This is a genomic window from Lysinibacillus sp. A4 (assembly GCF_024919535.1).
Classification (GTDB): domain Bacteria; phylum Bacillota; class Bacilli; order Bacillales_A; family Planococcaceae; genus Lysinibacillus; species Lysinibacillus capsici.
This window is the reverse complement of the sequence record NZ_JANWTB010000010.1, coordinates 1-57671: the sequence shown is the minus strand read 5'-3', so window position 1 is coordinate 57671 and position 57671 is coordinate 1. Positions and strand designations below refer to the sequence as shown.

54 protein-coding genes, 2 pseudogenes and 1 riboswitch (1 of these 57 running past the window's edge) are annotated in these 57671 nt (G+C 35.9%); of the genes and pseudogenes, 37 read left to right on the top strand and 19 right to left on the bottom strand.

Translation table 11 applies throughout. The features are described from left to right. Positions 1-1407, bottom strand: partial view of a spore germination protein gene (locus NY607_RS18575; protein ID WP_237900820.1) — the 5' portion only. Its footprint begins 108 nt before the window's first position; only the first 1407 of its 1515 coding nucleotides appear in the window; the start codon lies at positions 1405-1407; its stop codon lies beyond the left edge, outside the window. A gap of 418 nt (positions 1408-1825) precedes the next feature. Here NY607_RS18575 and NY607_RS18570 point away from each other — a divergent pair, with 418 nt between their 5' ends. From NY607_RS18570 to argH, 4 genes are all read left to right on the top strand, one after another. Next, positions 1826-2707 (top strand): GNAT family N-acetyltransferase, encoded by an 882-nt coding sequence (locus tag NY607_RS18570; RefSeq protein ID WP_237900822.1) that lies wholly within the window; start codon positions 1826-1828, stop codon positions 2705-2707. A 184-nt stretch (positions 2708-2891) separates the two neighbouring features. Beyond that, positions 2892-4187 (top strand): helix-turn-helix domain-containing protein, encoded by a 1296-nt coding sequence (locus NY607_RS18565; RefSeq protein ID WP_237900824.1) that lies wholly within the window; start codon positions 2892-2894, stop codon positions 4185-4187. Between the two features lie 292 nt (positions 4188-4479). Further along, positions 4480-6051: an APC family permease gene (locus tag NY607_RS18560; protein WP_237900825.1), complete on the top strand. Its 1572-nt coding sequence runs from the start codon at positions 4480-4482 to the stop codon at positions 6049-6051. A 29-nt stretch (positions 6052-6080) separates the two neighbouring features. Continuing rightward, on the top strand, positions 6081-7403 hold the full coding sequence (gene argH / locus NY607_RS18555) for an argininosuccinate lyase (protein ID WP_237900827.1): 1323 nt from the start codon (positions 6081-6083) through the stop codon (positions 7401-7403). 252 nt (positions 7404-7655) lie between these two features. Here argH and NY607_RS18550 read toward each other — a convergent pair whose 3' ends face one another. Further along, a complete protein-coding gene (locus NY607_RS18550; RefSeq protein WP_259420133.1) occupies positions 7656-8519 on the bottom strand; it encodes a PhzF family phenazine biosynthesis protein in 864 nt (287 codons plus the stop codon). Between the two features lie 166 nt (positions 8520-8685). Beyond that, positions 8686-9894 (bottom strand): MFS transporter, encoded by a 1209-nt coding sequence (locus tag NY607_RS18545; protein WP_237900831.1) that lies wholly within the window; start codon positions 9892-9894, stop codon positions 8686-8688. 133 nt (positions 9895-10027) lie between these two features. On the opposite strand from NY607_RS18545, the gene NY607_RS18540 reads away from it, so the two are divergent. Continuing rightward, a complete protein-coding gene (locus NY607_RS18540; RefSeq protein ID WP_131520223.1) occupies positions 10028-10582 on the top strand; it encodes a helix-turn-helix domain-containing protein in 555 nt (184 codons plus the stop codon). 384 nt (positions 10583-10966) lie between these two features. Here NY607_RS18540 and qoxD read toward each other — a convergent pair whose 3' ends face one another. From qoxD to qoxA, 4 genes are read right to left on the bottom strand one after another with little or no spacing between them, the layout of a single operon-like run. Beyond that, positions 10967-11251, bottom strand: a complete 285-nt coding sequence (gene qoxD, locus NY607_RS18535; protein ID WP_036079092.1) for a cytochrome aa3 quinol oxidase subunit IV — start codon at positions 11249-11251, stop codon at positions 10967-10969. A gap of 1 nt (position 11252) precedes the next feature. Then, positions 11253-11849 (bottom strand): cytochrome aa3 quinol oxidase subunit III, encoded by a 597-nt coding sequence (gene qoxC / locus NY607_RS18530; protein ID WP_048392792.1) that lies wholly within the window; start codon positions 11847-11849, stop codon positions 11253-11255. Continuing rightward, the gene (gene qoxB, locus NY607_RS18525) at positions 11846-13795 is read right to left on the bottom strand and encodes a cytochrome aa3 quinol oxidase subunit I (protein WP_259420132.1); all 1950 of its coding nucleotides are present in this window, start codon (positions 13793-13795) and stop codon (positions 11846-11848) included. Before qoxB ends, qoxC begins: the two co-directional genes overlap by 4 nt. 20 nt (positions 13796-13815) lie before the next feature. After that, entirely contained in the window at positions 13816-14706 is an 891-nt protein-coding gene (gene qoxA, locus NY607_RS18520; RefSeq protein WP_237900833.1) for a cytochrome aa3 quinol oxidase subunit II, read from the bottom strand. Between the two features lie 352 nt (positions 14707-15058). On the opposite strand from qoxA, the gene pdxR (NY607_RS18515) reads away from it, so the two are divergent. Together pdxR (NY607_RS18515) and NY607_RS18510 are read left to right on the top strand one after the other, a co-directional pair. Then, positions 15059-16489 (top strand): MocR-like pyridoxine biosynthesis transcription factor PdxR, encoded by a 1431-nt coding sequence (gene pdxR / locus NY607_RS18515; RefSeq protein ID WP_259420131.1) that lies wholly within the window; start codon positions 15059-15061, stop codon positions 16487-16489. Between the two features lie 1027 nt (positions 16490-17516). Further along, positions 17517-19046, top strand: coding sequence for a DHA2 family efflux MFS transporter permease subunit (locus tag NY607_RS18510; protein WP_237900835.1), 1530 nt, complete (start codon positions 17517-17519; stop codon positions 19044-19046). Between the two features lie 128 nt (positions 19047-19174). On the opposite strand, the gene NY607_RS18505 is transcribed toward NY607_RS18510, so the two are convergent. Further along, positions 19175-20083 carry a C40 family peptidase gene (locus NY607_RS18505; RefSeq protein WP_237900837.1) on the bottom strand — a complete coding sequence of 303 codons (909 nt, stop codon included), beginning with the start codon at positions 20081-20083 and terminating at the stop codon, positions 19175-19177. 539 nt (positions 20084-20622) lie between these two features. On the opposite strand from NY607_RS18505, the gene NY607_RS18500 reads away from it, so the two are divergent. Beyond that, a complete protein-coding gene (locus NY607_RS18500) occupies positions 20623-21231 on the top strand; it encodes a DUF4304 domain-containing protein (protein WP_237900839.1) in 609 nt (202 codons plus the stop codon). 47 nt (positions 21232-21278) lie between these two features. On the opposite strand, the gene NY607_RS18495 is transcribed toward NY607_RS18500, so the two are convergent. After that, positions 21279-21881, bottom strand: a complete 603-nt coding sequence (locus NY607_RS18495) for a YczE/YyaS/YitT family protein (RefSeq protein ID WP_259420130.1) — start codon at positions 21879-21881, stop codon at positions 21279-21281. Positions 21882-22008: 127 nt separating this feature from the next. On the opposite strand from NY607_RS18495, the gene paiA reads away from it, so the two are divergent. After that, on the top strand, positions 22009-22527 hold the full coding sequence (paiA, locus tag NY607_RS18490) for a spermidine/spermine N(1)-acetyltransferase (RefSeq protein ID WP_259420129.1): 519 nt from the start codon (positions 22009-22011) through the stop codon (positions 22525-22527). A 45-nt stretch (positions 22528-22572) separates the two neighbouring features. Here the strand turns inward: paiA and NY607_RS18485 are convergent, their stop codons facing one another. Beyond that, positions 22573-23190: an FMN-binding negative transcriptional regulator gene (locus tag NY607_RS18485; RefSeq protein ID WP_259420128.1), complete on the bottom strand. Its 618-nt coding sequence runs from the start codon at positions 23188-23190 to the stop codon at positions 22573-22575. 166 nt (positions 23191-23356) lie between these two features. Here NY607_RS18485 and pdxR (NY607_RS18480) point away from each other — a divergent pair, with 166 nt between their 5' ends. After that, positions 23357-24772: a MocR-like pyridoxine biosynthesis transcription factor PdxR gene (gene pdxR, locus NY607_RS18480; RefSeq protein WP_259420127.1), complete on the top strand. Its 1416-nt coding sequence runs from the start codon at positions 23357-23359 to the stop codon at positions 24770-24772. A gap of 71 nt (positions 24773-24843) precedes the next feature. Next, the gene (locus tag NY607_RS18475; RefSeq protein ID WP_259420126.1) at positions 24844-25275 is read left to right on the top strand and encodes a DUF2935 domain-containing protein; all 432 of its coding nucleotides are present in this window, start codon (positions 24844-24846) and stop codon (positions 25273-25275) included. Between the two features lie 80 nt (positions 25276-25355). On the opposite strand, the gene NY607_RS18470 is transcribed toward NY607_RS18475, so the two are convergent. Beyond that, positions 25356-25721 carry a hypothetical protein gene (locus NY607_RS18470; protein WP_259420125.1) on the bottom strand — a complete coding sequence of 122 codons (366 nt, stop codon included), beginning with the start codon at positions 25719-25721 and terminating at the stop codon, positions 25356-25358. 648 nt (positions 25722-26369) lie between these two features. On the opposite strand from NY607_RS18470, the gene NY607_RS18465 reads away from it, so the two are divergent. From NY607_RS18465 to NY607_RS18455, 3 genes are all read left to right on the top strand, one after another. Beyond that, entirely contained in the window at positions 26370-27476 is a 1107-nt protein-coding gene (locus NY607_RS18465; RefSeq protein ID WP_259420124.1) for a response regulator, read from the top strand. Positions 27477-27547: 71 nt separating this feature from the next. Then, positions 27548-28051, top strand: a complete 504-nt coding sequence (locus NY607_RS18460; RefSeq protein ID WP_048392764.1) for a GNAT family N-acetyltransferase — start codon at positions 27548-27550, stop codon at positions 28049-28051. A gap of 45 nt (positions 28052-28096) precedes the next feature. Then, positions 28097-28564, top strand: a complete 468-nt coding sequence (locus tag NY607_RS18455; RefSeq protein ID WP_259420123.1) for a DinB family protein — start codon at positions 28097-28099, stop codon at positions 28562-28564. 27 nt (positions 28565-28591) lie between these two features. Here the strand turns inward: NY607_RS18455 and NY607_RS18450 are convergent, their stop codons facing one another. Continuing rightward, complete coding sequence (locus NY607_RS18450; RefSeq protein ID WP_259420122.1) at positions 28592-29332, bottom strand: DUF3888 domain-containing protein; 741 nt, start codon at positions 29330-29332, stop codon at positions 28592-28594. A gap of 90 nt (positions 29333-29422) precedes the next feature. On the opposite strand from NY607_RS18450, the gene NY607_RS18445 reads away from it, so the two are divergent. Then, the gene (locus tag NY607_RS18445; RefSeq protein ID WP_237900856.1) at positions 29423-29842 is read left to right on the top strand and encodes a hypothetical protein; all 420 of its coding nucleotides are present in this window, start codon (positions 29423-29425) and stop codon (positions 29840-29842) included. A 31-nt stretch (positions 29843-29873) separates the two neighbouring features. Here the strand turns inward: NY607_RS18445 and NY607_RS18440 are convergent, their stop codons facing one another. After that, on the bottom strand, positions 29874-31355 hold the full coding sequence (locus NY607_RS18440) for an Lsa family ABC-F type ribosomal protection protein (RefSeq protein WP_259420121.1): 1482 nt from the start codon (positions 31353-31355) through the stop codon (positions 29874-29876). A 688-nt stretch (positions 31356-32043) separates the two neighbouring features. Between NY607_RS18440 and NY607_RS18435 the strand changes: the two genes are divergently transcribed. The 9 genes from NY607_RS18435 to NY607_RS18395 all read left to right on the top strand — a co-directional run bounded on the left by NY607_RS18435 (position 32044) and on the right by NY607_RS18395 (position 38810). Beyond that, positions 32044-32409, top strand: a complete 366-nt coding sequence (locus tag NY607_RS18435) for a DUF2089 domain-containing protein (RefSeq protein ID WP_004229931.1) — start codon at positions 32044-32046, stop codon at positions 32407-32409. A gap of 12 nt (positions 32410-32421) precedes the next feature. Beyond that, positions 32422-32808 carry an SHOCT-like domain-containing protein gene (locus tag NY607_RS18430; RefSeq protein WP_016991732.1) on the top strand — a complete coding sequence of 129 codons (387 nt, stop codon included), beginning with the start codon at positions 32422-32424 and terminating at the stop codon, positions 32806-32808. 9 nt (positions 32809-32817) lie between these two features. Next, on the top strand, positions 32818-33099 hold the full coding sequence (locus NY607_RS18425) for a hypothetical protein (protein ID WP_259420120.1): 282 nt from the start codon (positions 32818-32820) through the stop codon (positions 33097-33099). Positions 33100-33443: 344 nt separating this feature from the next. Further along, a riboswitch (cobalamin riboswitch) is annotated at positions 33444-33621 on the top strand. A gap of 118 nt (positions 33622-33739) precedes the next feature. After that, positions 33740-33964, top strand: a complete 225-nt coding sequence (locus tag NY607_RS18420) for a glutaredoxin family protein (protein WP_004229925.1) — start codon at positions 33740-33742, stop codon at positions 33962-33964. After that, positions 33961-34320, top strand: coding sequence for a class Ib ribonucleoside-diphosphate reductase assembly flavoprotein NrdI (gene nrdI / locus NY607_RS18415; protein ID WP_048392755.1), 360 nt, complete (start codon positions 33961-33963; stop codon positions 34318-34320). The genes NY607_RS18420 and nrdI overlap by 4 nt, the downstream gene beginning before the upstream one ends. Next, the gene (gene nrdE / locus NY607_RS18410; protein WP_259420119.1) at positions 34317-36410 is read left to right on the top strand and encodes a class 1b ribonucleoside-diphosphate reductase subunit alpha; all 2094 of its coding nucleotides are present in this window, start codon (positions 34317-34319) and stop codon (positions 36408-36410) included. The genes nrdI and nrdE overlap by 4 nt, the downstream gene beginning before the upstream one ends. Further along, positions 36398-37366, top strand: coding sequence for a class 1b ribonucleoside-diphosphate reductase subunit beta (gene nrdF, locus NY607_RS18405; RefSeq protein ID WP_004229921.1), 969 nt, complete (start codon positions 36398-36400; stop codon positions 37364-37366). Before nrdE ends, nrdF begins: the two co-directional genes overlap by 13 nt. A 12-nt stretch (positions 37367-37378) precedes the next feature. Continuing rightward, positions 37379-37816: a dUTP diphosphatase gene (dut, locus tag NY607_RS18400; protein WP_048392753.1), complete on the top strand. Its 438-nt coding sequence runs from the start codon at positions 37379-37381 to the stop codon at positions 37814-37816. A gap of 145 nt (positions 37817-37961) precedes the next feature. Further along, positions 37962-38810, top strand: a complete 849-nt coding sequence (locus NY607_RS18395; protein WP_259420118.1) for a copper amine oxidase N-terminal domain-containing protein — start codon at positions 37962-37964, stop codon at positions 38808-38810. Between the two features lie 82 nt (positions 38811-38892). Here NY607_RS18395 and NY607_RS18390 read toward each other — a convergent pair whose 3' ends face one another. Next, complete coding sequence (locus tag NY607_RS18390; RefSeq protein WP_259420117.1) at positions 38893-39384, bottom strand: PaaI family thioesterase; 492 nt, start codon at positions 39382-39384, stop codon at positions 38893-38895. Positions 39385-39511: 127 nt separating this feature from the next. On the opposite strand from NY607_RS18390, the pseudogene NY607_RS24380 reads away from it, so the two are divergent. Next, positions 39512-39586 (top strand): annotated as a pseudogene (locus NY607_RS24380) (cupin domain-containing protein); the annotation flags it as partial. A gap of 106 nt (positions 39587-39692) precedes the next feature. Next, positions 39693-40289 (top strand): hypothetical protein, encoded by a 597-nt coding sequence (locus NY607_RS18385; RefSeq protein ID WP_259420116.1) that lies wholly within the window; start codon positions 39693-39695, stop codon positions 40287-40289. Between the two features lie 110 nt (positions 40290-40399). Here the strand turns inward: NY607_RS18385 and NY607_RS18380 are convergent, their stop codons facing one another. Next, a complete protein-coding gene (locus NY607_RS18380; RefSeq protein ID WP_259420115.1) occupies positions 40400-40786 on the bottom strand; it encodes a hypothetical protein in 387 nt (128 codons plus the stop codon). Positions 40787-40977: 191 nt separating this feature from the next. On the opposite strand from NY607_RS18380, the gene NY607_RS18375 reads away from it, so the two are divergent. The 7 genes from NY607_RS18375 (at position 40978) to NY607_RS18345 (ending at position 46806) form a co-directional block, all read left to right on the top strand. Continuing rightward, positions 40978-41472, top strand: coding sequence for a DinB family protein (locus NY607_RS18375; protein WP_259420114.1), 495 nt, complete (start codon positions 40978-40980; stop codon positions 41470-41472). A gap of 47 nt (positions 41473-41519) precedes the next feature. Continuing rightward, positions 41520-42074, top strand: coding sequence for a GNAT family N-acetyltransferase (locus NY607_RS18370; RefSeq protein ID WP_259420113.1), 555 nt, complete (start codon positions 41520-41522; stop codon positions 42072-42074). Positions 42075-42088: 14 nt separating this feature from the next. Continuing rightward, the gene (locus NY607_RS18365; RefSeq protein ID WP_237900884.1) at positions 42089-42850 is read left to right on the top strand and encodes a glycosyltransferase; all 762 of its coding nucleotides are present in this window, start codon (positions 42089-42091) and stop codon (positions 42848-42850) included. Positions 42851-43043: 193 nt separating this feature from the next. Next, positions 43044-43988 carry a serine hydrolase domain-containing protein gene (locus tag NY607_RS18360; RefSeq protein ID WP_259420112.1) on the top strand — a complete coding sequence of 315 codons (945 nt, stop codon included), beginning with the start codon at positions 43044-43046 and terminating at the stop codon, positions 43986-43988. A 91-nt stretch (positions 43989-44079) separates the two neighbouring features. Then, positions 44080-44202 carry a hypothetical protein gene (locus NY607_RS18355; RefSeq protein WP_256451370.1) on the top strand — a complete coding sequence of 41 codons (123 nt, stop codon included), beginning with the start codon at positions 44080-44082 and terminating at the stop codon, positions 44200-44202. A gap of 99 nt (positions 44203-44301) precedes the next feature. Next, positions 44302-44868: a TetR/AcrR family transcriptional regulator gene (locus NY607_RS18350; RefSeq protein ID WP_054550174.1), complete on the top strand. Its 567-nt coding sequence runs from the start codon at positions 44302-44304 to the stop codon at positions 44866-44868. Positions 44869-44925: 57 nt separating this feature from the next. Beyond that, positions 44926-46806 carry an alpha/beta fold hydrolase gene (locus NY607_RS18345; protein ID WP_259420111.1) on the top strand — a complete coding sequence of 627 codons (1881 nt, stop codon included), beginning with the start codon at positions 44926-44928 and terminating at the stop codon, positions 46804-46806. 1055 nt (positions 46807-47861) lie between these two features. Here NY607_RS18345 and gshAB read toward each other — a convergent pair. From gshAB to NY607_RS18330, 3 genes and pseudogenes are all read right to left on the bottom strand, one after another. Continuing rightward, a pseudogene (gene gshAB / locus NY607_RS18340) lies at positions 47862-50120 on the bottom strand (bifunctional glutamate--cysteine ligase GshA/glutathione synthetase GshB). A gap of 130 nt (positions 50121-50250) precedes the next feature. Next, entirely contained in the window at positions 50251-51084 is an 834-nt protein-coding gene (gene fghA, locus NY607_RS18335) for an S-formylglutathione hydrolase (protein WP_036127947.1), read from the bottom strand. A gap of 4 nt (positions 51085-51088) precedes the next feature. Next, a complete protein-coding gene (locus NY607_RS18330; protein ID WP_024361769.1) occupies positions 51089-52204 on the bottom strand; it encodes an S-(hydroxymethyl)glutathione dehydrogenase/class III alcohol dehydrogenase in 1116 nt (371 codons plus the stop codon). A gap of 127 nt (positions 52205-52331) precedes the next feature. Here NY607_RS18330 and NY607_RS18325 point away from each other — a divergent pair, with 127 nt between their 5' ends. From NY607_RS18325 to NY607_RS18310, 4 genes are all read left to right on the top strand, one after another. Then, positions 52332-52694: a winged helix-turn-helix transcriptional regulator gene (locus NY607_RS18325; RefSeq protein ID WP_024361768.1), complete on the top strand. Its 363-nt coding sequence runs from the start codon at positions 52332-52334 to the stop codon at positions 52692-52694. Between the two features lie 808 nt (positions 52695-53502). Beyond that, entirely contained in the window at positions 53503-54984 is a 1482-nt protein-coding gene (locus tag NY607_RS18320) for a spore germination protein (protein WP_082011613.1), read from the top strand. A 4-nt stretch (positions 54985-54988) separates the two neighbouring features. Then, a complete protein-coding gene (locus NY607_RS18315) occupies positions 54989-56131 on the top strand; it encodes a GerAB/ArcD/ProY family transporter (RefSeq protein ID WP_042737462.1) in 1143 nt (380 codons plus the stop codon). Then, positions 56106-57185 (top strand): Ger(x)C family spore germination protein, encoded by a 1080-nt coding sequence (locus NY607_RS18310; protein ID WP_036125950.1) that lies wholly within the window; start codon positions 56106-56108, stop codon positions 57183-57185. Before NY607_RS18315 ends, NY607_RS18310 begins: the two co-directional genes overlap by 26 nt. 349 nt (positions 57186-57534) lie before the next feature. On the opposite strand, the gene NY607_RS18305 is transcribed toward NY607_RS18310, so the two are convergent. Beyond that, positions 57535-57671, bottom strand: a 137-nt coding sequence (locus NY607_RS18305; RefSeq protein ID WP_259420056.1) for a transposase, incomplete at its 5' end; no start/stop codon positions are given.

Here is a 57671-nt window from a genome sequence, read left to right as displayed (position 1 = left end):
ATCCCGCATTTCCTTCAACCTCGGTGGATAGAAGGGAGACATATACGGAGCACCCAAGCTTGACTGACGTAACAAATGAATCAGAATAAAACAAAAAGCCAACATGATACCATAAAAACCCCAAAATCCTGCAAGTATAATAATAGGGAAGCGAATAAGACGAATCACATTGCCCATCATATAACTTGGCGACGTAAAAGAGGCTAGGGCACTTAACGCAATGATAATCAGCAATATATTACTGGTAATCCCTGCCTGTACAGCTGCTGTTCCAATCACGATACCACCAACAATACCGATTGTTTGTCCAATTTTAGTTGGTAATCTGGCTCCTGCTTCTCTCAGTAGTTCAATAATAAATTCCAGCAGCAAAGCCTCAAATATGGGCGGGAAAGGAACTAAAGCCCTTGATTCACTTAATGGTACGAGAAAGGCTTGTGGAATCACTTCATAATGAAAGGTAAGAGCTGCCACATAAAATGGTGTTAAATAAACAGATAAAAAGAAGGCAGCCAGTCGTAATAAACGAAGAAAAGTAGCAATTTGCCATCTTAAATTTTGATCTTCTTGACTTTGAAAAAACTCAGTAAATCCTTGAGGGGAAACGATAGCCATTGAACTACCATCTACGAGAACCCCAATTTTCCCATCTAAAATCCCATCACAAAATCTGTCAGGTCTTTCCGTCAAAAGCATTTGTGGAAAGACAGATAGTGAATTATCATCAATCATTTCAGCTAATACGGCACTATCGATAAGCTCATCGATATAAAGATCTGTGATTCGTTGACGCATTGTTTGAACCATTTGTTCATTAGCAATGCCACGCATATATAAAAGAGAGACAGAGGTGCTTGTCCGTGTCCCAATTTTTACTTTTTCATTACAAAGATTAGGACTCACTATGTAGCGACGAATCAAGGAAATATTGGTAGATAGACTCTCATTAAATCCAACCTGTGTCCCAATTACCTGCGATTCATTTTCAGGCGCTGACAATGCTCTAGACTCTCTGCTAGCGATATTGGCTAAAATAGTCTGTGGGAAACCTTCTATGTGTATCACAACATGACCATTGACCATCAATTCTACGGTTTCCCTTAGTAGACTGGATTGACTGACTTCTGCAATAGAAAGGGCCATCTCAATTGCCTCGGGTGTATCGTGAGGCTTGCTCTGTAAATTAGCAATAATATCATTATTTAAAGTCTGATCATCGATCAAATTATCGATGTAAATAAGGGTGACGTTTGGTGGAAGAGATTTAATGATTAAATCGGCTGGATGATTCGTCGCATTTTTAATCGATTGAATAAAATGATCTGTGGCATGTGCAACTCTCACAAGATTTTCTTTAGGTGCCTCTTGAACTGGTTGTTGTTTGTTGAAAGGTAGTTTAAATTTCATAGTAAATGGTAGGCTCCCTTCATTGCTAACTTCGTTTATAGAATAGGCTTTAAAGGGGCATTCTATACTTATTTTAGTTATTTTCATCATGTAGACATATCTAACAAATAACGGTAATATAATAGTAATCTTAAAAACAGAAGGGAGATTAGCTTTTTTATGCTAAAACTAATTATCGCAAATTAAATTCCATGAATTTAATAAAGGGGTTATTCTATAATTTTTTTAAAAATTATAGGGTCTATTTAGTAATGCCCTTTTGCGATAAAAGAGAAGCATAATGATGTCTAATCCACAGTTATATTTTATATAACAAAGGACTCTATGAGCTTGTTCTCATAGGGTCTTTTTCTGTTTTTAGGAGGTGATGATTCCCACAAAAATTAGCGATTAAAACATAAAATAGGAGGGAATAGACGTGGCAAAATATGAATTAGTTAGTGATTATCGCCACAATGAAAAATTAAAGGCAAGTTTTAATGATTTAGCAATGAAAACTTTTGGTTTGGACTTTCGAGGCTGGTATAACAAAGGCTATTGGAATGACCAATATATTCCTTACTCATTTGTACAAGCAGGAAAAGTAATTGCGAATGCTTCTATTTATAAGATGTCGATTCACATAAATGGCGAGCGATTAAAGGGAATTCAGATCGGTACAGTGATGACGGATGAATATTATCGTCATCAAGGCTTGGCAAAGCAGTTGATGCTGCATATCATGAAAGAGTACGAAGGTGCCTGTGATTTCATGTATCTCTTTGCCAATGAAACAGTACTTGATTTTTATCCGAAGTTTGGCTTTACACGAATTCATGAAAGTGAATACAGCTTAGATCTTTTCACCAGACCTATTCAACCAAAGCAGACTAGCGTCCAACAGCTGACAATTGAGCAGGATCTAGCACTTCTTGAAGAGTATGCAAAAAATCGTTATATCCATTCTAGTATGATTGCTGTTGAGGAAAATGAAAGCTTATTAATGTTTTATTTTACGTTAGTTTTCCCTCATGCTATTTACTATTTAGAAGAATTTGACACAATAGTATTAATGGAGGAGGAGGAAGGGGTATTAAATATTTATGATATCATCTCTTTACAGGCAACCAATGCAGAGACTGTATTAGCAAGCATTATTAAGGATACAACAAAAAAAGTAGTATTCTATTTTACACCTGACTTTACAATCGAAGGTATGACAGCCAGCATCGCCACAAATGATGACGATGCCTTATTCATTCTCTCGAAAAAACCCTTCTTACAAGGGCACTTTATGTTTCCTTTAACATCCCATTGCTAGGTTGGGTTTCAGAAGGCTGTCTCGGAGCGTTGTGAATTAAAGAATGAGCGCGCTTTTGAATAAAATGTGAGCGACTCCTGTCCCCTTGTCCTTTACCAAAACAGACTTTTTTAATTGACACTATAAATATTGGGCAATTCTCTATAGAATGGTATATATAAAGAAATTTTACTAGGAGGAAAAAATGTATACAGTTGGAGTCATTGGCCCTAATTCATCTGTAGAGCGCATCATTCAATTAGGCAAAGAATACGAAATGACTATGAAGTTCGTCGCATTTCCCTATCATGATTTTCATGAAACCGTAAATATCGTAAAGGATAATCATCACGCTGTTGATGCATGGTTTTTTTCTGGCCAAATTTCGTATATGGTTGCGAAAAATACGTTACAATCAGGTGAAAACTTAGTTTATATTCAACATACTGAATCCGGCATTTATAAATGTCTATTGCATATGGGCTTTTATCAGGGAGAATTTTTGAACAAGGTAAGCATTGATGAAATCACGACTTCACACTTGGAGCAAGCCGTCAAACAGCTAGATTTTGCGCCTAAAGAAATCTATGTGAAAACCTTTGATGTAAATACCAGTACAAAAGAATTAATGGATTTTCATATCGACTTATGGAATCAACAAAAAACAGCAGGTGCTTTGACCTGCTTTGAAGCTGTTTATCGCGGGCTGAAAGAGGCAGGTGTCCCTGCTTATCACATTTCCACTACAGACATGGAAATCCGCCAAACATTACGAATACTGGAAGAAAAACTCAGAGCCTTCTATTTTAAGGATACACAGATCGGTGTGCAAATTATCGAAATCGAACATTTTGATAAAATCTCTGAAAAAGCGAAGAGCTCCTATCATTTACAGTATTTAGAATTAAAATTGAAGGAAACGTTATTGCGATTTTGTGAGCAACTAGATGGCTCCTTGTTAGAAAAAGGAAATGGTCGCTATATCATTTTTAGTTCGAGAGGAGCCATTGAACGTAAAATCAAGGATTTACAGGATACCATCTATCAGCTATCACATGAATCCCATACAACAGTCACTGTCGGAATTGGCTATGGGGTAACCGTTCATTCTGCGGAAATCAATGCACAGCGAGCCATCCAGCTCTCAAAGGAAAAATCGGAGCAACCAATCGTGATTGTCCAAGAAAATGGAACGATAACTGAATCGGCTGGTGAAGAAGATGAAGTGAGCTTTTCATACCGTATTAATGATGACATTTTATTAGAGAAATTAAAAAAAGCCAAAATTAGTTTAAAAAATTACAGTAAATTATACACGCTTATTAAAAAAATGAATTGGCAGGAATTCACCATTAAAGATTTAGCAGCACATCTCTATTGGGATGAAAGTAATGCTAGACGCATTTTAGCCAGTTTATGTGAGGTTGATCTCGTCGAATACACAGGGAAAGACGCACAAATATCCAGAGGACGACCAAGTAAAATTTATCGTTTGAAATAACCATCTAAGTGAGATGGTTATTTTTTTTTGTAAAAAAGTGTTGAAAAATTCAAACGATTAAAATAAAATCATTTTAAGGTAAACACCTTTTAATAACCTTTAATTAATGGTGCATGAAAAATGTGTGCAATGTTTCATCATCTAGAAAGGAGCACAATCTATATTAGTCACCTACACTACATTGCACTGCAGAGTAAAATATGTAAATTTTTTCTGTCAAAACGTCATTTTATTGAAGCGTCCAAATTAAAAGGGTCATACCAATATTCTCTTTTCAGAGAGGGGAACATTCATGAGTCAAGAACAATATTTGAAAAAGAAAATGGGGTTTTGGTCACTTACAACATTATCTCTAGGGGGAATAATAGGATCTAGTTGGCTCTTTGGACCATGGGTAGCTGCTAAATTAGCAGGCCCGGCAGCCATACTTTCTTGGATTATTGGTGCGTTTGTTATCACACTCATAGCGCTTGTTTATGCTGAATTAGGAAGAGTAAAACCTGAAACAGGAGGCCTAGCAAGATATCCGCTTTATTCTCACGGAAAAATGCTTGCTACCGTTACTAGTTATTCAATCTGGTTTGGCTATTGTGCTACAGCTCCCGTAGAATCATCAGGTGTTATTCAATATGCCAATCAGTTTTGGCCAGGGTTATATGATGTAGCAAAAGAACAACTAACAACATCAGGTATTCTTGCAGCGATGGTTTTAATGATATTCTTTGTTGTTTTCAATTATTTTGGGGTGAAATTATTCGCAGTCACGAACAATATCATTACAACCATTAAGTTTGTAGTCCCTGTACTAACGATCATTGCATTTTTTATGACAGGCTTTCATCCAGAGAATTTTTCAAGCCAAGGATTTGCACCAAATGGCTATAGCGCTGGTTTAAGTGCCATTTTAACAACCGGAATATTTTTTGCTTATACTGGGTTTGGTAACGTCATCATGATGAGTGGGGAAGTCGTCAACCCTAGAAGAAATATTCCACTTGCCCTCATTACATCATTAGGTGTTGCGGCAGTATTATATGTGTTACTTCAAATTACATTTATCGGCGCAGTTCCAACAGAAATGTTAGCGAATGGTTGGAGTGGCATTAAATTTGATTCACCATTTGCTAATTTAGCCATGATGGCTAATATGGTTTGGCTATCTTGGATTATTACAGCTGATGCGATGGTTTCGCCAACAGGTTCAGCTCTTACTTATACAGCTGGTACGTCAAGACATGTATTTGGTATGGCGAAAAGTGGATTCCTACCATCTTATTTTGGAACAATTAATAAAAAATTCGGTGTTCCAACACGTGCACTGGCACTCAATTTCCTAGTAGGATTATTATTTTTATTCCCACTGAAAAGCTGGACAGCTATCGTTGCGATTGTAGGAGCTATCGGTATTTTTAAATATGCTTCAGCATGTGTAACGGTTATGGTTTTCCGTAGAGTAGGTCTGACAAAAAATAATGGGCTACCTGGTATGCAATTCATTGCGCCAATGGCATTCGTTTTTGCCACACTGCTTATTTATTGGACAAATTGGAGTAAGGTACAGCTAGCCATTACTGGATTAATAATAGGTATTGTTTGTTATTTAGTAATTTTCTTTATTCAAAAACACCAATCAGTTGAATTTTTTGGTGGTATCTACATTATTATTTATATTTTAATGCTTGTATTGATGTCTTTCTTAGGGAATTTCGGTGGGAAAGGTATCATTCCTGACCCTTATATGTCCGTAATTGTCGCTATATTTGGCTTAGCCTTTTACTATTTTGCTGTTTACAATGGTGTCTGGTATATGCGTAAAAGAGGAAATATTGAGGAATTACAGGAAAGCATTTCTGAAATATCATAACGTTTAATAGATTGATTGAAGGAGAATGAATGATGAAGCTTTGGGGCGGTCGCTTTAGAAAAGAAGAAAACAAATTAATGGAAGATTTTAATAGTTCATTAAAGGTGGATCAAAGACTTTACAAAGAAGATATTAAAGGCAGTATTGCCCATGTCCATATGCTAGTACAATGCAATTTATTGACTGAGAGGGAAGGACAAGATATTGAGAATGCACTTCTTTCCATTTTAGAGGATATTGATAATGGCACATTACAAATTGAAGGAAATTATGAAGATATTCATAGTTTCGTAGAGTCGAATTTGACTCAACGGATCGGTGACACAGGGAAAAAACTTCATACAGCGAGAAGTCGTAATGACCAAGTAGCAACAGATATTAGACTTTATGCAAAAAACAAGGCGTTTGAGGTGATTGCCTCAATTGAAGCGTTACAACAGAGCTTAGAACAAAAAGCAAAAGACAATAACGTTATGATGCCAGGATACACACATCTTCAACGTGCGCAGGTTGTAACGTTTCAACATCATTTGATGGCTTATTATCATATGTTAAACCGCGATAAAAAAAGAATTGTGAAAGCGATAGAAATTATGAACGAAAGCCCGCTTGGATGTGGAGCATTAGCAGGAACTACTCATGCGATTAACCGTGAGATGACAGCTAATGAGCTAGGCTTCTCTAAGCCTGTAGATAATTTCTTAGATGGCGTAAGTGATCGCGACTATTTATTAGAGTTAATGTCAGATTTTTCAATCATTATGATGCATTTAAGTAGATTAAGTGAAGAGCTCATTTTGTGGAGTAGTCAAGAGTTTAGATTTATTACGATTGATGATGCCTATTCTACTGGCAGCAGTATTATGCCACAGAAGAAAAACCCTGATGCCGCTGAGCTGATACGAGGCAAAACAGGACGTGTATATGGTTCACTGACTTCACTCTTAACAACAATGAAGGGCTTACCACTTGCTTACAATAAAGATATGCAAGAAGATAAGGAGCCATTTTTCGATGCATTGGACACCGTATTATCTTGTCTACAAATTATGTCCAACATGATTGCTACGATGAAGGTGAACAGTGAAAACATGAAAAAAGCAGTCAAAGGAGGTTTTCTGAATGCAACAGAGGTCGCTGATTATTTAGTGAGCAAAGGTGTTGCGTTCAGAGATGCACACAGCATCGTGGGTTCCATCGTTATTTATTGTGAAGATCATGACAAAGCCATTGAAGATTTAACAATGGATGAATTGAAAGAATTAAGTTCGTTTATCGATGACGATATCTATGACTATATTGACTATCAAAATATTTTAAATAAGGGGATTAAAGTAGGTTTATTATTATAATGAAGCAGGGAAAACGACTTTGTTGAAATGCATGACGGGTTCTAGGGTGGAAAAAAGACAAGGCATTCATTGAGGATGTGCCACTTGAGCAATGGAAACAATCGGTTATGTCCCTCAAGCTCATAAAAGGTAGCAGAAATTGAAGACAAACACATTGTTCAATTATAAAAATGTGTTTGTCTTTTTATCTATTTTTCTATTTTTAAATTAAAGTTCAAAAAATCTACAGTCTGAGGTTGAGAAATTATTTGTTCACACCATATCTTCTACATTTAAATATTTTGTTTCACAGTAATAGCCTTTGCCGCCAACATAAACTTTTTCTATTTCATTCTTGCTATTGGTTGCTAATTTCACTAATATTTCGGAAGGAGAGTGTAAAGAATAACCTTGTTCAAATACATAGACTTCCTTTTGTAAGTGGTGCTGTTCATAAAGGTAGCAAGCTAATGCACCGTTAGAAGTTCCAGTCGCTGCTTCTTCATTGATGTCGTATAGTGGAGCAAAATTTCTACATATTATTCGATTGTCATTAAACGTATACAGATGCGTCCCGACAACATGATAATACTCGCTGATTTCTTTTATTTTTTCAAAATTAGGTTGCAATGCATGTAATTGTGTTTCGCTTGTTATCGGAATTAAAATATCTTTTAAGCCAGTGGAAACAATTTGTATTGGGTATTTATTGTCTATATCTTTTATGTCAAAACAATCGATAAAGTCGTTTGGAGAAATAATATCATAGAATATCGGTTTGTTTTGTTCCATGAAAATGATGTCATCTTTTATCGTAATAGTAAGAACACCGCTGTTTGTTTCAATTGTATAGCGATCCTTGAAAAGTTTATTTAAATGCATCAGTATCGTGAAAGCGCCAATTGTGGCATGACCACATAAATCAACCTCTTCTTTTGGTGTAAAATACTCTAATTTATAATCAGCCATTTCAGATGCTGATATAAATGCAGTTTCCGCATAGCCCAATTCTTTAGCTATCGCCATTTTTTGAGTAGTAGTCAATGTATGCTCATGCTCATTAAATACCACTCCTGCTTTATTCCCGCCTTGATGATCCTTGCTAAATGCACTTGCAACATAAACGGATATTTTCATAAAACATCTTCCTTCCTCATTTATAGTGAATTGTAGCATAAAAAGAACTACGTAAAAATGTTGTTGGATAAATTTGCTAAAAAGCAAGAGACAAACTATTTTAGCATCTGACATCTTCAAAAATAGAATGTCTACTGTTTGAAAAACGGTTTAAAGACGCCTTACTTCATCTACTAGGAAGAACGCGAATAGTAGCTGATTCCGTCTTTGTTTTAACCTTTAACGTCAGACCCATGATCATGATGATGATCAATAATAAGGTGAAAAGGGCGACGTCAAATGTATTCGTCATATCTTTGATGACACCAACAAGCATAGGAATGATGCCGCTAATGATATAGCCACCGAATTGAATCATCGCTGTCCATTCACTTGCCTCTTTTGGTGTAGTCGTAGCATCTAAAGGTAAAATCATTGCTAATGGGAATAAACCACCAGCACCGATCCCTGTCAACGTCGCACAGAAAATTGGCGAGATGCCGCCCATAATTAACATCAAAATGCCAATAAAGGAGCTTGAAGCACAAAGTAGCATCCAAGGCTTTCTCTTGAAACTATTATTTATTAAGATGGGGATGATAAAGCTACAAATCATTTGCATGACAGAAAAAATAGTGACCGTTGTTGCGGCGTAAGCGTCACTATATCCCATATCCTGTACTTTTGGAGCGAGCCATGTCGCGAGGGAATAATAAACGCCTGATTGTAAACCGAACATGACCATAAGGAGCCAAACATATCGGTTTCCCCAAGGTAGTCGACTTTTTTGACTTGCAGATTTCTCTATGGATTCTTGAGATTTCTTAGATTTTTTAATAATAGGAATCCAAACAATGATCCCCATAAGAGCAAATACCGACCATATCGCTAAAGCTGCATTCCAGGATTGATGAAAAGCATGCATAGCAGGTACAACTAAACCAGCACTTAAAGACGCTCCAATTCCCATACCCGCAGAATATACACCGATCATCGTAGAAGAATATTTAGGAAATTCCTTTTTGATATAGCCTGAAATCAGTGGACCTGTAATAGCAATACCTATCCCACTAAGAATAGCTGTTACTAATAAAAATAAAGGAAAAGTTGCCACTAACCGTAAAGCTGTTGATACACCAATTAATAAAACGGATAGCCCAATCGTCCATTCGATACCCCATCGTTCACTTAGCTTGCCAGCCAATGGTGCAAAAATCCCCATACAAAATACGGGAAGTGCTGTTAATAAACTTACAACAACACTTGTCATCTGCAAATCCATTTGAATATTTTTCAATACCGGCGAGATAGATGTGATCGAAGCTCGTAAATTCATAGATAGTATAAACAAAGAAAAAACGCTCCAAATAATCGGAAAGTTTTTTGATTTCGCCATCACTGAAAACACCTCTTTTAGTTATTATTTGATATACTATAGTTAACTTTTAAATTTAAAAATAAACTATAATTAATCGATTTGTATACTATAATATACTATTTATACAAAGTCAATGGGAGGGGTGCGCAGAATGCAGGAGGAAAATATCGACTTATCTGGACAAGTTGGAGGAAATTTACGGGAAATTCGAAAAAGCAAAAGAATGAGTTTAGAGGAGCTGGCGAATGTCAGCAATGTTAGTAAATTGACGTTAGGGAAAATTGAACGAGGGGAAACGAATCCGACTGTCAATATTCTTTGGAAAATTTGTAGAGGGCTTAATATTCCGCTTGTCGCTTTACTATCTTTTGAAGAAAATATAGAGGTTCATCGTTTTGGCTCAGACTACCAATTCGCAGGTCATAATAACGACTGGTTTGTTGATCCATTATTCAAAACAAATGGGACTGAATGGTTTAGAGGTCGTCTTGAACCGAATAGTGAATACAGCGAGTGTCACCTAGCAGGCTCCGAGGAAATTGTGCTTGTATTAAATGGGCAATTGGAGCTAAAGGTTGGAGAGAAAACCCATCAGCTAAACCAATGGGATGTCATTAAATTCAAGGGTGAAGAACTTCACACGTATATCAATCACTCGGATGAAAAAGTACATTTAATGCTGTCCTTAACATATACAACCCCATGATTGTTCAACAATAATCAAGCAGAAGTTGATCCTATTTTGGGGAGGAAAAAATAATTCTGATTATCGATTTCATCAATGTTTATTTTTTTCATGAATATCAATAAAATCTTCTAGAAGATGTGCTACACGCCAATCATTTAAACGAGGAAATCGATAAAATTGGCGTTATAAAAATATACATTGATAAAGGCAATCCTATATTTATCCCATTCAACTAATCTCAACAATGATTACTTGATATCACAATAAATAAAAGTGTGGACTCTTACTTTGATGGTGAAAATTTCAAAGAATTGTTTACCCTCATTGTCTTTTGACTATATATCATGCGTTTCCATACAAAAATCGTCCTTACTAAGTTAAGTAAGGACGATTTTTTTCTATTTAGATATAACCCCAAATCATACATAATAATGTTCCAAAAATGGTCACGAGCGCAATGATTAAGCCATAATAAATATTGGTATAGATGGCTGGTTTATCATTTGTTTCACCAGCATGCATAAAGACAACTAACTGCAATCCTGCCTGAATAAATGCTGTGACTAATAAAATAGTCATGGTAATCGGAAAAGATAGATTGAAAAAATATACACATGCCGCAATGATCGTAAGGATTATAGACACACCAAACCCCATGACTTGTTTCATCGGGAATAAATCACTCATGTTACACCATTCCTTTCAAGTAAATGAAGCTGAAAATAAAAATCCAGACCACATCTAAAAAGTGCCAGTATAAAGAGAAGATAAACGATTTATTGGCTGTTTCTGGTGTTAAACCACGTTGGATGAGCTGATAGACGATGAACATTCCCCAAAATACCCCAAAGGTAACGTGTGCACCATGTGTTCCTAATGTTGTTAAAAGGGCAGCCGTAAAGGCACTCGTCTGTAAGCTCGCACCAACATGAATATAGTGCATAAACTCGTAAACTTCAAAACCAATAAATACGACACCGAGTACTAATGTCAAAACATAAAACCATATCATTGCTTTCGTATAGCCCTTACGCATAGCATGTATACCTAAGCCAATGGTAAAGCTACTTGTTAAAAGAATAAACGTTTCAAATAAAACAGGTGTAATTTCAAAAATCTCCGCTCCTGTTGGACCATTCCCAGTACGGTCTACTAAAACAAAATAACCTGCGAATAATGTGCCGAAAAGCATAATTTCAGCACCAATAAACACCCAGAAGCCTAATATATTCAATTGATTTTGCTGAGTACTATATTCTAAAGGAAGTGATTGATCGATTTTCATGATTGACTACCTCGCAATTTCGATTCCGTTGCTTTCACTTTTTCGACAGGTACATAGTGTCCTGGATCTTTTTCCAATGAACGGTGAGCCATGCATATAAAAATACCAATGGTTGTGAGAATTGTTGGTATCCACATACCGAAAACAAAGGAGAAGCCCCATGCAAAGAAAATACAGCCTAATATGAAAGGCACACCGCTATTATTCGGCATATGAATCTTTTCATATAGCTCTGGGAACAGATCATGCTGATGATATTTTGCATCCCATAACGCTTCTGTTGAAATCACGTGTGGAACCTTGGCAAAATTATAGTAAGGCACAGGGCTTGGTGTAGCCCACTCTAATGTGCGAGCGTCCCAGGGATCCGACCCAACATTCCTTGGTGAATAACGAATACTGTAAATAACATTGTAAACAATTAAGATAAAACCAATTGTTAAGCCAATTGCACCGATAAACGAAATCATATTCCACAGCCCAAAACCAGTAGAGGCAGAATAAGTGTACATACGGCGTGCTTGTCCATCTAAGCCAGAGACAAACATTGGCATAAAGGCTAGCAACGTACTGATAGCAATAATCCAAGCTGTCCACTTGCCGATTTTTTCATTCAACATAAAGCCAAACATTTTTGGCCAATAGTAATGTAAGCCAGCTAGCATTGCAAAGACAACGCCGGGAATAATCACCATATGGAAGTGGGCAACCAAGAACATTGTGTTATGGTATTGATAGTCGGCAGCTGACATGCCAAGCATTACACCTGTTACGCCACCTATTGTAAAGGTAGGAATAAATAACATGGAGTAAAGCATTGGCGTTGTGAAAACAATTTTTCCTTTCCAAAGGGTGAATAACCAGTTAAAAATTTTAACCCCAGTTGGGACGGCAATGGCCATCGTTGTAATCGAGAAAATACTATTTGTTAAAGCACCTTGTCCCATCGTAAAGAAATGATGTGTCCATACTAAAAACGAAAGGAAGGAAATGATTACCATGGAGCCGACCATTGATTTATAGCCATAGAGATTGCGTCCTGAAAAAGTAGAAATAATCTCACTGTAGATCCCAAAGGCAGGTAAAATCAGGATATAAACCTCAGGATGCCCCCAGACCCAGAAAAAGTTTGCCCACAGCATATCCATACCACCATCGGATGTTGTGAAAAAATTAGTAGCAAATAGTCGGTCAAAAGTTCCCATCGTTAAAGCTACCGTTAAAACTGGAAAAGCAAAAACGATAATCACGTTTGCTACTAATGAAGACCACGTAAACATCGGCATTTTCATAAGTGTCATGCCTGGTGCTCTCATTTTAAGTATTGTCACAATCATATTAATACCAGTAATTAATGTGCCAAGACCTGAAATCTGTAAGGCAAATAAATAATAGTTTGTTCCTACAGATTGACTAAATTCATTATTTGCTAGAGGGAAATAATTCGTCCAGCCAGCATCAGGGGAGCCACCTATAACAAAGGATATATTTAGTAGCATGGCCCCCATGAAAAATAGCCAAAAGCTTAATGCATTCAATCGCGGGAAAGCAACGTCTCTTGCACCGATTTGTAAGGGCACAATATAATTCATAAAGGCCATAATAAAAGGCATGGCCATAAAAATAATCATGACTGTTCCATGTGTTGTGAAGATTTCATTATAATGCTGCGCATCAAGTAATGTATTGTCAGGTACAGCCATTTGGGCACGCATCATAATCGCATCTGCTCCACCACGGAAAAGCATCAGAAGGGCAGAAATTAGATACATAATACCAATACGTTTATGATCAACGGTTGTTAACCATTCACGCCAAAGGTAGCCCCATTTTTTAAAGTAGGTTAAGCCAACTATAATTGCTATCACTGTCAGTCCAATCGCAACCATCGATGCATAGATAGCTGGGCTTGGATGGGGTATAGCAAATCGTTCGAAGTACTCCATATGACTATGTCTCCTTTTAATTAATGATCGTTTTGTTGAGAAGCATGATCTTTAATGTGTGATGTGCCATGCTGATGTCCACCATTCTCACCCTCAGGGGCTGGCAGGAATGTTAAATGTGTACCAGTGTAGGTTGATTGGCCAACGTGTCCTGGTTCTAGCAACGTCTTAAATTTTTCTTCTGTTAATGGTTCAGCTGTTGCTTTTACTTCCTTCACCCAATCATCAAACTCATCCTGAGTCACTGCTGTTACGTTAAACGTATTTTCAGCGAACCCTTTACCATTAAAGTTTGCATTTCTCCCCATATACTCCCCAGGTAGATCCGCAGCCAGATGCAATGTATTCACCATATCGGCCATTGCATATTTTTGACCACCCAGTTGAGGAATCCAGAAACTTGTAATTGGTCCGTAAGAATAAAGTTTAAATTCGATAGGACGCTCTGCAGGAATATACAAATAATTCACCGTTTCAATATCTTCCTCTGGATAGCTAAAATGCCATTTCCAGTTCGATGTTGAAGCATAAATGATTAACGGCTCTTCCTGTTTGTATTTCTCTGGTGTAGATTCCACCTTATAGTTACTTTCAACAGAAATAAAGGATAGGTACGCTACAATTAAAACGGGTATACCTACACAAATGATTTCCACCTTTGTACTCCCTTTAATGTGGGGAGGCTTATAGTCAGGGCTTTGCTTAGATGCACGAAATTTCACTAACATATAAGCTAACAACACAAAAACAATGAGTACGATAAAGGACATAATCCCTATCGAAAGCATAATATCTTTGGCTTGCACTTGAGCTTGAGGTCCTTTTGGATCTAATACTAACAATGGGTCACAGCCTGTTAGCATAGTGACAATAGTGGAAAGACCAATTAATCTGAGCCAACTTTTTTTCATAAACAAACCCCTTTAACTGTTTCATTGAAGTGCTATAGGCTACTACGGGTTTGTATGGAATTCGATTCACAATTGATTTTTATAATAGGGGGACTTCTTTTGAAAGACAAGGCGTTTTCCAAGATAACACAGAATGTTCTCAAACGAGAAAAATAATTTCAGTATAATTTTATAGAGGGAAATGCGCATCAAATAAGGGCTTTTATCAATTAGAATGGATTGAAATTGAAAGTGGATGGTAAAAGTAATAAGGAAATGGATGGTTAGTTTCAAATATTGTTATAGTATGATTGTCTTTTTAGCTTATTTACTAGCGTTAAGAAAGGATAAGGCATAACTGAGGTGAGTAAACATGGATTGGAAACCTGATCGAACAGTAAAAAAAGCGATTTATAAGCAGCTCGCAGAATACATTGAAAAGGGGATTGCAGATGGGACATTCCCGCCCGATAAACCCTTACCATCTGAGCGCTATTTAGCAAACGCTTTGAGTGTAAACAGAAGTACGGTAGTTAATGCATACGATGAATTGGAAGCAATGGGGCTGATTGAACGAAATCGTGGAAGTGGCACAACCATTAGCAAAGACATCTGGGGCATTACGAGGAAACGAATTCCTAGCTGGAATCGCTATATTGAGGCAGGTTCCTTTTTACCGAACCTTCCTGTTACCCAGAAAATTAGAAAAGAGGCTATTGAACATAAATTAATTAATCTAGCTACTGGCGAATTATCAGAGGATCTTTTTCCCAAAGGCGCCTTGAGAGAAATTACCGCAACGCGTTCATTTATCGGTAGCCTTGGGTATGACCATCCTTTAGGGAGTGACATATTACGGACAACTCTTTCACGGCATATTAAAAAAAGCAGAGGAATTGAGACAAAGCCTTCCTCCATACTGATTACTTCAGGAGCGCAGCAAGCCCTACATTTGATTGTCCAATGCCTGTTAAAGCCTGGAGATGCAGTCGCCATAGAAGATCCTTCTTACAACTTTAATCTGCCTATATTTAAAACAGCAGGCTTACAAATCCATTATCTTCCTGTCAATAAGGATGGCATTAACCCGGATGATTTGCAAGTATTATATAAAAAACATCGAATTAAAATGATTTTTCTAAATCCTGATTTTCATAATCCTACGGGATCTTCCTTAGATTTAAAGAAAAGAGAAGCTATTCTAGACATATCCTCTAAATTAGGTATACCAGTAGTAGAAGATGACCCCTATAGCCTAACAGCTTTTTCGGGGGATAAAATGCCTACGCTTAAATCGCTCGATAAGAACGGGAATGTTTTATATATTAGCTCTTTGTCCAAAATTGTAGCCTCAGGCTTACGAATAGGATGGATTGTTGGTCCTACATCTGTAATCGAACGACTATCCGATGCCAAGCAACAAATTGACTTTGGGCATTCTAGTTTCACGCAATGGATTGCCAATGATTTTTTAGAATCCCCTAATTTTAATTTGCATATGAAGCATTTAGTGAAGGAATTAGAAACACGACGAGATACCATTGTACAGAGTCTCGATATGTATTTAAAGGACGAAGTGACGTTTTCCATTCCTCAAGGTGGGATACATTTATGGTGTCATGTTCTCAAGGAATATAACGAAACGCAATTACTTGAGGAATCCATTAAGCGAGGCGTCATTTATGTTCCTGGATCTACGATGGGCTCCAAAAAGGGTTTTGTACGCTTCACTTATGCGAGGGAGGATGTTCATTCAATCAATGAGGGGATTAAAAGGTTTGCACAAGCTCTAAATAGCTTCTAGTAATTTTGTAAATTATAGCCAAGTGGATGGCTGAGAAAGTGCTTAAGTGGATGGTTTAAATTCGCTAGAAAGTATTTAAGATAGAGTCATGGATAACAACTATCCATCAAGGCTAACTACTATCATGGCAGTGTGGATGGATTCACAATTATTCACACAAGTAATGAAATTTTTTATGATCTGGAAGGTGATAGGACAAACCTATTAGTAGCATGAGAAAGATATCAGTGAAGAGGTAGTTCACTTGATTCGCTATAAAAATAGGCAAACACTTTAATCAAGAGATTTAAAAAATTCACAACAAGTATCGTTGGTTTTCTCAGTTTTACCTGTTCAAACAGTCTCAATCGTTAGCTTTAGGCTGCTGATGAGAAAACATCAAGGCAGTCACACCTTATTATATTTTAATTCCCACAAAGGTATAGGGGGAAATAGGCACCCTACTATACGGACACTTAAATCTTAGTTAAAAAAACACCATCCAGCCACTTAGTCTCGATATTCTATCGATGCTAGGTGGCTGCTTTTTTTCATTAAAAGTAGTTGAGTAGTGCAAGAAGACAATTTGGTGGAGCTATCATTAGTGTTTTGCATAATCGCCGCTACACTTACAAGAAGCCGCCACTACATTATGAATTAACACAAGGGAAGGATTATTTAAAAAATAACGACAACAAAAAAAGTCGCATTCCTGTAGTTCAGGGCTCGACTTTTTGGGAAAAAATTTATGAGAAATACATTGAAATATGTATAGTCTTGTGATAAATTTATAGAGATAGACACTGTATAATTATTATACCGCGTATTATCCCTATTTTAATTATACAATACAATCTATTGTGTCGTCAACAATTTTAATTTTTATTTTTTTGAGGGGTGGTTGCGATGAAATCAGCAGGGGCAAAACAGCAGATTGTAGATTGGGGGAACAAACACACGAAGAAGCTCCATTGTTTGAGACAATCAAATGGCTTCCTAAACATGTGAATGAAATTGAAAAAGATAAAGAAAGTAGGACTGATACTATATGTCAGAGAAAACCATTTCAGTTGAGACAAAAGCGCCTTATGGCATGATTGCCATTTTATTTATCGGGGCCTTTGTTGCTATTTTAAATGAGACCTTACTCAACATTGCACTACCAGCCATTATGGACGAATTCGACGTGAAAGCCACTGCAGTACAATGGCTTTCAACAGGCTATATGCTAATTAACGGTATTTTAATTCCTGCCAGCGCATTCTTCATTCAACGCTTTACAGATAAAAAATTATTTATTACAGCGATGGCTCTGTTTACATTAGGTACATTTCTAGCTAGTATTGCACCTGCATTTGGTGTGTTATTAGCAGCACGTATGATTCAAGCTGCAGGCTCAGCAATCATGATGCCTTTATTAATGAATGTGATGCTAACTGCATTTCCAGTTGAAAAGCGAGGAGCTGCAATGGGGATGTTCGGTCTTGTCATGATTACAGCTCCAGCGATCGGGCCGACGCTTTCTGGTTGGATAATCGAGCATTATAGCTGGAGAATGTTATTTGATCTTGTGCTACCAATTGCCATTTTAACTTTAATTTTTGCAGCCTTTAAATTAAAGGATGTGACACCACAACGTGCCATTAAGCTCGATGTGATTTCTCTTATTCTATCAAGCATTGGATTTGGCGGCTTGCTTTATGGCTTTAGTTCCGCAGGTGAAAAAGGATGGGATCATATCCTTGTATATGGAACTATTATTATTGGGACAATTGCTTTAATTACGTTTACCCTTCGTCAGCTACGAATGGATGAGCCCATGCTTGAGTTTCGGATTTTCAAATATCCAATGTTTGCCTTATCCTCAGCCATCTCCATCGTTATTTCGGTGGCGATGTTCTCGGCTATGATTTTAATGCCTATTTACGTACAAACCATTCGTGGTATTTCACCAATGGATTCAGGTCTGCTCATGCTGCCTGGCGCCATTGTGATGGGCATTATGTCTCCGATTACAGGGAAGCTCTTTGATAAATACGGAGCAAGAAGCTTGGCTGTATTTGGCTTGATCATTACCATTGTTACGACATATTACTTCAGTAAAATTAGTATGGATACAGCTTATTCTACATTGGTGCTGCTGTATACATTACGTATGTTTGGGATGTCTATGGTAATGATGCCCGTGATGACAAATGGTTTAAATCAGCTACCAGCACACAATAATCCACACGGTACAGCTATGAACAACACATTACAACAGGTTTCTGGTGCGATTGGTTCTGCGGTGCTGATTACGATTATGAACAATAAAACAACTGCCAAGGCAGAGGAACTGGCTGCAGGTGCGATGAACAATATGAGTGCCAATGCAGCACAGGCTACGACACAGTCTGCCAGCGAAGTAAAACAGCAAATCTTAAACGAAGCCATGCTGCATGGCATCAATTATACGTTCTTCCTTTCCACATTGATTGCGGCCATCGCACTCATACTTGCCTTCTTTATAAAGCGAGTTAAGCCTAACTATGATAATCACACAGGTGGGGAAGTTGCTGGAAAACAGGTAGAGGAATAATAGTAGACGGGTGTTGCTTCAGTTTAGCAACGCCCGTTTTTTCTTAAGAAATTTTATATAGAGGTGGGGAAACCTAGTAAGAATAAAAAAAGGCATTCCATCCATAGATGAAATACCTTTTCTAGTAGCTATTGAGCTAATCGTTGGATAAAGGCTTCTAATTGGACCAATGTGACATTGTCGTTTACTCCGAATGTGCCGTCACCTTTACCTACGGTTACTTTATTCGAAGCAAGGATCCCTACATAATTATTTGCCCAATGTGAGCCTGGAACATCAATAAATTGTTCAGCTGTTCCTTGCTGTGTTAGATGAAATGCTTCCACTAAGACTTTAGATAGTTGTCCACGTGTCATTGGAGAACCAGGATTGAACTTTCCATTATCATCACCCGTAAAAACGCCAATTTTTTTAAGGGCCTCTGCAGCACCTGCATATTTAGACGAAGGCAAAATATCTGGGAAACTTGAATTCGTATTACTCGTATCTAAATGTAATTTATTAGCTAATCGAAGAGCTACCTCACCACGCGATGCATATATGCTAAAGTCAATTTCCGCATCTTTTACTTCTCCATAATCAGAGAAGTTGGCAATACGTTTTGCCCCTACATAACGTGAACCCCAATAGTAGGGGTCATTCACTGTATCTACCTTAACCCCAGAACTTGTAGTAGCTGAGATAAAATTATTGTCACCTATGTATATACCAACGTGTGAAACACCGCTTCCAGATGTATTAAAAAATACGAGATCACCCGTTTTTAAATTGTCTTTTGCGATCGAAGTACCTTGTTGGTATTGAGCTTTAGATGTACGCTCTAATGAAACGCCTAGCTTAGAAAAAACTAATTGTGTATATGCTGAGCAATCCACACCTGTCTTAATATCCGTTCCTCCATATTTATAAGGAGCTCCTATATATGCTTTGGCTGTATTTGTTATATCTGCTATTGTTGCCGCTTTCGCATCATGAATACCCATACCTGTAAAGAACATAAACGATGCGAAAATGGGTAGTAACCATTTTTTCTTCAAATCAATCTTACTCCTCTCAAAAAGCTTTCGCCTTTGAACTAAAGTAAGAATAGCATGAAATAGGGCAGAGTTATTTTTCAATAATATTACCAATTACCCCTAATCACCAAAATTGAAACCTTAATTTTAATTGTGTAAAACTTTTGCAATAATAATGGGCAATTTTACTAAAAATATATGAAATTAATGGATTTACAGGGACATAAGTGTTAATTTAAACGTTTTATCCAATTGAAAAATCGTTATTGTACTAGTGGCTTTCCATCATAACGGTTATTTAAACATTATTATTTTTAGGTGATACTACGTTATGACACTAAGGATAGTGGTAGAAAATTCTGCTTTTAGGTAGCTCCCGTAACTGCAAAGTCGTTTACTGTTAGATAGGAAAAGTTAGCCTTACTTTATGTTTTTGAGCAATGGATAAGTTAAACTATAATAAAATAAGTAGGTTCAACATGAAGAAATACAGCTGCGAGCTAATGAAATAATAAGGAAACATAAATCGAATGAATACTAAAGGAGAAGGAGGTATTCCATTGCAGCAAATTTTTAATGAATTAATAAAACAGGACATCAAGCCATTTCTACTCAAGCTAGGCTTTAAAAAGAAAGGATTGAATTTCTATCGAACAAACGAAAACCTTATCTATCTGATCAATTTCCAAAAATCCTCTGGTAATACAGCCGACACTATGATGTTTTATGTGAACTGTGGGATATATGCGGCAGAGCTAGCACGGCTACAATCAAGAGAAATGGTGACAGCACCCAAAGAAGCAGAATGTCACTTCCGAGCAAGGATTAACTCCATTGTCGAAGATGCACCTGATCGATTTTCCATCACAGCCACTACAAATTTGGACAAATTTACAAAAATATTGCTGCTGGGGTTAGAGGAGGTTCATAATTTCTATGAAACGATGACTTCTGCAAGATCCATTGTTGATTATTATATAGCAGGGCCATTTTTGCACTTGGGCGAAGAAAGTTTTCATTTTTTATTACAAGCCAATGATGTAACAACAGCAAAGCTCTATTTTAATGCATTGCAGAAGAAGCATGGAACCGAACAGAGGTGGTCCATTTTTCAAAATAAATACCAAGCCATTTTCGATCAATACGGTGTGGAATTTGGGGAAAATTAGTCATCAAAACCAGAGCTCATTCTTGAACGAGAATCTGGTTTTATATTTTAGGAGTTGTTCAGTATATTATCTAGTATTCTTCCCGTTATCGGCATAAAAAAATGGAGGATATAACCACCAAAGCAAACTGTTAATAATGTACCGACACCGATGGGGCCATTAAAAATGATAGCTAACATTAAAAATAAAATATAAATAAGGGTTCTTGAGAAGAAAACCGTTTTTCTTGTTAATTCTTTGATGATCAAAGTAAGTCGATCTACAGGAATTGGTGCAAAATTTGTATGTAAATAAGTTGCCGTTCCTAATCCAACCACAACTAATCCAATGGTAAAACAAACAGCTTGGCTAAACCAAAGATCTGGGGTTACTAAATCATGTAATAAAAATAACCACATATCAATCCCTATGCCAGTGATCAATGCGGTGACAAACCCTAAAATTTCAGGTCTTTTTCTAGCTAATAGAGAATTGCTACCTATTAATAGGAGTGCTAAGATGATTTCCCAACTACCTACAGTAAGCCCCACATTTTTAGATAATCCTACTAGAAGTGCATCGAAAGGTGATGTGCCGAGTTTAGATTGAATCGTGAGCGAAATACCTAGCGTTAAAATTAAAATGCCCACTACATAAAAGACATATTTCAACTAATAGACCTCCTCCTACTATTTTTATTGCAAATACAACAAAATTGCGTTAAATTGACTATATACTCTTTTTATTGCATTTGCAATATAAAATCCAGAAAGAGTTTACAACAAAGGAGTGGAATCAATGTCTGTTAAATTAGAGAAGTGTGAACACGCAGATTTAAAACAGCTTCAAGCAATAAGTATTGAAACATTTAATGATACATTTAAAGATCAGAACTCCCCCGAAAATATGAAGGCTTATTTAGAGCGTGCCTTTCATAAGCAACAGCTAGAGAAGGAATTGGCCAATTTGGATTCAGCATTCTATTTTATCTATTATGAGGAAGAAATAGCTGGTTATCTAAAAGTAAATGTCAATGAAGCACAATCCGAACTAATGGGGGATGAGTCATTAGAGGTGGAGAGAATTTATGTTCGACATCAATATCAAGGAAAAGGGCTTGGCAAATACCTTATGAATAAAGCAATAGAGGAGGCTGTGGCTCAAAGCAAAAAAAGCATTTGGCTAGGGGTTTGGGAGAAAAATGACAGTGCCATCGGTTTTTATCAGAAAATAGGCTTTGTCCAAACAGGCGCCCACTCATTTTATATGGGTGACGAAGAACAAATTGACCTTATCATGACAAAAACACTTGCCTAAATTTTATGGCAGAAACGTTGATTCACAACATTTCTGCCTGCTATTTTAATGGCTTCTATTTTTCTTCATCGCCTCAGCCAACGCATCAGCATGTGGATTTTCCTCTTTATAAAGTTCTTTTATTATATTGGCGTAATCACTAGCACTTCGATTTTGACTTAATTTATAGGCTGCCTGTACTTCTTCCACCTTTATTTTAAACCCCTTTATTCCTTTCATTTCTTGTTGCAAAAGCTCAGGAGATAGTTTATCCCACAACACAGGATTTTCACGGAATGACTCATATTTTTCAAGTAAGCTAGTCAAATCTTGTTCTAAAGCTATTCCTTCAATCAGACTTGCCTTTCCATATACATGGACAGCTTGATAATTCCAGGTTGGCACATTTTCATGCTCATACCACGAAGAAGAGATATAGGCATGTGGACCGTTAAATATCACGAGAATGTCTTGTACTTCCTCAAAGGTCTTCCATAAAGGGTTACCATAGGCTAAGTGACCTGTCAGATAATAGTCATCCTCGATTTTTTTCAGCAACACGGGTATATGGGCTGCAATAGGCTTACCTTTTCGAATTGAAACGATTGTTGCAAAGGAATTATGTTGAATAAATTCTTTGATTTCTTCTAAATCCGATACTTTGTAATACTTAGGAACATACATGGAAATCTCTCCTTATACATAAAATCATCGCGAGCTTTTCGAATAAACAAATAATTGTGCAGGCATGTCTTTACAATTTCTACTCAACAATGTAGATTTTATTATAATCAATCACTGGCACCTCATAAAAGTGCCAATAACGCTATTTCTAAAGGAGCCAAGCATCATGCTCGAAATGACCCCAAACCTGAATAATGAGGAACCACTTTACCTTCAATTATATAACTATATAAAAGCAGAGATCCAAAATGGAAAGATAAGGGCTCAAAGCAAATTGCCGTCTCAGCGTAGTCTAGCTAAACATTTACAGATTAGTCGCAACACGGTAGATGCAGCTTATCAGCAGCTCCTTGCAGAGGGCTATGTGATCAGTAAAGAGCGAGATGGACTATATGTGGTTGATCTTGAAAAAGGTTATTTTCAAGAAGGCCCTCATCATTTTGAACCACAATTAGCGATTCAGCAGAAACAAGAACGACCAGCAATTAAGTACGATTTTAATTATGGAGATATTAATTTAAAAGATTTTCCCTTTAAAATATGGCGTAAATTATCAATGCAGAGCCTTGATGAAGAACAGGCTCAACTCCTTTTATACGGAGATCCACAGGGAGAGCTGGAATTAAGAAATTATATGGCAAGCTATCTTTATGAATCAAGAGGAGTACAATGCAGTGCAGAGCAAATCGTTGTAGGAGCAGGCTTGCAGTTTCTTCTTGGTATCGTATGTAACCTAATTGGACGAAATGAGCTTTTTGCTATGGAAGATCCAGGTTATTATCGTGTTCGTTGCCTGTTAAAAGACAATGGTATAAAGGTGAAACCAATCCCACTTGACGAGCATGGTATTCATATCGATCCGTTAAGAAAAAATAACATTAAGGCTGTTTATGTCACACCCTCCCATCAATTTCCACTGGGAATGGTTATGCCTATTTCAAGAAGATTAGCATTACTAGAATGGGCTAAGGAAGAAGATGCTTATATCATCGAGGATGATTATGATGGAGAATTTCGATATGCTGGAAAACCGATTCCTGCATTACAGGGATTAGATTCAAGTGATCGCGTCATCTATATGGGCACCTTTTCAAAATCTTTGATTCCAGCCATTAAGCTAAGCTATATGATATTACCTAGAAAATTAATGGATTTATTTCATCAGAACAATTACTATGTTCAAACTGTGTCTAGACTTCATCAGCATACGTTACAGCTATTTATAGAGAGTGGGCATTGGGAGAGACACTTAAATAAAACACGAAATAGTTACAAGCGAAGATATGAAGCCTTACTAAAGACCATTCATCAAACTTTCGGGGAAAATGGGAAAATTTATGGAGCCAGCAGTGGCTTACATATTTTACTTGAACCCAATAATAAGATGACTGAAGAGGAGTTAATTGATACAGCAAAAATGGCTGGTGTTAAGGTCTACCCAACATCTGTTTTTTATGCAAATCCCATGGTTGTTAAGCCTGCAAAGGTATTACTTGGATTTGCTAACTTAGCGGAAGTTGAGATAGACACAGGCATTAAGCTATTAAACAATGCTTGGTTTAACAGTTCTACTATGACGTGAAATCTCTTTCAAAGTTCTATTTCCACATTTCCTGTATATATTTATTAGAGATAAGTGGGAGGGGGATATTTATGCAATTTTATTATGGCCATCAAATGCCATTACGTGTATTAGATGAAGCTGAATTTTGGAAACATCAAGAAGAGGAGCATACAGTAGTAATCAGAGAGCTTGTGAAAGATTTGGAGCAGCAATATGTTGAGGCGTTAAAGGAATGGGAAAAAGCTTTCGCCCAAACACATCAGCAAGTTGTGAGATATATAGAAACCGTCAATCGTTCACAGGGACAAGTTTCTCCAGCTTTGTTTCAGGATATTTTACAGCTGACTTCCTTTTGTCTGCAACAGAGTGATCAATTTATCCAGTTTTGCCGAACGCTTATGCAAGAAAGTCAACCGATAAGCGCAAATCCGACAGCTAAAGTTGTATTAAATCATATCATTGTAGAATCCGAATATTTTATCGGAATTGCTCAAACCATTTTATATCAACAAAAATACTAGGTCTTAGCGTCTGGAAAATGGAGTTTGGAGAAAAGTCATTTACCATACTCCATTTTTAAGACGCTATTCCTATTACAATATTAACTGTTCGGAATTTTCTCTTTATATTTAAAAGAGAGGAGACTTAAAGAATAATTTTTAAGTGTATCTGTGTTAACAAAGTCATTTAGAATACTTTCAATTGAATGACAATGTTGATTGATTAAATTAATTTCTTCTATATAATTTGAATCAATCAATACTTCTTTTAATGTTTTAAACACTACTTTCTGCTCGTTAAATAAATAAACCAGCTCAAACCTAGCGTTCAAAATTAGAGTGGTAATCTCAGGAAAAATAATTCGATCCTTTAGTACTTCAAGAATGGAATCCACAGATTTTACTCCTTCAATAGCTTGTAAAGATGAAAATACACCATTTAATAACTCTTCAAAATCAATCTTCATCAAAATCCTCCATCAATCAAAATCCTTTCTGATAATAACATTTTTTTAGAAAAATTTTAATGATTAATATTTTCCTTCAACAATGTGGAAAGTCTAACTAGACAATAGTTAGTTATTGAAAAATAGATCACTTTACATGCTTGCAGAGGCTAATAAAAATCTTTAATCTGCTCACAATCATTTTTTTAAAATAACAACAAATAAAACATCAAGAAAGGTATTATTATTGTTTGTTTAGATTTTGTCCAAAAACAGTATGCTACTATCTCAAAAGGGGTTGATTGTAAAAACAATGAGCAATATGATGTAAAGATACATCATAAATAATCGATCTTTAGGGGCACTGAAAAGAGGTATCTCTGCTTTGTCCATTCAACCATTAGTTAAAAATGCAGTGTTCCATGTTATCTCTAAGAAATTAGAGGGTCGGACCATTGAATTAAGCCTACAAAAGAGAGGGACAATTTGTAAGAATTTAAATCTATGGTAATGGTGTAGGAAATTTAGAAGAAAAATGACAACAATTACTAATGGCTTTATGAATTTCTAAAAGAATTTTAAATTAATACAAAACGCTAGTTGACGAATTTACAGCGAAGAAGGAAAGGGAACAACAATTGTCATTTTATTACCAGAGGGTGGTGGCACATGAATATAATGATCGTTGATGATGAAAAACTGGCCATTGATATTTTAACTATTATGGTTCAACAACTTGCCCAATTTCAGCTTAACATTAAGGGAACATTTACAAATTCAACTGAGGCCCTCCAGTTTCTTGAAAAAGAAATAATTGATGTAGTGTTTTTAGATATTGAAATGAAAGACACACACGGTATGCAACTTGCAAAGCAGCTCCTACACAAGCAACCATCCTTACAAATTATTTTTGTTACAGCTCATACACAATTTGCCGTGGAGGCTTTTGAAGTAGAGGCAACAGATTATTTATTAAAGCCAGTACAGGAAAAACGACTGATTATTGCGCTAACAAAAGCACAGAAAAAAATGGTCGTGACGGTGGCGCAGAGGGATGAGAAGAAAAACTCATTATATGCGCATACATTAGGCAGCTTTTATCTACTGGATGTTCAACATAATGTGATGAAGTGGCGAACAAGAAAAGTACGTGAACTATTTTTATATTTACTATTTCACCAAAAACGGCCTATGTTAAATGCAGTTCTTTTAGAGGAATTGTGGCCAGATTTAAGCGTTGAAAAGGCAGCTAGTAATTTACATACAACTATTTATCATTTAAGAAAGATATTAAAGGACAATGGTATTCAAGATCCCATACTCTTGGTCAATAATCATTATAAATTAAATGCGGAAATTCAAACTGATTATGATGAGCTGAATCAACTATTGGAGCAGGATCAACATGATGAGAAATCCATTCAGCAGTTATTGAATTGCTATGAGGGTGATTTTTTAATAGATGAGGAGTATTTATGGGTTAATCAAATCAGGCTCCGCTTAAAGCAATCTGTATTACATGTGCTTGAACAGTATATTGCACGTACAGACGTTGCCCACACTTTATTAAAGTATAATTGCCTACAAAAGCTTTTAGAGCTAGACGAATACAATGAACAGTATATGTTTCAATTGTTAGAATTCTTAATTCAACAAAATAGGAAACAAGAATGTATAAAATTCTTTGAATCTATAGAGGCAAAATTAGCTGAAATTGATCTCGCTGTGCCAGAAAAATTTTATAGAAAATACAACGAGTTCTTACTCAACGTTTAGAAACGATTTCGGAAAAGTAATTTCTGTTTTAATAGTAGGTAATAATTTTATAAAAAGGAGATGCTTTCGGCATGCAAAAGATTGAAATAATTGAGCTTCACCATATTGAGCAAGATTTGGAGAGGCTTACTGAATTATTGATTATGGTCGTAGATGAAGGAGCATCCGTAGGTTTTTTACCTCCACTCACACAAGAACAAGCGATAAAATATTGGCAATCTGTCTTAGCGTCAGATGTCTTACTGTTCATTGCGAAAATAAATAATGAAATTGCAGGTAGTATTCAATTGCATTTAACTAGCAAACCAAATGGCATTCATCGTGCTGAAATTTGCAAGTTAATGACACATCCCAACTTTAGACGCAACGGTATTGGACGAGCGCTGATGCAACAAGCAGAGGAACGAGCAAAACAAGAAAACCGCTCCTTGCTCGTTTTAGATACGAGAGAAGGGGATCCTTCTAATAAATTATATAAATCATTAGATTATCAAGAAGTAGGGAAAATTCCGCAATATACTATTTCACCAGATGGAGAATTAGAAGCAACCGTAATTTACTATAAATTAATTTAATCTAGGATATCGAATACTGAAAACGTGTAGAAAGGGAGCTAGTATATGAACGAAGCGCAATTATTTATGCAAATGAAAATGTGGCGTAATTGGACTGTTGAATTTCTACGTACGATCCCTGAGAATATTGCTGATCAGATACCCGCTGGACATCATAACAATATTCGTTGGAATGCTGGTCATCTATTAGTTGGTTGGGATCATACCGTTTTTCAAGCTGTCACACAAGAAAGGCATTTGCCCCTATCCTATCATGTAATGTTTCCTAGTGGCAGTAAACCAGATGACTGGACTGAGCAACCGCCAACAATGGATCAAATCATTATGCTCCTAGAGGAACAACCAATTCTTATTGAACAAGCTTGTGCAGGACATCTACATGAACCGCTTAAAGAACCTTTTTTAGGTTTGAAAACATTAGGCGATATGGTTGTCTTTCATATGAACCATGAAAATTTTCACATGGGAATTATAAAAAGTATGATGCAAACGCTCTTAAAGAATGAAGCCTAACTGATGGAATCAGTTGGCTTCATTTTTCTATATATACCACGGTAACAGATCCTCCATTTTCCTACCTGGCTTACTTGTTTTATCTGTTACGATCCATGTGCCGTCTTTCTTTTGCAGCTGATAGCTTACATTTGTACCATCCGCCCTTTTAAAGAGCATATAACCTATATTACCCTTGATAAAAGTGACAGGGTCTATGACATTTTTGTAGGGAATCTTTCGCTCAGGAAATAAAATATGGGTCACTATTTCCTCTGCAATCATAGCAAGGGATTTCATATCATTATTAATTTCAGCTTGATATTGCAATTGATCGTATCGGTAGGAAGTATAAGATGCTAAGTCCAGCTTAAAACTCTGCTGTATATCTATCAGTGTTGCCCTATAGAATGCGTTTATTGCCTTTTCTACATCATCTGCCTCATGTATATAGCGAAGTGTGCTGACACCAGTTGGACTGACTTCAAACGTAATGATTTCCTTACTGTAGGGTGGGGAATGTGCATGCTCAAAGGTCGTAACTTCCACGCTAACTTTAAAGCTAAACTGACTTTCTTTGACAATTTTTGAAATTTTCACATCATACAAGCCATACTGCTTAGGATAGCCGTAGTAATGATCAATTTCCTTTTCAATAAATGGATTAAGGATAGTAATGAATGTGTCCCTGATTAGTTGATCATTAGCTTGTTCACTTTGCGCATAAATCTTACATGGCAGAATGAACATAGTGAAGATAGCCATTAAAACATAAGCAAATTTTTTCATGGAATAGTGACCTTTCTGCAGGATGATACTTTATAGAGTGCACCAATCACAGCAAATTATCGAGCATTTTTAAAGAAAGGGAGTTGAACAATGGAAAAAATAATAATGCCCTTTTTATGTATGCTTTTGTTATTTCCAACAGCTACTTCGGGATCAGAACATGAAGGCTTAAAATGTCCAAATCCAGATGTATTGATGAAAACAACGGAGAAAGACAAAGACGAGCTTAGTCAAGCATTAGCTGACATCATTCCAAAAGTATATGGCTCAAGCTCTGATTATCAGGAGTGGCAAATTGAGGTGATAAAGCCCATGCCCATATTAACTGGCATGGAGGAGAATTACTATAAAATGGCGGTGAACTTCTGTGGAGAAAATGTGGCTAATCACTCCTGGTTTGTTCGATTAAGGTTTCCAAGATTACTGCCAGCGCAAAGTGCATCACTAGGTGAGCTATATATCGTAAAAGAGACAAATTCTAAATGGATCCATTGGTTTCAATATCATTAAAAAGGAAGAATCCATAAATGGATTCTTCTCTTTATGACATCGCTATCGTTTTCGTTGCTACAGTTTGTTGAAATGCCTGATCATGCTCAACAATCACCATTGTGAGATGAGAGCTTTTTATGAGCTCTTCAATCTGCATGCGTGAATAGATATCAATAAAATTGAGTGGTTCATCCCAAATATATAAATGAGCCTTCTCACACAAGCTTTTAGCAATCAGCAGCTTTTTCTTTTGCCCACCAGAATAATGAGAGATATCCTTCTCAAATTGAATACGCTCAAAATCCATCTTGCGCAGGATTGATTTAAATAACGTCTCATCAATACCATGCTCTTCAATAAATTCCGATAGCAATCCCTTTAAATGGGATGTATCCTGCTGAACATAGGAAATGACTAGACCTGAAGCTAGCTTTATGGAGCCTGTATGATGGAGGGGCATACCTAGAATAAGTTTTAACATACTACTTTTTCCGCTTCCATTTTTGCCATCTAAAACAACTCGATCCCCTTGTGCCACTTTGAAGCTAATAGGCTTATTCACGATATGGTCATCGTACCGAATCGATACATCCGTGACAACAACCATTTCTTTTGATGGATATGCCAATGGCTCTACTTTCAATGACTCGGTTTTTTCAACATTTTTTAGCAGTTTTGATTTTTCCTCAATAGCTCTTTGTTGTCTGGATTCCAGGTTCTTCGCTCGTTTCATCATCTTGGCTGCTTTATGTCCAACAAAGCCTTTGTCCAGTTTGGAACCTGAATTGGTTGTGCCGTTTTTGGAGGCTTCCACTTGATTAGACCAACCTGACGAACGCTTTGAGGATTGTTTTAATCGGTCGATATCTTTTTGCAGTCGTTGATTGGTTACTTCTTCGTGTTCCTGCTGACGATCAAAATTTAACTTCCAAGAAGAATAATTTCCACTTTGAACGTCAATATTGGCTCTATTAATCGATAGGATATGGTCAACACAGCCATCTAAAAAGCTTCTGTCATGTGAAATTAAAATAAATCCTTTTTTCCTGCGAAGATAATCGGAAACCGTCTTTCTTGCATCCGTGTCTAGGTGATTGGTTGGTTCATCAATTAATAAAAATTGACCCTCTGTCAAAAACAACGCAGCAAGCAGCACCTTTGTTTGTTCACCATTAGATAATGTTTTAAAAGGACGATACATGACCTCCGCATCTACATGTAGGTAAGCTATTTCACGTAGACATTCCCAATCTTCTGCCTGAGGACAAATTTCCTCAAATATTTCATGGGTATATTTATTTGGATCAGAAACTGGATAGGGGAAATAAGTGAAGTCTACAGAAGAGATGATTTTTCCGCTATACTCATAATTTCCTAATAACAACTGAAAGAATGTTGTTTTACCTCGTCCGTTTCTACCGATAAATCCAAGTTTCCAATCCGTATCGATTTGAAAGTTGACATTCTCAAAAATATTGTCAAAGCTGCTTGGATAAGAAAAAGTTAGGTTTTGTACTTGTATCATGGACATGATAATTCCTCCTTTGTATTGCAACAGTTTACTTTTCATACAAAGTCGGTCTATCCATCTATGGTTGATTTCTCCGTATAAGTAGATGGATATTAACGACTTATACGGAGTGTTACATGCGTTACAATCGTTTCTGAATCGCTCATATTTTTCCTCTCCTTTATGGGTAAATGAAAGGTACAAAATCAACTATGAAAGCAAGAAAAAATCCCTCCAACTGTGCATTGGAAGGATTAGTCTTTCTCTGAATAAATGCGATTTGCCATTTGTGTCATGACAAATAAAATGCAAACTGATAGTTAAAATGGATAGACTAACCCTATATTTTGTGTTTGAAATCATTCAATTCAAATAAAAATATAGTTTAGTTCTTCATTGTCCATTCATCAGTCCTCTCATAATTGTCTTTTTATAGTAACAAATTTTTTTACAGAATACAATGTAACCTTATTTTCAATTCTAAACTGTCATTCTCTAACTAATGCCGCTAGCTACAAGTAGAAATAGAAAACACTACATAGAGTACTGCGTAATGATGCTTAAGACAAGCAATACAGCAACGATTAATTAACATTTTTAATTCAGAAATTAATTTTATTTATTTTTTAATTGAAATTATTAATTTTATTATTTACATATTTAATTTCTTTGTTATATAATCAGCTTAACTTAAAGGAAGGAGTTCACTATGGCTTATCAAGTAATCACAAATTGTCCTGTCTGCAGTAAAACATTGAAAATTACGAAGTTACAGTGTTCTCATTGTCACACGACCATTGAAAATGAGTTTGAATTGTCGAAGCTAGCATCCTTATCACAGGATCAGCTTCATTTTGTGGAAGTATTTTTAACCTGCCGAGGAAATATTAAAGAGGTTGAAAAGGAACTGGGGGTTTCGTATCCAACAGTTCGAGGCAAGCTAAATGATATTATTTCATCCCTTGGCTATGCTCAAAAGAAGAAAAATGAAGTAGATGAGAAAAAAATTGTAAGCATGCTGGAAAATGGCGAAATCACAACAGATGAAGCCATAAAGCTCTTAAAAGACGAATAGGGAGGAACGACCATGAAAGAGGAAATTACAAAAGTGTTAACGATGATTCAAGAAGGCAAAATTGATGCGGATAAAGGATCAGAGCTGATTCAAGTGCTACAACAGAAAGAAGAATCAGAGAATAAATTTGTGGAAAAAACAAAGTATTTAGATAAAACGTTAAAGGTCCGTGTTGTATCCACCGAAAATGATAATGTCACGGTAAATTTACCAATTAAACTTGTCAAAGCCGTATTGATGGCAGGACACAGCATCGCTGCAAGTATTCCGCAATCGGAAAAATACGTAAAAGATATCGACATCAATCTTCTTCTTGAAGCAATTGAAAATGAACTAGATGGACAAATTGTAGATATAAAATCAGCAAACGGGGATTCCGTTGCAGTCTTCATTGAGTAGAGGCGACGAATGATGCATGTAAAAGTGAAAGCAAAAGACGTTCGCTTTACCGTCCCTGTTCCCTATACTGTGCTAACCATTGTCCTCTCCATTTTAACTTCTAAATGGATTCAGCAACAAGCCAATAAGTGGACAAAGGTATACTTCGATAAAAAGAAAATAGACTTTACCTTTCCGCTCATCGACAAAGAAATGCTAAAGCCGATTATCAAGGAACTACAAAATTATAAAGGACTTGTGCTAGTCGATGTCAAAGCTCAGGACGGGACTGAGGTTAAGGTTAGACTATAATCCCAATGATAGAATGGTAAGAGCATGTTATGATAAAAGCATGCTCTTTATTAATGTAATGATCATTATTTCAGGACTTACGATAGAGACAACTAATTTTCAATGGTACATAAAATAGAAGATTTCTTAAAACTACAAATTAGAATTCAAGATCCATTTTAATAGAAAATCACGTACATCGTTAAAAATAGATTTTTGATTTGGGTATAAGTGCTTAGTGGTAATCTATTTGGAACTACATAATTTAAAATACTGAATAATCCAAAAATAAAGAAGTTTAGAATCTTGATTTACTTTTCATTTGAAGGATGGTACACTTAAAACTATTGAACAACAACTATATATTGTGTTCGTTTTACAAAGGTACTACTACATGTAGTTTAAAAGGGAAGTTCGGTACAATTCCGACGCTGTCCCCGCAACTGTGAAGCTGACGATGATTACAACCACTGTGCATTGGCATGGGAAGGGAATCAGAGAATGAAGCAAAGCCAGGAGACCTGCCTTTATAAAACAAATTTATCATTTCTTCGGGGATTAAGAGATGGGAACGTCAGTATTTTTGGTATGTTAACGTTTCCATTTAGCCTATCTCTCTAGAGGAGATAGGCTTTTTTATTTTATGAAAAGAGGGATTTCTATGAAACTTTATACGAAAACAATTTGTCCAAAATGCCTATGGGTAAAATCTGAACTACAACGTGCAGGACTTGAAGCTGAAATTGTTAACATCGATCACGATGAACAAGCAAAGCAAACGATTATTGACGCAGGTTTTTTAAGTGTGCCTGTTTTAGAGATGAATGAAACTTTTATAGGAGATGTTCAGGAAATTGTTTCTCAAATTGAGTTGATTGCCCTATGATTGTTTACGCGAGTCGTACAGGTAATGTCCGAAATGTTGTATCCAAATTAAAGGCAGAATGTATCGAGCTCTCGGAAGAATTGCGATTGAACAAGCCATATCTCTTAATTACCTACACAGATGGTTTAGGTGACATTCCAGCAAAGGTACAACGTTTCTTAGAAAAAAACAGGGATTTTTGTAAAGGAGTAGTTGCCAGTGGTAATAGTAACTTCGGTCATCATGTATTTGGTGCTGCTGGTGAGAAAATCGCTGCTACCTATCATGTACCCTTAGTAAGGAAATTAGATTTACGAGGTAATCAAACGGATTACGAAGCAATACAAACGTTTTATGAAACGAGGGTAATGAGATGAAAACCTATTTAAAGCTTAATAATGACGTACTGAATCGTTATAGTACAACTGGATTACTGGAGTTAGAAAAGGACCGTGAAGCTACGCGCCGCTACTTTTTAGAGTATGTTAACGTACGTTTGCGTTATTTTATAGATATTGAAGAAAAAATCCGCTATTTAGTTGATGAGGGCTACTATGAGAAAGCCTTTATCGACATGTACGAAATGGAATTTATTAAGAAGCTGTACAAGAAAGCCTATGATTATAATTTCCGCTTTCCATCCTTTATGAGCGCAAGCAAATTTTACGATAGCTATGCTATGAAAAGTCGTGATGGGGAAGAGATCTTAGAAAAGTATGAGGATCGTATTGTCATTATTGCTTTGTATTTAGCTCAAGGAAACACGGCTTTAGCAGAACGCTCTGTCGAAGCAATGATGGAAGCCTATCAGCCTGCAACACCAACTGCTTTAAATAGTGGTAAGAAAGCACGTGGTGAATTAGTCAGCTGCTTTAAATTATCAATGGATGACTCCATGAATAGTATTGCTGAAAATATTGGCTATTGTTTAGAGCTATCACGCCTTGGTGGTGGAGTTGGGGTCAACTTAACAGATTTACGTCCATTAGGTGATCCAATTAAAGAGATATTAAATCGTGCAAGTGGTGTCATCCCAGTAGCGAAACTGTTAGAAAATTCTTTCAGTTATTCGAATCAGTTAGGGCAACGAAATGGCTCAGGTGTTGTCTATCTAAATATTTTCCATGCAGACGTAGAAAATTTCATTTCATCAAAAAAACCAAATGCTGATGATAAAATTCGCCTCGCTACCCTTTCAACAGGGATTATTATACCTAGTATTTTCTTCGAACTGATGAAACGTGATAAGGATATTGTTTTGTTTAGCCCATATGATATTTTTAAAGAATATGGCAAACGTATGTCTGAAATTTCTATTTCAGACATGTACTACGAGCTACTTGATAACCCTAAAATTCGTAAAATTAAACGTTTAAATGCACGAAAGCTTTACACAGAGGTGAAAAAAGCACAATTTGAATCAGGCTATCCGTTTGAAATCTTTGATGATAATGTCAATAAGGTACATCCTTTAAAAAATATTGGACGTGTCAAAATGTCCAATTTATGTACAGAAATCTTACAAGTACAAGAGACAAGTATCATTACGGACCAGGATCAACCAAATGACTATGGATTAGATGTATCGTGTAACTTAGGTTCCATCGATATCCATGCAGCAAGTAAAGTCAATGATTTCGGCGCATTAGTCGATACAGCCATGCACCTATTAACGAATGTATCGCAAATGACACACATTAAGAATGTTCCGTCTGTTGCAAAAGCCAATCAATTAATGCATTCTGTAGGGCTTGGCTGTATGAACCTCCATGGGCATCTCGTGACAGAAGGCATCCTGTACGGCTCAAAAGATTCCATTGATTTCATGGATCACTTTATGGAAGCGATGAACTATTATTCTCTGAACTCTTCGATGGAAATGGCGAAAGAAAAAGCTGCAACCTTCTACCGATTTGAGGACAGTGATTATGCATCAGGTAGCTATTTTGACCAATATATCAATAAAACTGAAGAAGAACTATCGCCTGCTGTGTTGAAGGCGCTTGGCAATATTCCAATCATCACAAACAAGATGTGGGAAACGTTAAAGCAGGATGTAATGCAGTACGGTCTATTCCATTCCTATCGTTTGGCTATTGCCCCAACTGGTAGTATTTCATATATTCGTAGCTGTACGGCTTCAATCGCACCATGTACAGAGCGCGTAGAGGTTCGTGATTACGCCGATAGTAGAACCATTTATCCAATGCCTCATTTAACAAATGACAATAGTCATTTATATGTGGAGGCGTATGATGTAAATCCGTATGATTTAATTGATTTATATGCAGCTTCTCAAAAGCACGTTGACCAAGGTATTTCCATGACGCTTTATGTAACGGACAATTGGACAACCGAACAATTGGCTAAAGTATACATTTATGCGTGGATAAAGGGCATTAAGTCTGTTTACTATGTTCGTCAACGATTACAAAGCTTAGAGGAGTGTGTAGCATGTCAAATATAATTTATGAGGCAGTCAATTGGAATAAGGCAACAAGTGAGCTTGCCCAAATCTTTTGGGACCAGCAATGGAAGCAAATTTGGTTTCCAGAAGAAATTGCGGTCAGCAAAGATATTAAACAATGGAAAAGCTTTGAGCATCAGGACACATATAAAAAAGTATTTGCAGGATTAACCTTACTGGATACTGTACAAACAAATATCGGGATGAATCGTGTTGCTGCTTATACAGACGATTTACAGGAAAAGGCTGTCCTAACCGTTTTTGATGCATTCGAGGCGATACATGCCAAGTCCTATTCTTATATTTTCACAACGCTTTGTACAAACGAAGAAATCGACGAGCTATTTGAATGGGTCAAGAAAAATGAATTTCTACAGTATAAGGCCAATAAAATAGCAGACATTTATAATAGTATTGAAGAAGGCAATCCAGAGAGCTTATGGAAAGCGATGTTTTCATCCGTTATGCTTGAATCTTTCCTGTTTTATTCTGGCTTTTTCTATCCACTATACTTAGGAGGACAAGGCTTCCTACGAAACAGTGCCGAGATTATTTCACTCATCTTGCGCGATGAATCTATCCATGGGGTAGCAGTTGGATTTTTTGCTCAAAATTTATTCAAGCAATTTTCAAAGGAAAAGCAAGAAGAGCTACATTTATGGGGCTATGAGCTATTATTAGATTTATATCAAAATGAAATGAAGTATACAGATGATATTTATGCGGAAACAGGATTATCACCTGAAGTGCGAGCGTATGTACGCTATAATGCTAATAAAGCTTTAATGAATGTCGGCTTTGAAGCCATGTTCCCAGAAGAGGAAGTCAATCCAATTGTGATGAATGGTATTCGTAATGAAGGCTCCACATATGATTTCTTTTCACAAAAGGGTGCTACCTATGCCAAGGCAAAAGTTGCGCCAATCACAGATGACACATTCAATTTTAATCGTTAAGGATGAAGAACAATGAATCTAGAAGTAAAAATTAAAAAAGTTCACGCTGATGCCATGCTACCGATACAAGCCAACCCTGGTGATGCAGGCATGGACCTCTATTCCATAGAAGCAGTAGAAATCCCAGCAGGCGTAGCCAAACTCATTAAGACAGGTATTCAGATTGAGTTACCTAAGGGAACGGAAGCCCAAATTCGACCAAGAAGTGGACTAGCATTAAAGCATAGTGTAACCGTACTGAATAGCCCAGGCACTATAGATGAAGGCTATAGAGGCGAAATCGGTGTTATTTTAATCAACCATGGTCAAGAACCGTTTATCGTAGAAAAATCAATGCGCATTGCTCAAATGGTTATACAATTTGTTCCTTCTATTCAATTAGTGGAAGTAGATGAATTATCTCAAACGGTCCGTGGAGAATCTGGATTTGGTGCAAGTGGTACGAAATAGTGTACCTAAATATAAACCTCATAAAGTTTACTTAAAAATTCTGCGAAAATGCAGGATTTTTTTGTTACCGTTGCTCATAGCAGAAGGAAATAATAGGGTTCATATGGAATGAAGTCATGATAGCGAATTAAAGGAGTTAATAATCATGAAAAAAATATGTTCAGGTATTTTCCTTATGTTGATTGTCTTTGTTACATCTATCACAACTGCTACAGCAGCTAGTAGTCAACTAAAAGTGGACGGTATGACAGTACAAACGGTTGTGAAGCCCGAAATAAAAAACAATCGAACAATGGTACCTTTACGCGTGATTAGTGAAAATTTAGGGGCTAAGGTGCATTGGTCGGATGGGCAAGTGATACTGACCCAAAGTGAGATGAAAGTCAGTTTAAAGTTAAACAGTAGTAAAGCCACAGTAAATGGAAAAACGGTATTATTGGATGCAAAGCCCTACTTAAAGAATGGACGCACCATTGTACCATTACGTTTTCTAGCAGAAACCTTTGGCTGTAAAGTTCAATACAATCATTTAACGATCACAATCGATACAGAGCCATTGATGATTAAGGGTGTGGAAGTGAAAGCATTACTTCATGAATACCACATGACAATGGGGGGAGTAGTCGAGCAAATCAATGGCAATGCCTATATGGAAGAAATGCACCGTATATTTACTAAAAATATGGGCAAGAAGATAAAACAGCCTAACGACTACACATGGTCTGTCCATAGCACCGTAATTGGGGGCTATTATAAAATGGGCCAATATGATTTCCTGAACAAGGAAGGTAGTAGCATAGCACGTTATGATCTCTATTCGTTGGTGCAATCTTCAGATAAACCTTTGACTGGACAGCCAGACGTGTTGATTTATGACGCAGCTGTTGACCAATGGTATGAGTTTAACAAAACTGCCAGTGACTCTATTTATTCGTTAATGGAAACTGCTACGAGAAATGGCTTTGTGACAGTTATTAGTAATACAGTTCCTTGATTATGAATCCATTAAAAACGCAATAGAAGAGCACATCTATAAATAAGATGTGCTCTTCTTATTTTAGTGAGGATAAAAAATGCTAATCATTTTTATTTAGAAAAGTACTAGGCATGACTACAAGGACTACTGTTCCACGAGCACAAAGCGAATCCTGCGCGTAAACTTCAGTTTCTACTTTCCATTTCTTCGGATGAATTTCTTCAACAGTGCCAATTGCCTTTAAGGGAACATCTTGGGGTGTTGGCTTGAGGAAATCTACATTAAGGTTAGCCGTTACAAATCGAGGTGGCTCCGCTCCATCACCAATTTCATGTCCATTTTTACGATGCAAGGCAAGCGCTGCTGACCCTGTTCCATGGCAATCAATTAATGAAGCAATTAAACCACCATAGATAAATCCTGGAATACCCATATATTTTGATTCAGGTGTATAGATTGTAATCGTCTTATCACCATGCCACCCCGTGCGAAGATGATGACCATCATCATTCAAACGGCCACACCCATAACACCAAGCGATATCATCTGGATAAATATCTTGAATTGCTTTTTCTACTTTTAATTCTTCCATTCTTCTCTCCCCAATACTCTAGTATTATTTGTTTCTAATCGAACGTTAATCATTTAAGTATAATTAATCATTTCCATTCCATCAATAAAAATCTAAATATTCCGTCTATTTAAACTATGTAAAAAAGCACTACCATAAAGTTGGACAAGTTTTATTAATGACAGATGGGGAGGGCTGGTATCAGGAAGAAGGAAAAGCTGCATAGCTTGTAAAACGCTGGCATGGTGCAACAAAGGAAAGATGGTATACTAGGATCGTTACATTTTTCTTTTACCGTGCTGAAGAAGGAATTAAAGGAGTCAAAAGGTATGTCATTAGAAAATATAATCGATTGTATTTGCAAGGAAGCAACTAATAAAGACAGTAAAAAATTAGAAGAATTACTAGAGCAATTGTATGATTATGGAAGTGCTAAAATACTTGATATTTACCCTTATCAGATAAAAAGTAATGAAAAATATAGTCAAGTAGAAGTATTCTTCGATAAATTAGAGATGGTCGATTTCCAACAAAAAACGCAGGATTATCATTCATACCAGAAAAGCCTAGAAAAATTTGAGAGTTTTTTTGAATTGATGTGGTTAAAATCATCTCAATTTTATGCATTTTATTATTTACCAGAACCTTTATATAAGGATCAATTGTATTATAAAGTCTACGAGAATGAGTGGAATAAAATTATACCTAAAGATCTTACAGAAGGCATTTTATTAAACATTGATGAATACACAATGTTAATTTCACTAATAAAATTAGCTGTTTCGGACCATCTCCATTTACATTTTATTTTACCTGAGGAGAATATTGTATTTAGTGGGAATGGCTTAGCCTTTTTAATTTACAGCCAACATAATCTTGAGTTATTAGAAAAGGTTGCTAATACGGAGGGGCTCTATGTCCGTTGAAAAAGTGAGAGAACATTCCCAGCAACATGAAGCTAGATAATATGGAACATACCCTAAAAAAATAGCAACAATCTATATTACTACAGATTGTTGCTACTATTATTTAAAAATCATTTATTTTGCTCTCGATAATTAATGGCCTCTTTAAATTCATCGGTAGCTAGGATATTGTAAAACATATTTCTACTGTTTACGTTTGCTATTGTCCCAGTGATTGTATTATCAATCCATAGATAGTATTCATCATCGTTTAGTTTAATTTTGTACTGCGGAGCAATGTCGTTATCGACCTCACCGAATTCTCTAGCTTTTTTAAATGTTTTTTCTATAATTTTAATATCTTTCGCATCGGAGATTTGTTGTAAAGTATCAGGTTGCACTTCATCGAAATTAATTAATTCTTGAATTTCTATCACCTTTGATGCTTCTTTCTGATCGTTGCAAGCAACTAACGCTAAAGAACAAAGCATTAACAACAAAATTGTTTTTATTTTCACCTTATCTTCACCCCTTTTTGTTCAATCTAGTATATTCCCTTCTGAATATTTCTTCAAACTGCAAAACCCTCAAAATATTTACAAATTCTAACAGTCTAAAAAGGTTTAACCGTAGCATAAAAACTTTTCTGAGAGCTTTCCCCTTGAATGGAATTTATAGTATGCTGATTAAAAGGGAGGAGAGGGATTTTATGGTTAAACAATTGATTGTTGGGGATACAACACAGGAATTGGCTTCTACTCGTCGCATGCTGGAACGCTTGCCCGACGAGCATATGACATGGAGGCCACATGAGAAATCAATGACATTAGGAGGTCTGGCCACGCACCTAATCAATCTGCTAAACTGGCAAATGGCTATTTTACAGTACTCAGACTTTGATCTTTCCACCGTTCCGTTGCGCCGAGAGGCATTAGAAAAGCGAGCTGACATTCTGGATGAGTTCGATGCAAACGTAAAAAAAGTGGAAATGATGCTTACTGAATGTGATGAGAAAACGCTCGGAGAGGAATGGACGCTACGTCACGGTGATCATATTATTCGCCAGGAGCCCCGAGCCATTGCGTTCCGCAACTTCGGATTAAGCCACATGATCCATCATCGGGCACAGCTTGGGGTATACTTGCGACTTCTCGATATTCCAGTACCAGGCATCTACGGCCCCTCTGCAGACGAAGAAGCCTAGTAAACTACTTCCATGAATCGCTATTTAGAAAGGTATGAGGTGTTCGATTGACTAAGATAATGACGAAAACAGAACGATTAATTATTCGATTAATGGAAGAGGAAGATTACTCTTCTTGGCTAACGCAATATGAAAATCGTTTACCTTCTCAGCATAAATACGATGAAGGTAAATTAGATATGAGCATCTGTACGAAAGAATGGTTTGGTGATTTAGTTACTAAGCATCATCAGATGGCTGAGGATGATAAGGTGTATGTATTTGGCGTGTTTAGAAAAACAGATAATATGCATATTGGTTTTGTAGACTTTTCAACCATTATGAGGGAAGAATTTCAATGGGCTAGGATCGGGTATACCATTCATAATCATTTTTGGAGAAAAGGTTATGGTAAAGAGGCTGTAAAGGCAGCGATTGATCTAGCATTTGAAAAATTAAATTATCATCGAATAGAAGCTCATATAAACCTCGACAATACGGCATCTATAAAATTAGCAGAAAATGTTGGGATGCTTTATGAATGCACAAGGAAAGGATTCATATACGAGGACAACAAGTGGACTGATCAGCTGGTTTATTTTATAAATGCAGATGACATATAAAAGGGAGGAGCTGTATGTACGACATGGAGAACTCTTTAGAAGTGCAAAAGAAAGAGGATATAAAAATTTCGATTGTCATACCAGCCCATAATGAAGAAAAATACATTGGAAAATGCTTAGAATCTATTTTAAAGGCTTCCAAATCCTTTCAAAATCAAGTAGAGATTATTGTTGTTTTAAATCGCTGTACAGATAGAACAGAGGAAATTGCAAAATCGTATAATTGTATCTTACTAAAAAATAGCGATAAGAACCTTTCGAAGATTAGGAACGCTGGCGTTGATATAGCAAGAGGGGAAATCATCGTCACAATTGATGCCGATACACAGATGAACGAACATGTGTTATCGAAGGCAGTGGAGAACTTAAGCACAGGTAAGTACATTGGCGGGGGCGTTACAGGAAAGTTTGAAAGAATGTCCTTAGGAATTTTTGTTTCGGCTTTGTTATTAATCGGACCACTATTTTTAAAATATGGTGCAATTTCTGTAGGCATCTTTTGGTGCTACAAAAAAGATTTTCAAGCAATTAATGGATTTAATGAAAATATGCTCATGGCAGAAGATGCCGATTTTGCTAAACGATTAAAAGATTGGGGAAAAAAGAACGAAAAAAAATACGGAACAATTCAAAATGGAATGATCACTTCCAGCAGAAAATTTGATAAGCATGGAGACTGGGTTTTACTTAAACGTCCTAAAATGATCCTAGCATACCTTAAAGGTACAGATCAGAAACATGCGAATGAAGCATATTATGAAAATGAAGATAGATAAAAAGAAACCGTAACGTTAATCGAACAAGGATTAACGTTTTTTTGTTATCACACTAGCTGGAAAAAAGAAAAGAATTGAATAATTTTTTATAATAAATTATTCTTTATTACACCAATATTGATGATTCATTTTAGCGAAAGGATGGGGATTGATATAGCTGACGTCAATGTGTCAAACCCTAACAATCAGAATGATGAATAACTTTGAAGATTTAATAGAAAAAGAGTATGCCAATATAGCAGGCATCGCTATTAGAAAAGATAATCATTTAATTTACGAAAAATATTTTGATGGGTACACCCAAGATGATGCTTTGCATATAGCATCTGTCACTAAAAGTATCATCTCCATTCTTATTGGAATAGCAATTGATAAAGGATATATGAAAAATATAGAACAGCATGTGTTAGATTTTTTTCCAAATTATACAGTGAAACGTGGCGAAAAAACCATTCAAAACATCACCATAACAAATTTGTTGTCAATGACTGCACCCTATAAATACAAGTCAGAACCTTATACGAAAGTATATTCAAGTGATGACTGGGTAAAAGCTGCATTGGATTTGCTAGGGGGCAAAGGTAGTATTGGGGTGTTTAACTATTCTACCGTTGGCACACATATTTTATCAGGTGTTCTTACAACTGCCACTGGTCAATCTGTTCTTGATTTCGCTACAGAAAACTTGTTTAAACCTCTTGCAATCAAAGCTCCCACAAATACAACTATACAAAATAAAGAAGACTATTTCGCTTTTCTGAAGGATAAATATGTCACTGGCTGGATAGTAGATCCTAAGGAAGTAAATACCGCTGGTTGGGGACTTACGTTAACAACCCGGGATATGGCCAAAATAGGTCAGCTCTATTTAAATGGGGGTGTATGGAACGGTCGCCAAATCCTTTCTTCTCAATGGATAGAGGACAGCACTAAAGTACAAAGTCGATCAGGAAAGCTGACCTATGGTTATTTGTGGTGGATACTTGATGATTGCTATGCAGCTTTGGGGGATGGTGGAAATGTAATATTCATAAATCCTCAAAAGAAGATGGTCATTTCGATTGCTTCGCGCTTTATGCCACGTGCCAAGGATCGTGTTGAATTGATTAGAAAACATATGATGCCATTGTTTGAATAACAGCTAGGGATAATAAAAAATTATGGTAAATACACTCCATTTTGATCCTCTTCAATCAAAATGGAGTTTTTATATTGAATGAAGGGTATTAATGAATCAATTTTATCAATCATCCTTAATGGGCATAAAAGCATGTGAAAAATTACAAGCCATCCAAAACAGTTTTGGGGATCCGTTCAGCTTTGTTCAAAATGACATTTTTAAAATCAATTAAAGTTTCGCTTTATTGATCAAAATTTTTTTAAACTCACAAAAATACTTGCAACACCCATTGTAGTACTGTATAGTACTAATTATGACAAAGGTAAAATTAATGAATCAAAAACGTGTAATTGAAGTAGCTGCAACATTATTTTTAGAAAAAGGGTTTGCTTATACAAGCATGGATGAATTAGTTCGTGTAAGCAAAGTTTCAAAGTCTAATGTGTATTATCACTTCTCTAATAAGGAAGAATTGTTGGAAGGGGTCGTTGATTATTGGATTGAAATGTATCAATCTGCAATAGATGACTTACTATCTCAAAATCATTTATTAGTTGAAGATCGTATCAAACTGTTTTTAAAGCAAATAACACAAGGAGTTCAGACGAGAGAATATAAGGGGAGCTGTCCATTTATTACGCTTTATATTCAAAGTCCTACAAATGCCACAAAAGTAAAAGAAAAAATAGGTCTTTTTTTTAAAGGCTTACAAACGAAAGTTTCTCTATTCCTTAAACAAGGGGTAGAGAATGGTGAATTTAGAAAGACAATAAATATTGACGAGGTTGCATCTCTTTTTATTACAAATCTTGAAGGAGCGCTATTTATTTCAGAGACACTAGAGGATGCAACTGTAATCATGAAAACAGCAGATCATTTGTTTAACTTGCTTCGGTAAAAGAAGCATTTTTTTTACATCAAATTAGTACTAAACAGTACTACTAGGAGGATTTTTATGAGAACAGTATTTTTAACGGGTGGAACAGGTTTTATTGGAAAGCAATTAGTGAAGGAATTAGTCAAAGAGGATGTGAACATTCTTCTTTTAGTGAGGTCGAAAAGTAAAGCAACACAGATTTTTCAGGAAAGAGGCATCTTAAAAGAGGAAAATATGCACTTTATTGAAGGTGATTTAACGAAAATAGACTTAGGTCTAAGTGCTGAAGATAAGGAATTGGTATTGAAAACGGATGTGATTATTCACGCAGGAGGCTCCATGGATATTCAAGCGACAAACAAAGAGGCAACTTCTGTATTTTTGAATGGCGCCAAACATATTAGTGAATTCGCTAAAAGTATTCATCAATTGAAGGGCTTACAGCAATTTATTCATGTTGTAGGTTACATGAGTCCCTTTGATGATAATAATAGCAAGGTTACGATAGATGTATTTAAAGAAGGAAACAAATTTTTAAAAATAAAAAATCCATATGAGAAAACAAAATTTTTAGCAGATCTTTATATCCGTCAACAGGCATCAGCAGTAGGTTATCCGCTGTCTGTCATTAATCCGCCAACTGTGGTTGGTAGTAGTAAAACAGGGAGTACAGAGCAGATAGCAGGATTAGGTTTGCTTGTGACAAGTATGCGAAGAGGGCTCATGCCAGTGATTCCTGGAGATAAGGGATATAGGTTGCCACTGATTTCAAACGATGAGTTTGCGAAGTTTATTGTGCAGGTTTTCAGATTGGAGCAGCCGTCTATTCAAACATATACACTTGTTGATGACAAAGAGAACGATCCGAACATTGCTGAATTATTAGGTGTTATGTCGGAAAGTATGAATATGAGAGCACCAAAAATCTCTGTTCCAATGCCGCTTATGAAAACAATAATGAAAAGTGGAGTAAGTAAAATAACAAACATTCCTTCTGATGGACTGAATTTTATCACAAAACGAACATTTTCAAATGGTTCGGTGAAAACCATGAGGGGGGGAGATTGGTTTAAGAGGATGAGTGTCATGAACTTTTTCCCTGCCGTAGTAGCTGATCTGGATTATCGATTGATGTATCAAAATGGGGAGCATCATCATTTATTTGAGCGAACATTATGCGATAACAATACCCTTTACCAATTACACGGAGAGGGAAAACCGTTTATTTTATTACATGGTTTATTGAGTGATGGGGAGGATTTATTTCCTTTAGCGCTAGAGCTTCATGAAAAAACGGGTCAACCTGTATGGATCTTGGATCTTCCAGGTTTGGGACGTTCTCCTTTTAAACGAGAGAAAAATCTTTTAAATATCTATTTGAATGTAGTAAAAAAGTTATTGGAGAAAGCTACTAACGGCGCCCATCTAATTGGCCATTCATTTGGTGCGTATATTCTTTTGGAAGCATTAGTACAAAAGTACATAGATAAGAAGTATACAATTACTTTACTTCAGCCACCTATTACTAAAAAAAATGCTACATCGATAAATGTTCCTCAATTTATGAACAAATGGACATTGAAATTGGCAACTACTCATTTGATAGAGCGATACTTATTAAGTAATGGTTTATTTGAAAATACAGAGAGCATCCCTGAACATTATATTGAAAAACTAAGTAAAAGTTTTACTTCTCCTAGAATTTTAAATACTACCGTTCAGCTTAACACTTTACTATCGAAAAACGTTCAAGGTGATTTCAATGAAGTAACAACGTATAATCTTCACATTATTTGGGGGGATGCTGACAGAGGCTATTGTGCTCCTTCACATCTGGGTAAGGTTGATTTTGTTCCATATGGACATCATTTTCCTCTTAGCCATCCGAGTGAAACGGCTAATTTGGTCATAAAAAACAGTAATGAATTTGCAAAAGAAGCTAATATCTTGCTTCGGTAAAACTACTATTTGTCCTTTCTACAGGTAGCAGTGAAAACTACTGATATATTACAGTCGAAAAAGGATACACCTAACCAGTTGTCGAAATTTATTTGACGACTGGTTATTTAATCTTGTTCTTCAGAAGAAATTATACTGAACTTCCATGTTGTTTATTTTATAAGTAGTTAATCATACAATAAATCAAGTTGAAAAGGTAAATTTTGGTGTCCAAAACCTATGTGACCTTTTACATTCATTTTGTCTCACTATTATTAGTATACTTTTCAATGAAATATAACTTCCTATAATTTATATTATGTAAACTAAAATTATTTTGCGTGGAGGAGGGCCTTGATTCATCAACTACCCATATGTACAAGGACACAAAGATGTCTCATTTCGGGACACAAAGTACGCACATTCACAATTTAATGGAAAATTATAAAAATCTGGACACAAAGTTTACACACTTGTATACGGACAAGAAACTACAGACATTTTGGACAAGAAAGTCCAGACGTAAGATAATTCCCTACTTTTTGGACAAGAAACTACAGACAAACTCACAATTTCAAAAGCTAAAAAGGACAAGAAAGTCCAGACAGTTCATTTTTTAAAAAAATAAAAAGGACAAGAATGTCCGGACATTCTTACTTTTCCCTGTACATACTGTATTTTAAGTATTTACCACTAAATCAGAGTGATGTAAAACGCAGTGACATTCAGTCTCACGTACCTTTGGTCAACTCGATTGCTCTCACACAGCGCAATATGAAACCCTTTTATATTGGTTTATTCTTTCTTTACTAATTTTAATCTATCATAACCGTTTACAAATAAACAAAGTGTCTTATCTGCGACCCGTAAACTATAAGGAAAAACGAAGTTAATTATCACATAATCGTTCAATCGTTTAACATTTGCATAGTATAGCATTATATACACAGCATTTAAAACCACGTCCTTACTCAGGACGTGGTTAAAATATTTGAGATTGGAACATCAAATTACTTTATTATCACTTGTTACTCAACAGTTTAACGTCGGAAATCCGCATTTCGCTAGTGGTGCCCCTAATTTGACTGACTAAGCAATAGTTCAGGAAATAAATAATGTATGATATGCATAGTTAAACGTCGAGTCTCTCCTTTATATGGATAGATGTGCATATACATAGATGGATTAAAGTTGGCTTCAATAATTCCATAAGCATTTTTATTACCATTTTCAATAATCAAATCAATACCACAAATTTTAGCTCCCAATGAAGCTACTGCATCCACTGCTATTTTTTTATAATCATCAGGAATTAGATCCGTCACATTAATCGAGTCTCCACCTGTACTAATATTGGAATTTTCACGCAGAAAGATGATTTCATCCATTTTAGGAATCGAATTGACTTGATATCCTTGAGCTTTAAGCATAAGATTCTCTAATTCACCTAACTGGATAATTTCTAAAGGTGTCCGATGGTCTCTTCCTCTTAACGGGTTACGATTCTTTTGCATGACTAACTCTTCGATTGTATGTTTACCGTCACCTTTAACATTCGCAGGAACTCTTAGTAAAACAGCTTTTACTCGATCATTTAATACAAAAAATCGATATTCTGTTCCTTTTAGAAATTCTTCTACTAATATGGAAGAGTCTTCTTTAAATGCTAATATAATGGCTTTTTGATAATCTTCATAATTTGAGCCTTCTTTGAAGATTGATATTCCTAATCCATAGTTTGTTGTTTTCGGCTTCACAACAAAAGGTTTGGAGGAAAAGAGATCATAGCTACGTAGAGCCTGTTCAATTGTCTGAAATTCCTTCCCTTTCGGCACACGAAATCCATGTTGTTGAAGAATTTTCTTTGTTACTGTTTTATTTTCCATAATTAAAGTGGATACATAATTATCTTTACTTGTTATATTACCATTTTTTACATATTAAACATGTTCTTTTAATTTCAGCTTCAGAAATTGGTCTTGTCGATCCAAGATTTCTACTTGGATTCCTTGTTGGATCGCATCAAACATTAAAATCTGAGTAGACAACTCCATGTCAGTAAATCCTGCTAATTGATATGGCTTATCCCATGATTTTTTATAATTTTCTTTAGCAATCGACGTAGCCAATTGACGTTGACTGCATTTTTCACTTTCTTCAAAAAGTCTTCCAGCTAAAGTCTTACTTGGATCCATTAGCATTTCTTTCAGATGAACAAATAACGTATCTGAAATAGTCAAATTTAAAATTGTTGCTAAATGTTTCATCTCATCAATCATTTTTTTTGCTTCTTTTTCAAATTGTGTATGCTCTAATGGATGCTCAAGAGCCACTATATTATTGTAACATTCGCCTATTTTTACCCACTCATCACTATTTTCCCCTTCATCTTTCCATAGTAAATAAATTAAGAAAAGATGGAGAAATTCTGCTTGTTCATAGCTAATGCCGTATGTTTCAAAAGGATTTAAATCTATATTTCGCAATTCAATATATTTAATACCGTTATCCTCTAGTTCTGAAACATGATGTCCTCCTCTTAAACGGACAGGTGAATAAAATTCTCTTTCTGTTGATAGAAGCCCTCTTTTAACCATTGAAGAAAGGTCTGATACATAATTCTGTATACTACTATATGACACTTGAACATCTTTCGAATTCGTATAACCATATTTACTGCTTCTAATGCTTCTTACTACCTCATTCAATAAATTTTCTTCAAAGAAATTCTTTTCACTTCTAGGAGAAGCTCCATAAAAATAAGTAACTAACCATCGATAGTGCAAATAGTTTCTTGTAGCTTTTAGATAAATCTCTGTTTTAAAATGCTGATACTCTTTAATCTCCGATTGTGCGTTAAATAATGCTTGAATTAACTCATCGCCAAACTCGAAGTTAAAATGAACACCGCAAAGCATTTGTTTACGACGGCCATAAGAATTCGATAATGATTGTCGATATCGAACATTTTCAGCACTTTTCAATTTCGCCATTACAATATCTTCGTCTTTCTCTGGTAACTGTGGCGGCATGCTTAATGGCCAAAGCATTTCATTCTCACCCATAGAACGATAAGCAACATCATGGATTGCTGCTAAATAATCAAAAAGTTCGTTCAATGTATCAGTAACAGGTGTAATTAATTCCATCTGTAATTCTGAAAAATCCCGCTGAATATACGGATGGTCATCTTGTTGAGAAATACTTTTAGGATGATCCGTTTTAGCTAAATTTCCGGATAAATCTACTCGTTTACTTTCTTTTTCAATCCCATAATGAGCTTTTAATAAGTATGGTTTCACATGGTCATTAACTAACATTTTTTTATAATCCATTTTAAAAATAGCCCCCAATTTGCTCACCCCTTCAGCTGTTTCTTATATATTATTTAGTTACCTGCAATGCACGACAAAAGGAAATGATCGAGAATATCCACATTCTGCTAAAATGTGGATATAAAAGAAATTATCTTAAGTACTCCATATGGAAAGCGAAATGCTCCTCTAAAAAAGTTGCAATAAAGAAATAACTATGATCATAACCTTCAGCTTTCTTGTAATGTACTACCTGATTATTTTCCCTTGCATTCTTTAAAAAATTTGTTTCGTCTAATTGTTTTGGATAAAACTCATCTTGCATTCCTTGCGTAATGAGAATAGGCGGCATACCAGCTTCTTTGACCAGTTCTGACGCATCCCATTCTTTCCAGGAAGCTTTATCTTCACCTAAATAAGTTGAGAACGCATTTATTCCCCATTGGACTTCACTAGGATTTGAAATAGGCGAAAAGGCAGAAATCGCTTTGAATATGGTAGCATTTTTCATACCAATCACTAATGCGCCATGTCCCCCCATGGAGTGACCCATTATACTTTGTTCACCTGAATAATGAGGTATTAAAGATGTCGCAATGGCAGTTAATTCATCTACTATATACGTATACATGTTATAGTGCTTTGCCCAAGGATCTTGTGTCGCATTTAAATAAAAACCTGCCCCTTGTCCAAGATCCCATCCCTCATTATTAGCAACATTATCCCCACGTGGTGAAGTATCCGGAATAATTACTGCCACTTGATATTTTTCAGCTAATCTTTGAAATCCACTTTTTTGACTAAAATTATCATCTGTACAAGTTAAGCCAGATAGCCACCAAATTAGGGGGATTTTTTTTTCTTCTTTATTTGCTGGTAAGTAGATACTAAATGTCATATCACATTTTAAACTTTGTGAATAATGACGGTATTTATATTGCTCACCGCCGAAAGAGCGATGTTTTTCAATAAGTTTAAGACTCACTTTCTCACTCTCCATATGTTAACATCGTACGAATGGACTCCCCCTTATGAAGTAAATCAAATGCTTCATTGATGTCTGTAAAGTTTAAGTGGTGTGTGATAAACGAATCGATATCGATTTCACCATTCATATAATCATCAACCATTCCTGGAAGCTGCGTTCTGCCTTTCACACCTCCAAAGGCAGAACCACGCCATACTCGACCTGTTACTAGTTGAAATGGACGAGTATGAATCTCTTTACCTGCGCCTGCTACACCGATAATCGTACTTTCACCCCAACCTTTATGACAACATTCCAGAGCAGACCTCATTACTTCAACATTTCCAATACACTCGAAGCTATAATCTACTCCTCCATCCGTCATTTCAACAATGACTTCTTGAATTGGTTTATCAAATTTAGATGGATTTAGAAAATCAGTTGCACCCATTTTTTTAGCTAATTCATATTTATCCTCCTTTAAGTCAATAGCAATAATTCGGCTTGCTTTTGCTTGAACCAAACCTTGAATAGCAGCTAATCCAATGGCTCCTAAACCAAATACGGCTGTCACAGCTCCTTCTTGCACTTTTGCTGTGTTGTGTACAGCGCCAATCCCTGTAGTAACACCGCATCCAAATAGACCAACTTTATCAAGCGGCGCTTCTTTGTTAATTTTCGCTAAAGAGATTTCAGGCACGACTGTATATTCACTGAATGTGCTTGTTCCCATGTAGTGATAAATAGGTTCACCATTATATGAGAAACGAGTTGTTCCGTCAGGCATTAAACCTTTACCCTGAGTTTCTCGTACTGCACTACATAGGTTTGTTTTACCAGAACGACAGAATTTACATTCTCCACATTCAGCCGTGTATAGTGGAATAACATGGTCCCCAGGTTTTACTAAAGTAACTTCATCACCTACAGCAATGACTATCCCAGCACCTTCATGACCTAGTACAGCAGGAAATACGCCTTCTGGATCATCACCTGATAAGGTAAATGCATCTGTATGGCAGACAGAAGTATATAGAATTTTTACTAATACCTCTTTTGCCTTTGGTTCTTCAACATCTATTTCTACAATTTCTAGTGGCTCACCTGGTTTAAATGCCACAGCAGCTCTACTCTTCAAATGAATACCTTCTTTCTTTTCCTTACTAATAATTACTTTTCCCATGATTACACTTTATGATAAACTATACAATACTGACTTTTTTGTCACTATAAATGAAACATTAATAGTAAAGGGGTAACAATATATGGAAATCCATTATAAAGAAAAAACTTTTTTCACTGGCAAAGATTTGGCTTTATCCGTTATAGGCGGACGTTGGAAAATAGCTATTATATGGTGTTTACTCCAACAGTCTCCTTTAAGGTTAAGTGAAATACAGCGATACCTTCCCGATGTCAATCAACGTATGTTAATTAGACAATTAAGGGAATTAGAAGAAGATCAAATCATTGTTAGAGATGTATACCCTGTTGTGCCTCCTAGAGTAGAGTATCAACTAAGTGAAATTGGTTTACGCTTAGAACCTGTTGTAAATTCCATTTGTGATTGGGGAGATAATTTCAGAGAATTTTTGAAAGAAAATGCTGATAAAACTTCAGTTGAATAACGAGCTCACAAACGATTTTAAAATGAAAGCCACGAAACGCTGATATGAAGGCGTTTCGTGGCTTTTTGAATGTTCCCAAACAATTATTTTTGGTGATGAAAATTTGCATTTAGCACTATAAAATATATAAATAATTCTTCTCAATTAATATTTACATAAAATGTTTTTTTCGATTACCTAAAGTATGTTGCTTAATACGATGGTATTCCCCTATAAAAAATGCTTTTTTGTCCAAGGTCTTTTTTAAAGAAAATCCATTTACTTAGCCCTTAGACGATAATAAAAAACACAGGATAACTCCTGCTAAGACTACACATATTACAATATACTTCGTGGGTTAAGAACTATTGACTCATCTATAAATATTTTCGTTATTACCCAAGCCAGCCTGATTCTTTATCACTAGCAATATTCATAGTGCCATTAGTCAGCAAAAATAATAGCGGAAAAAAAGTAAGATATTTAATAATGGAGCTTGCTGGTGTGTAAATCCATCCGTATCTGGTAAAGCTAAATGTTGAATCATACAAATCGTTATGATAGTGGCAAATAGAAGCGTTACAATTTGACGTCAGCGACTCCCTATTAGCTAGTTATATTCGAGTGAAATTATTTAAAAGCTCATTAATGCTCTTGTACTCCCCAATTGTTAGAAGAATGGATGGAGCGTAAGGCTTGTTGTATGGAACACCTTTGATGTCTTAGGTGGTTATGTTGTATAAATACTTAACATTCAAAGAGCTAAAAATCGAATTAATATGGAATTTTACCGTACTTTCAAAGATGCATTTTTTTATAGAGATGAGGAATGTACATGTTTCGGAAAATACAATCAAATGAAAATAAGCCTATTTCTCAATCAAACGTAGAATTAAAAATATCAATAGAGTCTCTAAAAAAAGCCCTCGTTCAAATGGATGATGCTGAATTTGTCGAGCTTAACATTTCTGAAAATCAACACGTTGTTCTTATCTACATAAGAACCTTAATTGACCAAGAAAGATTAAATGAAAGCATTGTAAAACCTTTATCTAATTGTTCCAAACAGTCCATTCAAGAATGCTTTGTTCATTCAACAATAAACTCCATTTCTACTTTAAATGAAGCAAAAACGCAGCTGTTTACAGGATCTGTTGTGTTATTTGACACTTCGTTAAACCTTTGGTTCGCTATCCCATTAAAAAATCCCCTTGGACGTGCAATTGAGCCATCGGATACCGAAACCATCCTATTAGGAGCAAAAGACAGCTTCAGTGAACAGCTTGAACAAAATATTACGCTTATTCGGAAACGCATTCCAACACATGAACTGAAAACAGAGAAGTTCACCGTCGGTTCTTTAAGTGAGACAAATGTTGTCTTATTGTACATAGAAGGACTGACCAATCCAGAATTTGTTTCAATTGCTAAAAAGAAAATTTTGGAAATTAATTATGATCTCTTCTTTGAATCATCTCAAGTAGCTGCATTTATTGAGGAAAATCCAGACAGTATTTTTCCTCAGTTTCAGCAGACTGACCGACCTGATGTTGTTGCTTATTCTCTGGGAATAGGAAAAATTTCGATCCTGGTAGACAATACACCTTTTGCGCTGGTTGCCCCAATTACTATGTTTCATTTGTTCCAATCACCAGAGGATTATATTAATCGATGGGTCGTTGCGAGTTTTTTGCGCATCATAAGATATGTAAGTTTTATTCTTTCTATCACATTAATTCCCTTCTACGTGGCACTAACAACTCATCACTATCAAATGATTCCTTTACAAACGCTTTTCGTCTTGGTGGAATCAAGGAGCAAGCTTCCATTCACTCCTTTTTGGGAAGCATTTATAATGTTGATTTTTATTGAAATTATAAAAGAAGCAAGTTTAAGGATGCCAACAAAGACTGGTCAAACACTTGGGGTTATTGGGGGGATTGTAATTGGTCAAGCCGCAGTTGAGGCTGGTTTGGCTAGTAAAGTGTTAATTGTCATGGTAGGGATTTCAACTATCGCATCCTTTCTTGTTCCTAATTACCTTGTGACAAAGGCAAATTCATTAATTCAATTCATTCTTCTTGTGTGTTCTTCGTTTCTAGGGATTATAGGGATTGTTCTTGCGATGATTATCATTTTAGCTCACCTTAATGGATTATCTTCACTAAGGCAGCCATATTTATCTCCTGTAGCTCCTTTCTACGGAAAAGATTGGCTTGATTTATTCATTAGAGGGCCTTTAGTTAAAATGAAGGAACGGCCGGAACATCTTAAACCACTGAAGAAGAAAAGATATCAAGCTAGGAGATGAACTGATGGAAGCCCTTCAATTATTTAATAAGAATGAAACCTATAACGGGTTCTATATCATGTTGATGGTTAATCGCCTCCAATTACTTTACTTTTTCTTAATTATGCCGAGGTATTTAATCCATCCATATATGGTTTGGGTTATTATATTGGTCGGCTTATTGTCCCAACTAAACATTCTTCTTTTATCCAGATGGTTTTTAACCCGGTTTTCTAGCGACGGTTATAACGGATTTGTCCAATTATTCGGAAAAGAACTTGTACGTTTTCTTTCTTTGGTCGGTCTGTTCTTTATCCTGCTTAAACTTTTCGTTATTATGTTAGGCTTCACCGAAATAGTACAAATATTTATGTTTCCAGCTACAGATTCCAATTGGCTTATCTTTTTTATACTGTTGACTTGTTTGTATGTAGCTTGGAAGGGTGTTGGAAAAACGATACGTTTTGTCATAATTTCTTTTTTTTGTACATTTTGGATGTTCTTATTCTTTGTATTTTTCTTCTTTCCTCCAATAGCTCATCTCAGTGATTTGTACCCTATTATTCCAATGGAATTAACAAGGGATTCCTGGAAAGGAATATTATTAATATTATCTTCTTTTTCAGGGCCTGAATTTCTGGTTTTTTTAGGACCATGGTTTAAAGCAAATAATAGGACATTTCGTTATTTGTCTTATGGAAATGCGCTAACCGTTATAGAGTATGTAACCTTTTATATGGCATCCTTATTCTATTTCGGTTCCAATTATTTAAGCAAAACCCCATTTCCAATTGTCACTATGGCCCGTTACTTTCAAAATCCAGTAATTGAACGTATTGATATGGTCATGCTTGCCTTAGAATTATTTAACATCGTCTTTGCGGGATCAATTTTTCTTCTGTTTTTTTATGGAGCATCTAAAGTAGTTAACGAGAAAGTGTATAAACCTTCCAGTCGTATAGGCTTTTTTTTCAGTGTATTTATAATTTTTATTGGAATGTTACTTGTGAATGAATGGATTTGGAAGTCAGATGAAAAACAAGTTGTTTTACTTAATCTTCAAATTATTGCAGGAAGCTTAAGTTATTTTGCGGTTCCAATTATTATTATCGTAGCTATGAAGATAAAGGGAGTTCATAAACATGATACTACGAAAGAAGATTGCTAAAAAATTCTCAATTTTATTTATTGCAGTATGGTTAACTGGATGTGCCCCATTTACTGAAAATAACATTATTGAAGAGCTTGCTCCAGTCACATTTTTATCACTTCGTAAAGGGGATGAAGGTAAAATAAAAATTAGTACGATATTGCCTCCTCTAAGCAAAGAAAAAAAGAGTGTGATGACGCGAGAAGTAAGCTTAATAAAAGAAGGATTAATGGTCTTTAACTCAAACTTTTACCAGGAAATGAAATCTGGGCAAATGAGAATGCTGATTATTAATGAAGACATTGGTAAAGAAGGAATTATGTCCATTATTAATGTGTTATTAAATGATCCTGATATTTCTTTAAGAATTTATTTAGTTGTTGTAAAAGGAAATTTTGAAGGTTACTTGGAAAATCAATTGGATAAACAAGACAATCTTGATTACTCTTTTTACCGAATGCTGAAGCATTATGAGGAAAAGAATCAGGGCGAAATTAGCGTTGTTAATTTACATGAATTTAAAAATTTATTATATACGCCTTATTCAGATCCTTTCTTACCTGTATTTAAAATAGAAAATGACGCTATCAGTTATGAAGGTACAGCCCTGTTTCAAAATGATAAACTAGTTGAAATAATAACAACTTTTGATGATCGCATCTTCCAACTGTTAAAAGATGATTACTACTTATCAGTTCTGCCAATCCCAGATTTAGAAGTTGTTCTAGGTCATGTTAGGTCTAATACGAAAGTAGAGATCAATAATAGCTTGTCTACAATGACCTATACAGTGAATTTAGACTCGAGAATTGAAGAATACCGGGGAGAAAAGCAAATTTTTGAACCAAAGGAATTAGAAGATTTGAAAAAAGAAATCCAATTCAAACTTGAAAAACAAACACAAGAGCTAATAAAAAAGATGCAAGAATTAAAGGTAGATCCATTACAGCTAGGTATTCATACATTAAAACCTTTTTCAAAACCAATGGATGAAAAAGAATGGATTGAAATATTCAAGAAGATGGATATTAAGATTGATTATCAGTTAAATATTGTGCCTTTGACAGATTAGAACACAAACGGTAATTATAAAATAAAAAAACGCGCTCACTTCCAGCCTGCCCTCCTCCAATAACAACTGTATCTAACAGCTCTTTCATTTTTATTCCCTTTAAATTATTTGTAATTTGGAAGTATTTATCTTAAAAATAAAAACCAATAATTTTAACCCTATTGTTATTAAATGCTTATTTTGTTCTTAATATAAAAAATAAACCACTCTACTGAGTGGTTTCAGACTGTAGACAAAAGCCCTCGAGAAGTTCACTCTCAAGGGCTTTTATCATTTTTCTTCCTATGTCGTCTTGATATTTGGTCATACATTACCAAATACAACATACGCTTCGAGCATAGTTGCTCTCTTAAGCTACTTGCCACGTCCAAGTAGCCAGTTTCTTTAAATTCATGGCAGCAAAAGTAAGCATCGCCTGCATGGACAATTTTTTCAGACCTCTTAAGGTTGTCCATCGCATACCATGCTTTTCTTTTGCATCGGCAA

What these genes read in the sequence shown, in the direction of transcription:
- NY607_RS18565 (WP_237900824.1), top strand. Translation starts at nt 2,892, where the DNA reads ATGTATACAGTTGGAGTCATTGGCCCTAATTCATCTGTAGAGCGCATC.
- NY607_RS18560 (WP_237900825.1), top strand. Translation starts at nt 4,480, where the DNA reads ATGAGTCAAGAACAATATTTGAAAAAGAAAATGGGGTTTTGGTCACTT.
- argH (WP_237900827.1), top strand. Translation starts at nt 6,081, where the DNA reads ATGATGAAGCTTTGGGGCGGTCGCTTTAGAAAAGAAGAAAACAAATTA.
- NY607_RS18550 (WP_259420133.1), bottom strand. Translation starts at nt 8,519, where the DNA reads ATGAAAATATCCGTTTATGTTGCAAGTGCATTTAGCAAGGATCATCAA.
- NY607_RS18545 (WP_237900831.1), bottom strand. Translation starts at nt 9,894, where the DNA reads ATGGCGAAATCAAAAAACTTTCCGATTATTTGGAGCGTTTTTTCTTTG.
- NY607_RS18540 (WP_131520223.1), top strand. Translation starts at nt 10,028, where the DNA reads ATGCAGGAGGAAAATATCGACTTATCTGGACAAGTTGGAGGAAATTTA.
- qoxD (WP_036079092.1), bottom strand. Translation starts at nt 11,251, where the DNA reads ATGAGTGATTTATTCCCGATGAAACAAGTCATGGGGTTTGGTGTGTCT.
- qoxC (WP_048392792.1), bottom strand. Translation starts at nt 11,849, where the DNA reads ATGAAAATCGATCAATCACTTCCTTTAGAATATAGTACTCAGCAAAAT.
- qoxB (WP_259420132.1), bottom strand. Translation starts at nt 13,795, where the DNA reads ATGGAGTACTTCGAACGATTTGCTATACCCCATCCAAGCCCAGCTATC.
- qoxA (WP_237900833.1), bottom strand. Translation starts at nt 14,706, where the DNA reads ATGAAAAAAAGTTGGCTCAGATTAATTGGTCTTTCCACTATTGTCACT.
- pdxR (WP_259420131.1), top strand. Translation starts at nt 15,059, where the DNA reads ATGGATTGGAAACCTGATCGAACAGTAAAAAAAGCGATTTATAAGCAG.
- NY607_RS18510 (WP_237900835.1), top strand. Translation starts at nt 17,517, where the DNA reads ATGTCAGAGAAAACCATTTCAGTTGAGACAAAAGCGCCTTATGGCATG.
- paiA (WP_259420129.1), top strand. Translation starts at nt 22,009, where the DNA reads ATGTCTGTTAAATTAGAGAAGTGTGAACACGCAGATTTAAAACAGCTT.
- NY607_RS18485 (WP_259420128.1), bottom strand. Translation starts at nt 23,190, where the DNA reads ATGTATGTTCCTAAGTATTACAAAGTATCGGATTTAGAAGAAATCAAA.
- pdxR (WP_259420127.1), top strand. Translation starts at nt 23,357, where the DNA reads ATGCTCGAAATGACCCCAAACCTGAATAATGAGGAACCACTTTACCTT.
- NY607_RS18475 (WP_259420126.1), top strand. Translation starts at nt 24,844, where the DNA reads ATGCAATTTTATTATGGCCATCAAATGCCATTACGTGTATTAGATGAA.
- NY607_RS18470 (WP_259420125.1), bottom strand. Translation starts at nt 25,721, where the DNA reads ATGAAGATTGATTTTGAAGAGTTATTAAATGGTGTATTTTCATCTTTA.
- NY607_RS18465 (WP_259420124.1), top strand. Translation starts at nt 26,370, where the DNA reads ATGAATATAATGATCGTTGATGATGAAAAACTGGCCATTGATATTTTA.
- NY607_RS18460 (WP_048392764.1), top strand. Translation starts at nt 27,548, where the DNA reads ATGCAAAAGATTGAAATAATTGAGCTTCACCATATTGAGCAAGATTTG.
- NY607_RS18455 (WP_259420123.1), top strand. Translation starts at nt 28,097, where the DNA reads ATGAACGAAGCGCAATTATTTATGCAAATGAAAATGTGGCGTAATTGG.
- NY607_RS18450 (WP_259420122.1), bottom strand. Translation starts at nt 29,332, where the DNA reads ATGAAAAAATTTGCTTATGTTTTAATGGCTATCTTCACTATGTTCATT.
- NY607_RS18445 (WP_237900856.1), top strand. Translation starts at nt 29,423, where the DNA reads ATGGAAAAAATAATAATGCCCTTTTTATGTATGCTTTTGTTATTTCCA.
- NY607_RS18440 (WP_259420121.1), bottom strand. Translation starts at nt 31,355, where the DNA reads ATGTCCATGATACAAGTACAAAACCTAACTTTTTCTTATCCAAGCAGC.
- NY607_RS18435 (WP_004229931.1), top strand. Translation starts at nt 32,044, where the DNA reads ATGGCTTATCAAGTAATCACAAATTGTCCTGTCTGCAGTAAAACATTG.
- NY607_RS18430 (WP_016991732.1), top strand. Translation starts at nt 32,422, where the DNA reads ATGAAAGAGGAAATTACAAAAGTGTTAACGATGATTCAAGAAGGCAAA.
- NY607_RS18425 (WP_259420120.1), top strand. Translation starts at nt 32,818, where the DNA reads ATGATGCATGTAAAAGTGAAAGCAAAAGACGTTCGCTTTACCGTCCCT.
- NY607_RS18420 (WP_004229925.1), top strand. Translation starts at nt 33,740, where the DNA reads ATGAAACTTTATACGAAAACAATTTGTCCAAAATGCCTATGGGTAAAA.
- nrdI (WP_048392755.1), top strand. Translation starts at nt 33,961, where the DNA reads ATGATTGTTTACGCGAGTCGTACAGGTAATGTCCGAAATGTTGTATCC.
- nrdE (WP_259420119.1), top strand. Translation starts at nt 34,317, where the DNA reads ATGAAAACCTATTTAAAGCTTAATAATGACGTACTGAATCGTTATAGT.
- nrdF (WP_004229921.1), top strand. Translation starts at nt 36,398, where the DNA reads ATGTCAAATATAATTTATGAGGCAGTCAATTGGAATAAGGCAACAAGT.
- dut (WP_048392753.1), top strand. Translation starts at nt 37,379, where the DNA reads ATGAATCTAGAAGTAAAAATTAAAAAAGTTCACGCTGATGCCATGCTA.
- NY607_RS18395 (WP_259420118.1), top strand. Translation starts at nt 37,962, where the DNA reads ATGAAAAAAATATGTTCAGGTATTTTCCTTATGTTGATTGTCTTTGTT.
- NY607_RS18390 (WP_259420117.1), bottom strand. Translation starts at nt 39,384, where the DNA reads ATGGAAGAATTAAAAGTAGAAAAAGCAATTCAAGATATTTATCCAGAT.
- NY607_RS18385 (WP_259420116.1), top strand. Translation starts at nt 39,693, where the DNA reads ATGTCATTAGAAAATATAATCGATTGTATTTGCAAGGAAGCAACTAAT.
- NY607_RS18375 (WP_259420114.1), top strand. Translation starts at nt 40,978, where the DNA reads ATGGTTAAACAATTGATTGTTGGGGATACAACACAGGAATTGGCTTCT.
- NY607_RS18365 (WP_237900884.1), top strand. Translation starts at nt 42,089, where the DNA reads ATGTACGACATGGAGAACTCTTTAGAAGTGCAAAAGAAAGAGGATATA.
- NY607_RS18360 (WP_259420112.1), top strand. Translation starts at nt 43,044, where the DNA reads ATGAATAACTTTGAAGATTTAATAGAAAAAGAGTATGCCAATATAGCA.
- NY607_RS18355 (WP_256451370.1), top strand. Translation starts at nt 44,080, where the DNA reads ATGAATCAATTTTATCAATCATCCTTAATGGGCATAAAAGCATGTGAA.
- NY607_RS18350 (WP_054550174.1), top strand. Translation starts at nt 44,302, where the DNA reads ATGAATCAAAAACGTGTAATTGAAGTAGCTGCAACATTATTTTTAGAA.
- NY607_RS18345 (WP_259420111.1), top strand. Translation starts at nt 44,926, where the DNA reads ATGAGAACAGTATTTTTAACGGGTGGAACAGGTTTTATTGGAAAGCAA.
- NY607_RS18325 (WP_024361768.1), top strand. Translation starts at nt 52,332, where the DNA reads ATGGAAATCCATTATAAAGAAAAAACTTTTTTCACTGGCAAAGATTTG.
- NY607_RS18320 (WP_082011613.1), top strand. Translation starts at nt 53,503, where the DNA reads ATGTACATGTTTCGGAAAATACAATCAAATGAAAATAAGCCTATTTCT.
- NY607_RS18315 (WP_042737462.1), top strand. Translation starts at nt 54,989, where the DNA reads ATGGAAGCCCTTCAATTATTTAATAAGAATGAAACCTATAACGGGTTC.
- NY607_RS18310 (WP_036125950.1), top strand. Translation starts at nt 56,106, where the DNA reads ATGATACTACGAAAGAAGATTGCTAAAAAATTCTCAATTTTATTTATT.